This is a genomic window from Streptomyces atratus, assembly GCF_014648655.1.
In the GTDB taxonomy this organism is placed as follows: Bacteria; Actinomycetota; Actinomycetes; order Streptomycetales; family Streptomycetaceae; genus Streptomyces; species Streptomyces atratus.
The window spans coordinates 284,662-340,594 of the sequence record NZ_BMRN01000008.1; the positions used below are offsets into that span (position 1 = coordinate 284,662).

General features: G+C 70.2%; 57 protein-coding genes and 2 riboswitches (2 of these 59 running past the window's edge). Of the genes, 36 read left to right on the top strand and 21 right to left on the bottom strand.

All coding sequences use genetic code 11. From position 1 onward, the window contains the following. Positions 1-445 carry the 3' end of a L,D-transpeptidase gene (locus IEZ15_RS16815; RefSeq protein ID WP_189277669.1) on the top strand. Its footprint begins 818 nt before the window's first position, so only the last 445 of its 1,263 coding nucleotides appear in the window; its start codon lies off the left edge, out of view; the stop codon is at positions 443-445. Between the two features lie 57 nt (positions 446-502). On the opposite strand, the gene IEZ15_RS16820 is transcribed toward IEZ15_RS16815, so the two are convergent. Next, a complete protein-coding gene (locus IEZ15_RS16820; RefSeq protein WP_114244129.1) occupies positions 503-904 on the bottom strand; it encodes a DNA-binding transcriptional response regulator in 402 nt (133 codons plus the stop codon). Positions 905-1,091: 187 nt separating this feature from the next. On the opposite strand from IEZ15_RS16820, the gene ctaE reads away from it, so the two are divergent. The 6 genes from ctaE to IEZ15_RS16850 all read left to right on the top strand — a co-directional run bounded on the left by ctaE (position 1,092) and on the right by IEZ15_RS16850 (position 8,234). Continuing rightward, a complete protein-coding gene (gene ctaE, locus IEZ15_RS16825; RefSeq protein ID WP_114244128.1) occupies positions 1,092-1,712 on the top strand; it encodes an aa3-type cytochrome oxidase subunit III in 621 nt (206 codons plus the stop codon). Positions 1,713-1,774: 62 nt separating this feature from the next. Further along, the gene (qcrC, locus tag IEZ15_RS16830; RefSeq protein WP_114244127.1) at positions 1,775-2,584 is read left to right on the top strand and encodes a cytochrome bc1 complex diheme cytochrome c subunit; all 810 of its coding nucleotides are present in this window, start codon (positions 1,775-1,777) and stop codon (positions 2,582-2,584) included. Further along, a complete protein-coding gene (gene qcrA / locus IEZ15_RS16835) occupies positions 2,581-3,633 on the top strand; it encodes a cytochrome bc1 complex Rieske iron-sulfur subunit (RefSeq protein WP_114244126.1) in 1,053 nt (350 codons plus the stop codon). Before qcrC ends, qcrA begins: the two co-directional genes overlap by 4 nt. Beyond that, positions 3,630-5,255 (top strand): cytochrome bc1 complex cytochrome b subunit, encoded by a 1,626-nt coding sequence (gene qcrB, locus IEZ15_RS16840; RefSeq protein WP_114244125.1) that lies wholly within the window; start codon positions 3,630-3,632, stop codon positions 5,253-5,255. The genes qcrA and qcrB overlap by 4 nt, the downstream gene beginning before the upstream one ends. A 125-nt stretch (positions 5,256-5,380) precedes the next feature. Further along, the gene (gene trpD / locus IEZ15_RS16845; protein WP_189277671.1) at positions 5,381-6,445 is read left to right on the top strand and encodes an anthranilate phosphoribosyltransferase; all 1,065 of its coding nucleotides are present in this window, start codon (positions 5,381-5,383) and stop codon (positions 6,443-6,445) included. Between the two features lie 83 nt (positions 6,446-6,528). Next, positions 6,529-6,646, top strand: a riboswitch (SAM riboswitch). A gap of 175 nt (positions 6,647-6,821) precedes the next feature. Next, on the top strand, positions 6,822-8,234 hold the full coding sequence (locus IEZ15_RS16850; protein WP_189277673.1) for an aminotransferase class V-fold PLP-dependent enzyme: 1,413 nt from the start codon (positions 6,822-6,824) through the stop codon (positions 8,232-8,234). Positions 8,235-8,314: 80 nt separating this feature from the next. On the opposite strand, the gene IEZ15_RS16855 is transcribed toward IEZ15_RS16850, so the two are convergent. After that, positions 8,315-8,596 carry an Lrp/AsnC family transcriptional regulator gene (locus IEZ15_RS16855; protein ID WP_093543818.1) on the bottom strand — a complete coding sequence of 94 codons (282 nt, stop codon included), beginning with the start codon at positions 8,594-8,596 and terminating at the stop codon, positions 8,315-8,317. After that, positions 8,593-9,345, bottom strand: a complete 753-nt coding sequence (locus IEZ15_RS16860) for a rhomboid family intramembrane serine protease (RefSeq protein WP_189277675.1) — start codon at positions 9,343-9,345, stop codon at positions 8,593-8,595. Before IEZ15_RS16860 ends, IEZ15_RS16855 begins: the two co-directional genes overlap by 4 nt. A 161-nt stretch (positions 9,346-9,506) precedes the next feature. Between IEZ15_RS16860 and IEZ15_RS16865 the strand changes: the two genes are divergently transcribed. The 5 genes from IEZ15_RS16865 to IEZ15_RS16885 all read left to right on the top strand — a co-directional run bounded on the left by IEZ15_RS16865 (position 9,507) and on the right by IEZ15_RS16885 (position 15,005). Next, the gene (locus tag IEZ15_RS16865; protein ID WP_093893615.1) at positions 9,507-9,749 is read left to right on the top strand and encodes a hypothetical protein; all 243 of its coding nucleotides are present in this window, start codon (positions 9,507-9,509) and stop codon (positions 9,747-9,749) included. Positions 9,750-9,786: 37 nt separating this feature from the next. After that, positions 9,787-11,148, top strand: a complete 1,362-nt coding sequence (locus tag IEZ15_RS16870) for an NYN domain-containing protein (RefSeq protein WP_189277677.1) — start codon at positions 9,787-9,789, stop codon at positions 11,146-11,148. A gap of 284 nt (positions 11,149-11,432) precedes the next feature. Further along, positions 11,433-12,461 carry a C40 family peptidase gene (locus IEZ15_RS16875; protein WP_189277678.1) on the top strand — a complete coding sequence of 343 codons (1,029 nt, stop codon included), beginning with the start codon at positions 11,433-11,435 and terminating at the stop codon, positions 12,459-12,461. A gap of 238 nt (positions 12,462-12,699) precedes the next feature. After that, positions 12,700-13,731 (top strand): C40 family peptidase, encoded by a 1,032-nt coding sequence (locus tag IEZ15_RS16880; RefSeq protein WP_189277680.1) that lies wholly within the window; start codon positions 12,700-12,702, stop codon positions 13,729-13,731. 17 nt (positions 13,732-13,748) lie between these two features. Next, a complete protein-coding gene (locus tag IEZ15_RS16885) occupies positions 13,749-15,005 on the top strand; it encodes a hypothetical protein (protein WP_189277683.1) in 1,257 nt (418 codons plus the stop codon). A gap of 11 nt (positions 15,006-15,016) precedes the next feature. Here the strand turns inward: IEZ15_RS16885 and IEZ15_RS16890 are convergent, their stop codons facing one another. Then, positions 15,017-16,267 carry a glycosyltransferase 87 family protein gene (locus IEZ15_RS16890; protein ID WP_189277686.1) on the bottom strand — a complete coding sequence of 417 codons (1,251 nt, stop codon included), beginning with the start codon at positions 16,265-16,267 and terminating at the stop codon, positions 15,017-15,019. Positions 16,268-16,377: 110 nt separating this feature from the next. Between IEZ15_RS16890 and IEZ15_RS16895 the strand changes: the two genes are divergently transcribed. Beyond that, positions 16,378-17,520, top strand: a complete 1,143-nt coding sequence (locus IEZ15_RS16895) for a glycosyltransferase family 4 protein (RefSeq protein ID WP_093893610.1) — start codon at positions 16,378-16,380, stop codon at positions 17,518-17,520. 92 nt (positions 17,521-17,612) lie between these two features. On the opposite strand, the gene IEZ15_RS16900 is transcribed toward IEZ15_RS16895, so the two are convergent. Beyond that, on the bottom strand, positions 17,613-19,409 hold the full coding sequence (locus tag IEZ15_RS16900) for an AMP-dependent synthetase/ligase (RefSeq protein ID WP_189277688.1): 1,797 nt from the start codon (positions 19,407-19,409) through the stop codon (positions 17,613-17,615). A 280-nt stretch (positions 19,410-19,689) separates the two neighbouring features. Between IEZ15_RS16900 and IEZ15_RS16905 the strand changes: the two genes are divergently transcribed. The 6 genes from IEZ15_RS16905 to IEZ15_RS16930 all read left to right on the top strand — a co-directional run bounded on the left by IEZ15_RS16905 (position 19,690) and on the right by IEZ15_RS16930 (position 24,778). Then, positions 19,690-20,496, top strand: a complete 807-nt coding sequence (locus IEZ15_RS16905; RefSeq protein WP_189277689.1) for a metallophosphoesterase family protein — start codon at positions 19,690-19,692, stop codon at positions 20,494-20,496. Positions 20,497-20,603: 107 nt separating this feature from the next. Next, entirely contained in the window at positions 20,604-21,053 is a 450-nt protein-coding gene (locus tag IEZ15_RS16910) for an SRPBCC family protein (RefSeq protein WP_114244115.1), read from the top strand. A 4-nt stretch (positions 21,054-21,057) separates the two neighbouring features. After that, positions 21,058-22,383, top strand: coding sequence for an ArsA family ATPase (locus tag IEZ15_RS16915; RefSeq protein WP_189277691.1), 1,326 nt, complete (start codon positions 21,058-21,060; stop codon positions 22,381-22,383). 83 nt (positions 22,384-22,466) lie between these two features. Beyond that, on the top strand, positions 22,467-22,925 hold the full coding sequence (locus tag IEZ15_RS16920; RefSeq protein WP_189277693.1) for a DUF5304 domain-containing protein: 459 nt from the start codon (positions 22,467-22,469) through the stop codon (positions 22,923-22,925). A gap of 74 nt (positions 22,926-22,999) precedes the next feature. Then, on the top strand, positions 23,000-23,941 hold the full coding sequence (locus tag IEZ15_RS16925; protein WP_189277694.1) for an ROK family glucokinase: 942 nt from the start codon (positions 23,000-23,002) through the stop codon (positions 23,939-23,941). Between the two features lie 78 nt (positions 23,942-24,019). Next, on the top strand, positions 24,020-24,778 hold the full coding sequence (locus IEZ15_RS16930) for an endonuclease/exonuclease/phosphatase family protein (protein ID WP_189277696.1): 759 nt from the start codon (positions 24,020-24,022) through the stop codon (positions 24,776-24,778). Positions 24,779-24,820: 42 nt separating this feature from the next. Here the strand turns inward: IEZ15_RS16930 and IEZ15_RS16935 are convergent, their stop codons facing one another. Together IEZ15_RS16935 and IEZ15_RS16940 are read right to left on the bottom strand one after the other, a co-directional pair. Further along, positions 24,821-25,543, bottom strand: a complete 723-nt coding sequence (locus tag IEZ15_RS16935) for a hypothetical protein (RefSeq protein WP_189277698.1) — start codon at positions 25,541-25,543, stop codon at positions 24,821-24,823. Next, positions 25,536-26,315: an alpha/beta hydrolase gene (locus IEZ15_RS16940; RefSeq protein ID WP_114244109.1), complete on the bottom strand. Its 780-nt coding sequence runs from the start codon at positions 26,313-26,315 to the stop codon at positions 25,536-25,538. The genes IEZ15_RS16935 and IEZ15_RS16940 overlap by 8 nt, the downstream gene beginning before the upstream one ends. A gap of 195 nt (positions 26,316-26,510) precedes the next feature. Here IEZ15_RS16940 and IEZ15_RS16945 point away from each other — a divergent pair, with 195 nt between their 5' ends. The 5 genes from IEZ15_RS16945 (at position 26,511) to IEZ15_RS16965 (ending at position 31,482) form a co-directional block, all read left to right on the top strand. After that, positions 26,511-27,254 carry a lysophospholipid acyltransferase family protein gene (locus tag IEZ15_RS16945; RefSeq protein WP_114244107.1) on the top strand — a complete coding sequence of 248 codons (744 nt, stop codon included), beginning with the start codon at positions 26,511-26,513 and terminating at the stop codon, positions 27,252-27,254. 50 nt (positions 27,255-27,304) lie between these two features. After that, positions 27,305-28,528, top strand: coding sequence for a MacS family sensor histidine kinase (gene macS / locus IEZ15_RS16950; RefSeq protein ID WP_189277700.1), 1,224 nt, complete (start codon positions 27,305-27,307; stop codon positions 28,526-28,528). Further along, entirely contained in the window at positions 28,525-29,217 is a 693-nt protein-coding gene (locus tag IEZ15_RS16955; RefSeq protein ID WP_114244105.1) for a response regulator, read from the top strand. The genes macS and IEZ15_RS16955 overlap by 4 nt, the downstream gene beginning before the upstream one ends. Before the next feature lie 135 nt (positions 29,218-29,352). Next, complete coding sequence (locus IEZ15_RS16960; RefSeq protein WP_114244104.1) at positions 29,353-30,381, top strand: 6-phosphofructokinase; 1,029 nt, start codon at positions 29,353-29,355, stop codon at positions 30,379-30,381. 99 nt (positions 30,382-30,480) lie between these two features. Beyond that, positions 30,481-31,482 (top strand): 2-hydroxyacid dehydrogenase, encoded by a 1,002-nt coding sequence (locus IEZ15_RS16965; protein WP_189277702.1) that lies wholly within the window; start codon positions 30,481-30,483, stop codon positions 31,480-31,482. A 40-nt stretch (positions 31,483-31,522) separates the two neighbouring features. Here the strand turns inward: IEZ15_RS16965 and IEZ15_RS16970 are convergent, their stop codons facing one another. Together IEZ15_RS16970 and IEZ15_RS47050 are read right to left on the bottom strand one after the other, a co-directional pair. Then, positions 31,523-33,415 (bottom strand): anthranilate synthase family protein, encoded by a 1,893-nt coding sequence (locus tag IEZ15_RS16970; protein WP_189277704.1) that lies wholly within the window; start codon positions 33,413-33,415, stop codon positions 31,523-31,525. Positions 33,416-33,509: 94 nt separating this feature from the next. Then, a complete protein-coding gene (locus IEZ15_RS47050; protein WP_114244101.1) occupies positions 33,510-33,596 on the bottom strand; it encodes a trp operon leader peptide in 87 nt (28 codons plus the stop codon). 73 nt (positions 33,597-33,669) lie between these two features. Here IEZ15_RS47050 and IEZ15_RS16980 point away from each other — a divergent pair, with 73 nt between their 5' ends. Then, the gene (locus IEZ15_RS16980; protein WP_176739947.1) at positions 33,670-35,016 is read left to right on the top strand and encodes a class II 3-deoxy-7-phosphoheptulonate synthase; all 1,347 of its coding nucleotides are present in this window, start codon (positions 33,670-33,672) and stop codon (positions 35,014-35,016) included. 169 nt (positions 35,017-35,185) lie between these two features. Beyond that, positions 35,186-35,494, top strand: a complete 309-nt coding sequence (locus tag IEZ15_RS16985) for a (2Fe-2S)-binding protein (RefSeq protein WP_189277706.1) — start codon at positions 35,186-35,188, stop codon at positions 35,492-35,494. A 15-nt stretch (positions 35,495-35,509) separates the two neighbouring features. Here the strand turns inward: IEZ15_RS16985 and bfr are convergent, their stop codons facing one another. Next, positions 35,510-35,989 carry a bacterioferritin gene (gene bfr, locus IEZ15_RS16990; protein ID WP_114244099.1) on the bottom strand — a complete coding sequence of 160 codons (480 nt, stop codon included), beginning with the start codon at positions 35,987-35,989 and terminating at the stop codon, positions 35,510-35,512. A gap of 154 nt (positions 35,990-36,143) precedes the next feature. Between bfr and IEZ15_RS16995 the strand changes: the two genes are divergently transcribed. Further along, the gene (locus IEZ15_RS16995) at positions 36,144-36,776 is read left to right on the top strand and encodes a sulfite oxidase-like oxidoreductase (RefSeq protein ID WP_114244098.1); all 633 of its coding nucleotides are present in this window, start codon (positions 36,144-36,146) and stop codon (positions 36,774-36,776) included. Between the two features lie 32 nt (positions 36,777-36,808). On the opposite strand, the gene IEZ15_RS17000 is transcribed toward IEZ15_RS16995, so the two are convergent. From IEZ15_RS17000 to thiO, 6 genes are all read right to left on the bottom strand, one after another. Next, positions 36,809-37,402, bottom strand: a complete 594-nt coding sequence (locus tag IEZ15_RS17000) for a DUF4396 domain-containing protein (protein ID WP_189277708.1) — start codon at positions 37,400-37,402, stop codon at positions 36,809-36,811. Between the two features lie 102 nt (positions 37,403-37,504). Beyond that, positions 37,505-38,362, bottom strand: a complete 858-nt coding sequence (locus IEZ15_RS17005; RefSeq protein WP_189277710.1) for a deoxyribonuclease IV — start codon at positions 38,360-38,362, stop codon at positions 37,505-37,507. Between the two features lie 6 nt (positions 38,363-38,368). Continuing rightward, entirely contained in the window at positions 38,369-40,282 is a 1,914-nt protein-coding gene (gene pknB / locus IEZ15_RS17010; RefSeq protein ID WP_189277712.1) for a Stk1 family PASTA domain-containing Ser/Thr kinase, read from the bottom strand. A 121-nt stretch (positions 40,283-40,403) separates the two neighbouring features. Further along, positions 40,404-41,198: a thiazole synthase gene (locus tag IEZ15_RS17015; protein WP_189277714.1), complete on the bottom strand. Its 795-nt coding sequence runs from the start codon at positions 41,196-41,198 to the stop codon at positions 40,404-40,406. Positions 41,199-41,200: 2 nt separating this feature from the next. Further along, complete coding sequence (gene thiS, locus IEZ15_RS17020; protein ID WP_189277716.1) at positions 41,201-41,437, bottom strand: sulfur carrier protein ThiS; 237 nt, start codon at positions 41,435-41,437, stop codon at positions 41,201-41,203. After that, positions 41,434-42,618, bottom strand: coding sequence for a glycine oxidase ThiO (gene thiO / locus IEZ15_RS17025; protein ID WP_189277718.1), 1,185 nt, complete (start codon positions 42,616-42,618; stop codon positions 41,434-41,436). The genes thiS and thiO overlap by 4 nt, the downstream gene beginning before the upstream one ends. Further along, positions 42,616-42,728: riboswitch (TPP riboswitch) on the bottom strand. Its footprint overlaps the gene before it by 3 nt. A 51-nt stretch (positions 42,729-42,779) precedes the next feature. Here thiO and IEZ15_RS17030 point away from each other — a divergent pair. From IEZ15_RS17030 to IEZ15_RS17055, 6 genes are all read left to right on the top strand, one after another. After that, entirely contained in the window at positions 42,780-43,124 is a 345-nt protein-coding gene (locus tag IEZ15_RS17030) for an avidin-fold protein (protein WP_189277720.1), read from the top strand. Between the two features lie 28 nt (positions 43,125-43,152). Continuing rightward, positions 43,153-44,406, top strand: a complete 1,254-nt coding sequence (locus IEZ15_RS17035; RefSeq protein ID WP_189277722.1) for an NAD(P)/FAD-dependent oxidoreductase — start codon at positions 43,153-43,155, stop codon at positions 44,404-44,406. 70 nt (positions 44,407-44,476) lie between these two features. Next, on the top strand, positions 44,477-44,842 hold the full coding sequence (locus IEZ15_RS17040) for an Rv2175c family DNA-binding protein (RefSeq protein WP_114244089.1): 366 nt from the start codon (positions 44,477-44,479) through the stop codon (positions 44,840-44,842). A 103-nt stretch (positions 44,843-44,945) separates the two neighbouring features. Next, positions 44,946-45,599 (top strand): thiamine phosphate synthase, encoded by a 654-nt coding sequence (gene thiE, locus IEZ15_RS17045; RefSeq protein WP_189277724.1) that lies wholly within the window; start codon positions 44,946-44,948, stop codon positions 45,597-45,599. Between the two features lie 99 nt (positions 45,600-45,698). After that, positions 45,699-46,616 (top strand): methylenetetrahydrofolate reductase [NAD(P)H], encoded by a 918-nt coding sequence (gene metF / locus IEZ15_RS17050; RefSeq protein ID WP_114244087.1) that lies wholly within the window; start codon positions 45,699-45,701, stop codon positions 46,614-46,616. A gap of 50 nt (positions 46,617-46,666) precedes the next feature. Beyond that, positions 46,667-47,578, top strand: a complete 912-nt coding sequence (locus tag IEZ15_RS17055) for a hypothetical protein (protein WP_189277726.1) — start codon at positions 46,667-46,669, stop codon at positions 47,576-47,578. Between the two features lie 103 nt (positions 47,579-47,681). On the opposite strand, the gene IEZ15_RS17060 is transcribed toward IEZ15_RS17055, so the two are convergent. From IEZ15_RS17060 to IEZ15_RS17080, 5 genes are all read right to left on the bottom strand, one after another. Continuing rightward, complete coding sequence (locus IEZ15_RS17060) at positions 47,682-49,193, bottom strand: phytoene desaturase family protein (RefSeq protein ID WP_189277728.1); 1,512 nt, start codon at positions 49,191-49,193, stop codon at positions 47,682-47,684. Between the two features lie 30 nt (positions 49,194-49,223). Further along, positions 49,224-49,841 (bottom strand): DUF4126 domain-containing protein, encoded by a 618-nt coding sequence (locus IEZ15_RS17065; RefSeq protein WP_093893581.1) that lies wholly within the window; start codon positions 49,839-49,841, stop codon positions 49,224-49,226. A 430-nt stretch (positions 49,842-50,271) separates the two neighbouring features. Then, positions 50,272-50,883, bottom strand: a complete 612-nt coding sequence (locus IEZ15_RS17070; RefSeq protein WP_189277730.1) for a TetR/AcrR family transcriptional regulator — start codon at positions 50,881-50,883, stop codon at positions 50,272-50,274. A gap of 29 nt (positions 50,884-50,912) precedes the next feature. Next, on the bottom strand, positions 50,913-53,000 hold the full coding sequence (locus tag IEZ15_RS17075) for a YhgE/Pip family protein (protein WP_189277732.1): 2,088 nt from the start codon (positions 52,998-53,000) through the stop codon (positions 50,913-50,915). After that, the gene (locus IEZ15_RS17080; RefSeq protein WP_189277734.1) at positions 52,972-53,760 is read right to left on the bottom strand and encodes an ATP-binding cassette domain-containing protein; all 789 of its coding nucleotides are present in this window, start codon (positions 53,758-53,760) and stop codon (positions 52,972-52,974) included. Before IEZ15_RS17080 ends, IEZ15_RS17075 begins: the two co-directional genes overlap by 29 nt. 167 nt (positions 53,761-53,927) lie before the next feature. Here IEZ15_RS17080 and IEZ15_RS17085 point away from each other — a divergent pair, with 167 nt between their 5' ends. The 3 genes from IEZ15_RS17085 to IEZ15_RS17095 all read left to right on the top strand — a co-directional run. After that, entirely contained in the window at positions 53,928-54,455 is a 528-nt protein-coding gene (locus IEZ15_RS17085; protein WP_189277736.1) for an SAV_6107 family HEPN domain-containing protein, read from the top strand. Between the two features lie 105 nt (positions 54,456-54,560). Next, complete coding sequence (locus tag IEZ15_RS17090; RefSeq protein ID WP_189277738.1) at positions 54,561-55,319, top strand: class I SAM-dependent methyltransferase; 759 nt, start codon at positions 54,561-54,563, stop codon at positions 55,317-55,319. A 295-nt stretch (positions 55,320-55,614) separates the two neighbouring features. After that, positions 55,615-55,933: the 5' portion of an SCO2097 family morphological protein gene (locus IEZ15_RS17095; protein WP_114244079.1), read on the top strand. It continues 74 nt past the right edge of the window; the window shows 319 of its 393 coding nt (coding positions 1-319); it begins with the start codon at positions 55,615-55,617; the stop codon falls past the right edge of the window.

The window sequence follows — 55,933 nt, forward strand, 5'->3', positions numbered from 1 at the left end:
GCCCGGCTTCTCCACCCGAAACGGCGTCAAGGTCGTGCTGAGCAAGGAGTACTCCGTACGCATGCGCGGGGAGACCATCGGCATCTCGGAGAATTCCGACGACGGGTACGACCTGCTGGTCTACTACGCGACCCGTGTCACCTGGAGCGGCGAGTACGTGCACGCGGCCCCCTGGTCCACCGGCTCGCAGGGGTACGCGAACGTCAGCCACGGCTGTACGGGCATGAGTACCAGCCTGGCCGAGTGGTTCTTCAACACCGTGCGCCCGGGCGACATCGTCCAGGTCGTCGGCAGTCAGGGCGAGATGATGACGCCGTTCGACAACGGCTACGGCGACTGGAACCTTTCCTGGGCCAAATGGCAGGAAGGCAGCGCTCTGTGGAAGAACGACACCCCGGACCGCACAGACACCTTCCAGGCGGCGCGACTGCGCCCCGAGGTCTGACCGGTCCGGGGAGTGCGCCGCCCCTCGGCGGGACTGCGGGCAGAACCCCGGCAGGGCTCAGGCGTCCACGCAGTCCCTGCTGCGCAGCAGAGCGGCCAGGGCGTCCGCGAACTCGACCGGTTCGACCGGCAGGGTCACCGCGGCGTCCGCACGGCTCCAGGTGGCCAGCCAGGCGTCCTGCGGGCGCCCGATCAGCAGCAGCACGGGCGGGCAGTGGAAGATCTCGTCCTTGATCTGCCGGCAGACGCCCATGCCGCCCGCGGGTGCCGTCTCGCCGTCCAGCACACAGACATCGATGCCGCCGTTGTCCAGTGCGTCCAGGACGGCGGGCAGGGTGGCGCACTCGAGGAACTCCACCGGTGGCACATCGGCCGCGGGCCTGCGCCCGGCTGCCAGCCTCACCTGCTCACGGGTGTTGGCGTCGTCGCTGTAGACCAGGACCGTGGCGGTCGGCTGCATTGTTCCTCCGTGACATCTGTGTCTTCGGGGCTTTCCGGGCATGAACCGATGCGCGGATCGTACTCCGCCCGATGGGCTGTCAGCACCGCCCGGGACAGCGGATTCATGGGCCGTTCGGGGAGGGCACACCCTGTTGACACACCGAACGGCACCCCCGGGAGTGAGGGCGGGATAAGGGACCGACATAATGTCGGTCGTGGCGACAGCAACGACAGTAGAAACCGGGCACGCGCACCCGTCGGTCAATCGACCGAACCTCACCAGCGTCGGAACCATCATCTGGTTGAGTTCCGAGCTGATGTTCTTCGCGGCCCTCTTCGCGATGTACTTCACCCTGCGATCGGTGACGGGACCGGATCACTGGAAGGAAATGGCTTCGGCCCTGAACTTCCCGTTCTCGGCGACGAACACCACGATCCTGGTGCTCTCCTCACTCACCTGCCAGCTCGGCGTCTTCGCCGCGGAGCGGGGCGACGTGAAGAAGCTCCGCACCTGGTTCGTGATCACTTTCGTGATGGGTGCGATCTTCATCGGAGGCCAGGTCTTCGAGTACACCGAGCTGGTGAAGAAGGACGGCCTCTCGCTGTCCTCCGACCCGTACGGCTCGGTGTTCTACCTGACGACCGGCTTCCACGGGCTGCACGTGACAGGCGGTCTCATCGCCTTCCTGCTCGTTCTGGGCAGGACATACGCAGCCAAGAGGTTCACCCACGAACAGGCGACCGCTGCCATCGTCGTGTCCTATTACTGGCACTTCGTCGATGTCGTGTGGATCGGCCTCTTCGCCACGATCTACATGATCAAGTAACCGGGCTCGAACCCGAACCACATCCAGCATCGACGCAGAAGATCCTGACACCGGGGTAATCCGTGAAAAAGCTCTCCGCACGACGACGCCATCCGTTGGCGGCGGTCGTCGTACTACTCCTCGCGCTGGCGGCCACTGGGGGGCTGTACGCCGCGTTTGCGCCCGCGAGTAAGGCGCAGGCCGACGACACCGCCCAGTCCCTCGCCATCGATGAGGGCAAGAAGCTGTACTCCGTCGGTTGCGCCAGCTGCCACGGAACCGGCGGTCAGGGCACCACCGACGGGCCGAGCCTGGTCGGCGTGGGCTCCGCCGCCGTGGACTTCCAGGTCGGTACGGGCCGTATGCCGGCGCAGCAGCCGGGTGCCCAGGTACCGAAGAAGAAGGTCATCTACAGCCAGGCCGAGATCGACCAGCTCGCGGCGTACGTCGCGTCGCTCGGCGCCGGCCCGATCGTTCCGACCAAGAATCAGGTCAGCCCTGAGGGTGCGGACATCGCCAAGGGTGGCGACCTGTTCCGTACCAACTGCGCGCAGTGCCACAACTTCACCGGTGAGGGTGGTGCGCTGACGAACGGCAAGTACGCACCCAGCCTCGAAGGCGTGGACCCGAAGCACATCTACGAGGCCATGCAGACCGGCCCGCAGAGCATGCCGTCCTTCCCGGACACGACGATGCCCGAGCAGCAGAAGCGGGACATCATCGCGTACATCCAGACCGTCAACAGCAGCCAGTCGGAGAACCCGGGTGGTCTGAAGCTGGGCGGCCTGGGCCCGGTCAGTGAGGGTCTGTTCGCCTGGATCTTCGGGCTCGGCGCACTGATCGCAGTTGCCATTTGGGTCGCGGCCCACACCGCTAAGGCCAAGAAGTCATGAGTAGCCAAGAGATTCCAGACGAGAACCTGCCCGCTGAGCAGGGCACCGCGCACGGCGCGGTAGAGGTCGCGGACGACCCGTTCGCCGACCCGGGGCTGCCGGCCCACAAGCCGCGCATCCAGGACATCGACGAACGGGCCGCGAAGCGCTCCGAGCGCGCCGTGGCGTTCATGTTCACGCTGTCCATGCTGGCGACGATCGGCTTCATCGCCTCGTACGTCATCTTCCCGGTCGACAAGATCGTGTACATCTGGCCCTTCGGCCATGTGAGCGCGCTCAACTTCTCCCTGGGTCTGACCCTGGGCGTGGCTCTCTTCGCGATCGGAGCCGGTGCCGTCCACTGGGCGCGCACCCTGATGTCCGACGTGGAGGTCGCCGACGACCGGCACGCCATCGAGGCGACGCCCGAGGTCAAGGCGAAGGTCCTGGCCGACTTCGCGGCAGGTGCCGAGGAGTCCGCGTTCGGGCGGCGCAAGCTGATCCGCAACACCATGTTCGGTGCGCTGGCCCTGGTGCCGCTCTCCGGTGTGATGCTGCTGCGCGACCTCGGTCCGCTGCCGGAGAAGAAGCTCCGCAACACCCTGTGGGCCAAGGGCAAGCAGCTCATCAACATGAACACGATGGAGCCGCTGCGTCCCGAGGACGTCGCCGTCGGTTCGCTGACCTTCGCCATGCCCGAGGGCCTGGAGGAGGGCGCGCACGACTTCCAGAACCAGATCGCCAAGGCCGCGCTGATGATCATCCGCATCGAGCCGGACAACATCAAGGACAAGCGCGAGCGCGAGTGGGCCCACGAGGGAATCGTGGCCTTCTCCAAGATCTGCACCCACGTCGGCTGCCCGATCAGCCTGTACGAGCAGCAGACGCACCACGTGCTTTGCCCGTGCCACCAGTCCACCTTCGACCTCTCCGACGGCGCCCGCGTCATCTTCGGTCCGGCCGGTCACGCCCTTCCGCAGCTGCGGATCGGCGTGAACAGCGAGGGCAACCTCGAGGCGCTCGGTGACTTCGAAGAGCCCGTCGGTCCTGCATTCTGGGAGCGCGGATGAGTACTGCGACCGACACACAGCGCAAGGCGCCCGCCGGCGAGCGGGTGGCCGACTGGGCGGACGGCCGGCTCGGGATCTACTCCCTGGCCAAGGCCAACATGCGCAAGATCTTCCCGGACCACTGGTCCTTCATGCTCGGTGAGATCGCCCTCTACAGCTTCATCATCATCATCCTCACGGGTGTGTATCTGACGCTGTTCTTCGACCCGACCATGAGCGAGGTCGTGTACCACGGCTCGTACGAGCCGATGCAGGGCATCCGGATGTCGCAGGCCTACGCCTCGACGCTGGACATCAGCTTCGACGTCCGCGGTGGTCTGCTGGTCCGCCAGATCCACCACTGGGCCGCGCTGATCTTCCTGGCCGGCATGTTCGTGCACATGATGCGCGTCTTCTTCACGGGTGCGTTCCGCAAGCCGCGTGAGATCAACTGGCTGTTCGGCTTCCTGCTGTTCGTGCTGGGTATGTTCACCGGCTTCACCGGCTACTCGCTCCCGGACGACCTGCTCTCCGGTACGGGTGTCCGCTTCACCCAGGGCGCGATCCTGTCGATGCCGATCGTCGGCACGTACATCTCGATGTTCCTGTTCGGCGGAGAGTTCCCCGGCCACGACTTCATCAGCCGGTTCTACTCGATCCACATCCTGCTGCTGCCGGGCATCATGCTCGGTCTGCTGGTGGCGCACCTGATCCTGGTCTTCTACCACAAGCACACGCAGTTCGCGGGTCCCGGCCGCACCAACAAGAACGTCGTCGGCATGCCGCTCATGCCGGTGTACATGGCGAAGGCCGGTGGCTTCTTCTTCCTGGTCTTCGGCATCATCGCCATCATCGCGGCGATCGCCACGATCAACCCGATCTGGAACATCGGCCCGTACCGGCCGGACCAGGTGTCCACCGGCGCCCAGCCCGACTGGTACATGGGCTTCGCCGAGGGTCTGATCCGAGTGATGCCCGGCTGGGAGATCAACCTCTGGGGCCACACGCTCGTCCTGGGTGTGTTCATCCCGCTGATGGCCTTCGGACTGGTGCTCGCGATCATCGCGGTCTACCCGTTCGTCGAGTCCTGGGTCACCGGGGACAAGCGCGAGCACCACATCCTGGACCGCCCGCGCAACGCCCCGACCCGGACGGCCTTCGGCGTCGCCTGGATCACCGAGTACGTCGTCGTCTTCATCGGCGGTGCCAACGACCTGTGGGCCACGCACTTCCACCTGTCGCTGAACGCCATCTCCTGGTTCGTCCGGATCTTCATCTTCGTCGGCCCGGTCATCGCGTTCGTCGCCACCCGGCGGATCTGCCTCGGCCTCCAGCGCCGCGACAAGGAGAAGGTGCTGCACGGGCGCGAGTCCGGCATCATCAAGCGCCTGCCGCACGGTGAGTTCGTCGAGATCCACGAGCCGCTCGGCCCCGAGCAGCTGCACACGCTCACCGCGCACGAGCAGTACAAGCCGGTCGAGATCGGCCCGACGGTCGACAAGAACGGTGTCGAGCGCAAGGTGCCCGCACTGCAGAAGCTGCGGGCCAGGCTCAGCAAGGGCTACTACGGCGAGGACAATCAGATCGCCAAGCCCACCGCCGAGGAGTACAAGGAGATCACCAGCGGCCACGGTCACCACTGATCGCCTGAACTGATCGCCACAGCAGAGCCCCGTCCATCCGATGGACGGGGCTCTTCGCTGTCCGTGGCGCTCGATAGGGTGGGGGGCAACCCCTTTTATCGGCTATGGACCCCCAGGAGCGGACCATGAACGTTGTGACCCCGGTCGGCGGCGACAGCGTGGCGGACCGTTCCTGGCCCGGCGTGCTGAACCCGCTGCTGCGCGGCGAGAACCTGACCGCGGACGACACCGCATGGGCGATGGACCGCATCATGAGCGGTGAGGCGACCGATGTGCAGATCGCCGGTTTCGCGGTGGCCCTGCGCGCCAAGGGCGAGACGGTCGACGAGGTGTCCGGCCTGGTGCGCGCGATGTACGAGCACGCCAACACGATCCACGTACCCGGTCGCACGGTCGACATCGTCGGCACCGGCGGCGACCTCGCCAAGACGGTCAACATTTCCACGATGTCGGCGATCGTCATCGCGGGTACCGGCGCCAAGGTCGTCAAGCACGGCAACCGCGCCTCCTCGTCGGCGAGCGGTTCCTCCGATGTGCTGGAGAAGCTCGGCGTCAATCTGGAGCTCAACGCGCAGCGGGTCGTCGAGGTCGCCGAGGAGGCGGGCATCACCTTCTGCTTCGCGGTGAAGTTCCACCCCGCCCTGCGCTACGCTGCCAGGGCCCGCAAGGAGCTCGGCGCCCCGACGACGTTCAACATCCTCGGGCCGCTCACCAACCCGGCCAAGGTCCGCTCCCAGGCCATCGGCGTCGCCGACCTGCGGATGGCGCCCATCGTCGCCGGTGTCCTCGCCGAGCGCGGCAATTCGGCGCTGGTCTTCCGCGGCGACGACGGCCTGGACGAACTGGCGACCACCGCGACCTCGCGCGTCTGGGTGGTCCGGGACGGATCGGTGCGCGAGGAGGCGTTCGACCCGCGCGACGTCGGTCTGGAGCTGGTGCCGGCGCAGGCGCTGCGCGGCGCCGACGCCTCGTACAACGCGGATGTGGCCCGCCGGGTGCTGGCCGGCGAGCGAGGCCCCGTACGGGAGGCCGTGCTGCTCAACTCGGCAGCGGCACTGGTCGCGCTGGACCCGACGGACGGCACGCTGAACGAGCAGCTCGTCGCAGGGATCGCGAAGGCCGCCGAGTCCATCGACTCGGGGGCGGCCCGGCAGGCGCTGGAACGCTGGGTGGCGGTCAGCAACGCCTGACCCGACGGGATGTGAGGCAGGGCGCGGTCCAGATCTTGGACCGCGCCTTGCGCGTTGACGCACGTATGGCAAGATGCTCGGCAGGTCATGAGTGACAGCGACTACGGCCCCGGCCCGCTGTCCGGCAACCCTCCGTCCGTGGCGGGGTGCCCCGGGTGAAGACCAGGCCGTAGGCAGCGAGGTCTGCGGCAAGCGCGGGCCCCTCGGCATCTGTGAATGCCAGCCCCCGGGGTCCTGGTCCCTAGGGAGTCTCTTGTGAGCAAGCGAATGCGATAGGGCTTATCGGCCCTCCTCCGCACACCCATTTTCACTTTCCGCTGCGCTGCCGCGTATCCGCCGGCGCATGCAATTCGCCTGCCTGTTACGGGAGTTCGCCATGTCTGTCTTCACCGCTGCCGCCGATCAGTCACTTTGTACCCCTCTGCCGGTTCTGGGCAAGGATGTAACGGTTCCGCTGGTCACGGGTGGTGAAGTCACGTACGCCGCTCTCGACTACGCCGCCAGCGCCCCGGCCCTGCAGCGCGTCTGGGACGACGTCGCCGCGTACGCCCCGTACTACGGCAGCGTCCACCGCGGCGCCGGGTACCTCTCGCAGCTCTCCACGGACCTCTTCGAGAACAGCCGCGCGACCGTCGCGGAGTTCCTCGGCTGCCGCGCCGACGACCAGGTGATCTTCACCCGCTCGACCACCGACTCCCTCAACCTGCTGGCCGCCGTCGTCCCCGCCGACTGCCAGGTCTTCGTGTACGAGACCGAGCACCACGCCTCGCTGCTGCCCTGGCGCGATGCCCGGGTGACCTACCTCAACGCCCCGCGAACCCCGGCCCAGGCCGTCGAGACGCTGGAGCGGGCGCTCGCCGACCGTGACCCCTACGGGCCTGCGCTGGTCTGCGTCACCGGCGCCTCCAACGTCACCGGCGAACTGTGGCCGGTCAAGGAACTGGCGGCCGCCGCGCACGCGCACGGTGCCCGGATCGTGCTGGACGCCGCGCAGCTCGCCCCGCACCACCCCGTCGACATCGCAGAGCTGGACGTCGACTGGGTCGCCTTCTCCGGACACAAGCTGTACGCGCCGTTCGGCTCGGGTGTGCTCGCGGGCCGGGCCGACTGGCTGCAGGACGCCGAGCCGTACCTGGCCGGCGGCGGAGCCTCGCGCAAGGTCGCCCGCCGCACGGATGGCGGTGTGGACGTCGAGTGGCACTCCACCGCCGCCCGCCACGAGGCCGGTTCCCCCAACGTCATCGGCGTGTACTCCATCGCCTCCGCCTGCAAGGCGCTGACCGAGGCGGGCTTCGACCGGCTCGTAGCCCGTGAGCAGCAGCTCGTCACCCGGGTCCGCGAAGGCCTCGCCGAGGTCCCCCAGGTCAAGGTGCTGTCGCTGTTCGGCGACGACGCCCCGCGGGTCGGCGTCATCTCCTTCGTGGTGGAGGGCTGGAACAGCTCGCACTTCGCCGCGGCGCTCTCCGCCGAGTACGGCATCGGGGTGCGCGACGGACTGTTCTGCGCCCACCCGCTGGTCCGCACCCTGCTGGGCAGCGATCCGCAGGACCCGGGCGAGTGCGGTGCGCCGGAGGCCGAGCCGGGCGAGCTCCCCCAGTCTCGAACAGACTCGACCGGGGGGACCCCCCTGCTCAACGCGATCCGGGTGAGCTTCGGCGCCGGTACACCGGACGAGCACATCGAGCGATTCGTGTGCGCGGTCAAGGAACTGGTGAGCAAGGGCGCCCAGTGGAAGTACCGCACCGAGGACGGCCGCTGCGTCCCGGACCGGGGCGCAGCGCAGCTCTGACGGTCACGCAGCACTGCGGCGGGGGACGGGCTCGGCTGCCCGTCCCCCGCCGCAGTGCAACGCCGTAATGAGGGGCGTACCTACGCGTCGAGGCCGATGGCGAAGGCGGCCTCCAGGTCGTGCTGCGAGTACGTACGGAAGGCCACATGCGTATCGGTGGCCTCGACGCCGGGGATCTTGCTGATCCGGCCGGGGATGACGTCCGCCAGATCGTCGTGCTTGGCCACCCGGACCATGGCGATCAGGTCGTACGTACCGGTGACCGAGAAGACCTCGCTGACGCTGTCCAGCGCCGCGATGGCCTCGGCGATCTCGGGAATCCGGTCCACGCTGGTTTTGATGAGCACGATCGCGGTGATCACGGCTGGCTTTCTCCCTCGGTGGCCGTGGCTGGAGTCTTCACTCTATCCGTACGCCGGTATCGCCCCCAGGCGTAGAGGAAGCCGAGGGCGAAGCCGACCACATGGGCCAGATAGGCCACGCCGGGGCCCCCGCTGCCCGCGCCCTGGACCGCCAGCCACTGCAGGACGAACCAGAAGATCAGCACGATCCAGGCAGGGAAGCGCAGCGGCAGGAAGAAGAGGAACGGGAACAGGCTGGTGACCCGGGCCCTGGGGAACAGGTAGAGGAACGCTCCCAGCACCGCCGAGATCGCCCCCGACGCACCGACGAGCGTCTCGTCGGACGAGGCGTGCGCGGCCGCATAGCCGACCAGGGCGAGATAGCCGCAGCCGAGATAGAAGAAGGTGAACTCGGCATGGCCCATGCGCTCCTCGGCCATCGCCCCGAACACGTACAGGAAGAGCATGTTGCCGAGCAGATGCAGCCAGCTGCCGTGCACGAAGAGGGCGGTGAGCGGGGTGAGCAGGGCGCGTGCGGAGCCGTCCCACAGCTCGCTCGGGATCACGCCCCAGCGTTCGAAGTACCCGGCCTGGGCGGCGAGCAGGGCGTCGGCGGTGCCGTAGGACGGGTTGAAGCCGGAGAGCGGACTGATCAGGAAGACCAGACAGCACAGGGCGATCAGGGCATAGGCCACGGGCGGTCCGCCCGAGGTGACCGTCCGTAGCAGTCCACTGGCTAATCTGGCGGCCGCAGCCCGCCGATCGATCATGAACAGAGCATGACGCAAGTGGAGGGAACGGGACAGACCGCCTCGCCGTGTCGGGGGGACGTGGCTAGGCCGTAGGGTTACGGCAGGACATCCGCAGTTCGACGGCGCACCGCGAGATCCTTGAAGCAGGCAGCACGAGGCTCGACGAAAGAGGACGCACGATGACGACGGTTCCCCAGCCGACCGACGGGACCCGCTGGCGCTGCACGCTCTGCGGAAATCTCACACGGTTCGACGTGACGCGTTCCTCCAAGGTCATCGAATACGTCCACCTCGACCTGGCCGGGGAGTCCACCGTAGAGGAACGCGAGGTGGTCAGTGAGACCATCGAGTCGGTGCGCTGCCGGTGGTGCAATGCGGTGGATCAGATCGAACTGGTGGACAGGCCGGGTGCCGACTCCTGACGGGGCCGTGCGGACAGACAATTTGGGGTGACGGATGGTGGAGCAGCCCGCTAGCGGCGCCGAGTCGGCCGAGGCGGCCGACGACGCCGTCGAGGCGCTCGACCGCCCGCTGCCCGAAGGTGTACGGCGCCGGGTCGTCGCGCTGGTCTCGGACGCGTTCGGCGGTCTGACGGTCACCGAACTGCCGGCCCAGCTGAGACAGTACGCCCGCTTCACCCCGACCCGGCGCGCCAAGTTCGCCGGCAATGCGATGGCGGCCGCGCTGGAGGGCGACGCGCTGTTCCGGCAGCGTATCGGCGAATGGCTCAAGGAGGAGCAGCCGGAGCTGACGGCCGCGCTGGAGGCCGGTTCGCCGCCCGCCGCCGCCGACCCCGTCGATGTGGCCGCCGCGGCCTATGTGCTGCGCCCGGTCGGCTGGGTGAAGCTGGTCACCTCCGCCGGCGAGGAGGTTCAGCGGGCCGATGCCGAGCGCGCCGACGAGGAGAGCCGTCGCGAGCTGGAACGGCTGCGCGACGAACTCGCCCAGGCCCGCTCCCAGACGAAGAGCGAGACCGAACGGCTCCGCGGCGAGCTGGACGCGGCCCGCAAGGAAGCCGATTCCCTTCAGCGCAAACTGCGCAGTGTCGCCAACGAGGTCAAGCGCGGCGAGGCCGCGCTGCGGCGCAGCCGGGCCGAGACCGACGCCGTACGGTCCGAGGCGGCCGCCCAGGTCTCCGCGGCCGAGAGCGAGTCCCGTCGGCTCAAGGCGCGGCTCGGTGAGGCCGAGGCGTCCGTCGAGGCGGGCCGCAGGGCCGCCAGGGAGGGCCGTTCGGTCGAGGACATGCGGTTGCGGCTGCTGCTGGACACGGTGCTCGACGCGGCCAGCGGGCTCCGTCGTGAACTGGCCCTGCCACCCTCCTCGATCCGCCCCGCGGACAGTGTCGACGCGGTCGAGCCCGGCCGGATGTCGCCCAAGGACATTGCCGCCAGGGCGCTTTCAGAGACCGACCCGGCCCTGCTCGACCAGTTGCTCGCGCTGCCGCAGGCGCATCTGATCGTGGACGGCTACAACGTCACCAAGACCGGCTATCCGCAGCTGCCGCTGGAGAAGCAGCGGTTGCGGCTGCTGGGCGGTCTCGCGGTGCTCGCGGCGCAGACCGGCGCGGAGATGACCTGTGTCTTCGACGGGGCGGAACTGGCCGCCCCGGTACTGCTCGCACCGCCGCGCGGAGTCCGGGTGCTGTTCAGCAAGCCCGGTGTGACCGCCGATGAACTCATCCGTCAGCTGGCGCGCGCCGAACCGCCGGGCCGGCCCGTCGTGGTGGTCTCCACCGACCGCGAAGTCGCCGACGGAGTGGCGAAGGCGGGCGCCAGGCCCGTTGCGTCCGTCTTGCTCCTGAAGCGCCTTTCGCGCGTCTAGTGACGCTTGTCGGGACTCGGTGGAAATCAGGGAACGGACCGTCAAGTCACCGCTACACCCTGTGTGATGTGGGTAAAGAAGTACCTCCTGTGACGAGATTTTTCTTGTGAGGATTTGAACTGATCACAAGTTGGTCACTAGGGTCGGGCCTCGAACCTTCGCACGGTTGATCACCCATTCGGGGTGACGGCGAAGGCGCCGCCGAGTCCGTGACATGCACGGAGCCGGGGATCGAGTCCCCCCACAGCCCGGTAGGCGGCTCAAGGAAGAAGGAGCTCGCCTTCGTGGGGTCCCACCGCCGTCCCAAGCAGCCGAGCCGCGCCCGTGTGACCGTGCTCACCGCGACCGCCGCCGCAGCCGTCGCCCTGACCTCCCAGGCAGCCCACGCCGACCCCAAGCCCTCCAAGAGCGAGGTCAAGGCGAAGGTCGAGAAGCTCAACCACGAGGCCGGCGCGGCCAATGAGCAGTACTACGGCGCCAAGGAGAAGCAGCAGAAGCTGGAGAAGGAAGTCGGCGCGCTGCAGGACAAGGTGGCCCGCGGCCAGCAGGAGATCAACAACCTGCGCAACGGCCTCGGTTCGCTCGCCGCCGCCCAGTACCGCTCCGGTGGTATCGACCCGTCGGTGCAGCTCTTCCTCTCGTCCAACCCGGACACCTTCCTCGACGAGGCCTCGGCCCTCGACCAGTTGACGGCCAAGCAGACCGAGACCCTGGGGAAGATCCAGGAGAAGCAGCGGGTCCTCGCGCAGGAGCGCAAGGAGGCCCAGGACAAGCTCGGTGACCTCGACGACGTGCGCAAGACGCTCGGCGCGAAGAAGAAGAAGCTCCAGGACAAGCTGGCCGAGGCGCAGCGCCTGCTCAACACGATGACCGAAGCCGAGCGCACGAAGATGCGCAAGGACGAACAGCGTGCCAGCCGCGCCGCCAGCGACCGGGTCGAGCTGGGCAACGAGGTCCCCGCCTCCGCCTGGGGTGCCGCCGCCCTGAACGCCGCCTCCACCCAGGTGGGCAAGCCGTACGGCCGCGGCGGTACCGGCCCCGGATCCTTCGACTGCTCCGGGCTGACCCAGTGGGCCTACGCCCAGGCCAACGTCAGCATCTCCCGGGTCACGTACACCCAGGTCAACGACGGCGTCCATATCGGGCGCAGCGCACTGAAGCCGGGTGACCTGGTCTTCTTCAACAACACCGAGCACGTGGGCCTCTACGCGGGCAACAACACCGTCCTGCACGCCCCGTACCCGGGCACGTTCGTCCGCTACGAGTCGATGAACACCATCGGCAGCTTCCAGTTCGGCGTACGCGTCGGCTGACGACGCCCGAACGGGCGAATTCCCGCGCCCGCGCAGACAGTCCGCCCCGCCGGAGACCACAGGTCACCGGCGGGGCGTCGCCGTTTCCGCCCCCCTTCCGTCCGGCGCGGCCGTTGGTCGCTCCGTAACCGTCCGACTACTGTCTGCCTGCCGTGCAGCTTCCGGTCGTCGGTCCGCCCGCCCCGGGCGGCAGGGGCTGCGCGCGTCTGCGTACACAGCGGAAGGAGTGCGGCGTCCTGTGGTGTCCCATCGCCGTTCCACACAGCCCGGCCTCAACCGGGGCGCCCGGGTCACTGTTCTGTCGGCCGCGGCGGCGACCGCGGCCGCCACCCTCGGGGCGGCCACCGCGAACGCCGACCCGCAGGACGCGCCCCGGACCGCCAGGGCCCGGGTCGACCGGCTGTACAGCGAGGCGGAGCGGGCCACCGAGCAGTACAACAAGGCCGGTGAGAACGCCGACCGGCTGCGCGGCGAGCTGAAGCGGACCCAGGACAGGGCGGCCCGCGACCAGGAACACCTCAACCGGATGCGTACGGCGCTCGGTTCGGCGGTGAGCGCACAGTATCGCTCGGGCGGACTCGATCCCTCGCTTGCTTTGCTGCTCTCCTCCGATCCGGACACCTACCTCGACCGGGCGGCCACCCTGGACCGCCTGACCGAGCATCGGGCCACCGAGCTGCGGCAGCTCCAGCAGGCTCAGCGCTCTCTCGCACAGACCCGTGCGGAGGCCGCCCGGGCGCTGGCCGATCTGGAGCGCAACAGGGCGGCCGTCACCCGCCACAAACGGACCGTCGAGCGCAAGCTCGCCCGGGCCAAGCAGTTGCTGGACGCGCTGCCCGGCGCCGACCGGGCGGACTTCGAGCGGTCCTCGCGCTCCGGCCGCTACGACGCGTTCCCGGCCATGGCCGATCTGCCGGCCGGCTCCGCACGGGCCACCGCAGCCGTGCTGGCGGTCCGGCAGGCGCTGGGCCGCCCGTACATCTGGGGGGCCAACGGACCCGGCGGATTCGACTGTTCCGGGCTGATGCAGTGGGCGTACGCCCAGGCCGGGGTCAGCCTGCCGCGCACCTCGCAGGCCCAGCGGTACGCGGGACGCATGGTGCCGCTCTCCGAGGCCCGCCCCGGCGACCTGGTCGCCTACCGCGCGGACGCCAGCCACATCGGCATGTATGTCGGCAACGGCCAGGTGATCCACGCTCCGTACCCGGGCGCCCCGGTGCGCTACGACCCCGTCGGCATGATGCCCGTCTCCTCGGTCACCCGCATCTGACCCGTACCCTCGACCGGGTGGCTGACAGGCGGCGTACCGCACGGCGGGGACGTAACGGAGGACGGCGCACGGCGGGAGCGCTGCTCGCCGGGCTGCTGTTCGCCTCCGCCTGCGCGGCACCCGACGACGGCGCCGCCCCGGACTCCACCGCCCGAGGTATCCGCGCCACCCTGGACCGCCGCGCGGCCGCCGTGCTGGAACACGACGCGGACGCCTTTCTGGCCGCCATAGACCCGCGGGCCACCGGGTTGCGCACGGCCCAGCGCAGGGAACTGGACAACCTCGCGGACGTACCGCTGAGCTCATGGACGTACCGGCTGACGGACGTGACCGGACAGGGCACCGACCGGGCGACCGCGGACATACAGCTGCGCTACCGGATCAAGGGCTACGACGCCGCCCCGGTCACCGCGGACCGGGTGCTCGATCTGAGACGGGACAGCGCGGACGACCGTTGGTACATCGTCGGCGACCGGGCGGGCAAGGACGGCGGCCGGCAGCTCTGGCAGCAGGGCGATGTCCAGGTGGTGGGCGGAAAGCACAGCCTCGTCCTCGGGGTCGGTCGCACCGAGCAGGAGCTGCACCGGATCGCCCGGGCGGCGGACCGCGCGGTGCCCGCCGTCTCGGACACCTGGCCGGAACGCTGGGCAGGCCGCGTGGTGGTGCTCGTACCGCACACCGTCCAGGACATGGCGGATCTGCTGGGGTCACCGGCGGCGAACTACCGGGGCATCGCGGCCGTCACCACCGGGCAGACCGGCGGTGAGGACCGGGCGCCCGCGGACCGGGTGATCGTCAACCCCCAGGCGTACGGCATGCTCGGCACCTTCGGGCAGCGGATCGTCCTCACCCACGAGATCACCCATGTCGCCACCCGCGCCCGCACCTCCGCCGCCACCCCGACCTGGCTCTCCGAAGGCTTCGCCGACTGGGCGGCCTACCGCGCCGAGGACCGTACCGCTGCACAGACCGCGCCCGAACTGGCCGGCGCCGTCCTGCGCGGCGATCTGCCCGCCGAGCTCCCCACGGACGAGGACTTCGGCTTCGCGGGAGACGCCGCGCGCCTGGCGAGGGCGTACGAGGGCGCCTGGATGGCCTGCGAGCTGATCGCCGACCACTGGGGCGAGGAGAAGCTGTTCGCCTTCTACCGGGCCGTCGGAGGGCACTCAGGGCGGGACGGGGCGGTGGAGCAGGCCATGCAGGAGGTGCTCTCCACGACCCCGCAGGACTTCACCGCACGCTGGCGGGAGTATCTGCGCTCCCGGCTCGGCTGAGCGAGACGCGCTCAGGAGCCGACCGGCTCGGCCTCCCGGCCGACGCCGGACCGGGCGGTCGGCGGCCGCCCGCCCTCGCGCGGCCCCCCGGACACCGTCTGCCGCCACAGCCGCCGGCCGGCGATCAGCGTCGCCGCGACCAGCAGGCCGTTGCGCAGGAACATCAGCGTCACGCCTGTCGCGTCGCTGGTCACCACATGGACGAACCCGAGCGGGAACTCCAGCTGAGTCACGCCCGTGGCGAGCAGCACCAGAACGGCCGGCAGCCCCATCCGGCTGTCGCGGAAGACCAGGCAGACCGCCGCCAGGCCGACCAGCCACAGCATGTACTGGGGGCTGATCACCCGGCTCGTCGTCGTGAACAGCAGCACCGCCGTGAACGCCGCGTCGGCCGGGGTGTTCACCCGGAAGTCACAGGCCCGCAGCCGCCACACCAGCAGCCAGCCGAAGGCCACGACGGACAGGCCGAGCGCGAGCGTGCTCACCAGCGGCACATGCGGACCCAGGAACTCCATCGAGCCGTAGTGCAGCTCCACCCGGCCCTGCCAGCCGAACTGCCGCCACACATGGAAGACCAGCGCCCCCAGCGACTCGACCTCGGTGCCCCGGTCGCGCTGGAAGCCGAGAAAGGCCAGCGCACCGGGCATCGCCACGGTGCAGACCACCAGCAGCCCGGCCGCCGCCACCGCCGCGGCCGACCACGCCCGGCGCGTCTGCGGCCCACGCGCCGTACCGGCCAGGATCAGCGCCGGCCACACCTTCAGCAGCGCACCCACGGCGGCCAGTACCCCCAGCACCCGCGGATGCCGAATCCCCGCAAGCAGCGCCGCCACCGCCACCGCCGCCACCATCACGTCGTAGCGGGCGTACGCGGTCGTACCGAGCAGCGGCACCCCAGCCACCCACACCCAGGCGCCCGCCGTCCACCGGCCGGTCCGGTGGCCCGCGTACAGCAGCAGCCCCAGCACCAGTGCGTCGCACAGGAACGCGAGGACGAAGAAGGCCGAGGCGTAGTCCAGGAACGGCAGCAGGGCGGGGGAGAGGATGGCGAGCGCGGCGAGGGGCGGGTACTGCCAGGTGACGTCGGACTGCGGGTACGTACCGGTCTTCAGGACCTCGGACCAGCCGTGGTAGATCACCGAGACATCACTGGTCACGTCCGGTCCGGGCAGCGTGATCACCTTCGTGACGCAGAGCAGCAGCGCGACCCTGGTGAGGACCCACACCGCTGCAGCGAGCCGCGCGCCGGTCGATCCCGTCATGGACGCCTCATCCGTTTCGTCGGTGGGTACTCGGTGGGTACGACGAGCCATGATGCCCGCCCGGCCTGTGCGAGAGCCATCGGCCCGGCCGCCCGGTACTGTCGGCCGGGATGGACAAGACCCTGATCGTGACCAACGACTTCCCGCCCCGCCCCGGCGGCATCCAGGCATTCCTGCACAACATGGCACTGCGCCTGGACCCCGGACAGATCGTCGTATACGCCTCCACCTGGAAGCGCAGCCCCGAAGGCATCGCGGCCACCGCCGCCTTCGACGCCGAGCAGCCGTTCACCGTCGTCCGGGACCGTACGACGATGCTGCTGCCGACCCCGCGGGTCACCCGGCGCGCGGTGCAGCTGCTGCGCGTACACGGCTGCACATCCGTCTGGTTCGGCGCCGCGGCCCCGCTCGGGCTGATGGCTCCGGCGCTGCGCAGGGCCGGTGCCCGCCGTCTGGTCGCCACCACGCACGGGCACGAGGCGGGCTGGGCCCAGCTGCCCGCGGCCCGGCAGCTGCTGGGAAGGATCGGGGAAAGCACGGACGCGATCACCTACCTGGGGGAGTACACCCGCTCCCGGATCGCCACCGCACTCAGCCCCGAGGCGGCGGACCGCATGGTCCAACTGCCGCCCGGCGTCGACGAGAAGACCTTCCACCCGGACTCCGGCGGGGACCTGATCAGGGCCCGGCTCGGGCTCTCGGACCGGCCCGTCGTCGTCTGTGTGTCACGGCTCGTGCCGCGCAAGGGCCAGGACACTCTGATTCTCGCGATGCCCGCGATCCTGGCGCAGGTGCCGGACGCGGTGCTGTTGATCGTCGGTGGCGGACCGTACGCCAAGGAGCTGAAGCGGCTGGCCGAGGAGACGGGGGTCGGTGACTCGGTGCGCTTCACCGGGCCGGTGCCGTGGGACGAACTGCCTGCCCACTGCGGCGCGGGCGACGTCTTCGCCATGCCGTGCCGGACCCGTCGCGGCGGCCTCGACGTGGAGGGCCTCGGCATCGTCTTCCTGGAGGCGTCCGCGACCGGACTGCCGGTGGTGGCGGGCGACTCGGGCGGCGCGCCGGACGCCGTGCTCGACGGCGAGACCGGGTGGGTGGTGCGCGGCGGCTCCGTGGAGGAGTCGGCCGACCGGATCGTCACCCTGCTCCGTGACCCGGAGCTGCGGCAGCGGATGGGGGAGCGGGGGCGGGCCTGGGTCGAGGAGAAGTGGCGCTGGGACCTGCTGGCCGACAGGCTCCGTGCGCTGCTCTGACGGCACGTGACGCGGTACGCCGAGGAGGCCCGCGCGAGTACGTGAGAGGGGGCCCGCACACGCCGTGCGGGCCCCCTCCCACGTGCTTCGGGTCAGCTCCGGTAGATCGACTCGACCTCGTCCGCGAAGTCCTTCGCCACCACATTCCGCTTCAGCTTCAGCGACGGTGTGATGTGACCCGCCTCCTCGGTGAACTGGGACGCCAGGATGCGGAACTTGCGTACCGACTCCGCCTTGGACACCGCGGCGTTCCCGTCGTCCACCGCCCGCTGCACCTCGGCCAGCAGCTCCGGGTCCTCACGCAGCGACACGGCCGTCGAGCCGGCCGGCTTGCCGTGCTCCTCGGCCCAGCGGCCCAGGAACTCCTCGTCCAGGGTGATCAGCGCGCCCACGAACGGCCGCCCGTCGCCGACCACCATGCACTCGGCGACCAGCGCGTGCCCGCGGATGCGGTCCTCGATCACTGCGGGAGCGACGTTCTTGCCGCCCGCCGTGACGATGATCTCCTTCTTGCGTCCGGTGATCGCGAGATAGCCGTCCTCGTCGAGCGTGCCGATGTCGCCCGTGTGGAACCAGCCGTCGGCCAGCGCCTCGGCCGACGCCACCTCGTTGTTCCAGTAGCCGGTGAACAGGTGCTCGCCGTGCAGCAGCACCTCGCCGTCGTCGGCGATCCGGACGACCGAGCCGGGCAGCGGCTGGCCGACCGTACCGATCTTCTGCCGGTCCCACGGATTGAACACGGTGGCCGCGCACGTCTCGGTGAGGCCGTAGCCCTCAAGCACCGTGAAGCCGATACCGCGGTAGAAGTGGCCGAGCCGCTCGCCCAGCGGTGCGCCGCCGGAGATCGCGTACTCGCCGCGTCCGCCGAGGACGGCCCGCAGCTTGCTGTAGACCAGCCGGTCGAAGATCTTGTGCTTGAACTTCAGGCCCATGGACGGGCCCTGAGGGGTGCCCAGAGCGCGGCTGTACGCGATCGCCGTGTTCGCGGCCTTGTCGAAGATCCTGCCCTTGCCGTCGGCCTGTGCCTTGGCGCGCGCCGAGTTGTAGACCTTCTCGAAGACCCGCGGCACACCGAGGATCAACGTCGGCCGGAAGGAGGCCAGTTCATCGGTGAGGTTCTTGATGTCCGGTACGCAGCCGAGCTTGATCGGGGCCATCACCGAGGCCACCTCGACCAGTCGTCCGAAGACATGCGCGGCGGGCAGGAAGAGCAGCACCGAACACTCGCCGGTACGGAAGAGGGGCTTCAGCCGCTCCACCACATTGCCGCACTCCGCGAAGAAGCTGCGGTGCGTGAGCACACAGCCCTTGGGACGGCCGGTGGTCCCCGAGGTGTAGACGATGGTGGCCGGGTCGTCCGCCTTGGCGCTCGCCATCCGCAGGTCCAGGGTCTCGTCCGAGACGTCCTCGCCGAGCGCCGACAGCCGGCGGACCGCGTCGTCCTCGAACTGCCAGATGCCCGTCAGGGCGGGCAGATCCGCCTGGACCGAGACCACGGAGGCCTGGTGCGCCTCCGACTCCACGATGCACAAGGCGGCACCGGAGTCACCGAGGATCCACTGGATCTGCTCGGGCGAGCTGGTCTCGTACACCGGGACGGTGATCGCGCCCGCGCTCCAGATCGCGAAGTCGAGCAGCACCCACTCGTAGCGGGTACGGGAGAGCAGGGCCACCCGGTCGCCCGCTTCGATCCCCGCGGCGATCAGGCCCTTGGCGACGGCTCTGACCTCGGCCAGGAACTGTGTGGCGTCGACATCGGTCCACACTCCCGCCACTTTGCGGCTCATCACCGCAACATCGGGATGCTGAGCGGCATTGCGGCGGATGAGATCCGTCAGGTTGCCGTCCGAGGGGACCTCGTACAGGGCCGGAAGGCTGAACTCGCGCAAGACTGCTGCTCCTCATCGGGCTCCGGTGCCACGGCTCTGTGTGACGCACCGGCTGCGGTCCAAGAATGGCGGGTGCTCAGTGGGGTGAGCACGACTGGACTGCCCGGACGTTACCCACCAGTACTCGGTTCCCGATAGAGGGTTCCGGCCAGATGTCTTATGCGTCACACACAACGGTGATCCTTGCGCGCACAGTAGTCCACCGTGGTTACCACGCAGAGGTCGTCGCAGGTCCGACGGCCTCTACCCAGGTGGACAGCAGAGTTCTAGGGTGATCGTCATGCCAGCCGGACCGAACAGCCGAGAAACCTCGACCGCACGGCGCACGCGCGTTCACGTGGTCAGTGACGTGCACGGCAGCACCGAGGCCCTGGCCCGCGCCGGGGACGGCGCCGACGCGCTGATCTGCCTGGGTGACCTGGTCCTCTTCCTCGACTACGCCGACCACTCGCGCGGCATCTTCCCCGATCTGTTCGGCGTGGAGAACGCCGACCGGATCGTCGAACTGCGCACCGCTCGCCGCTACGAGGAGGCGCGCGAGTTCGGCCGCGGCCTGTGGGCGGGCATGGACCGCAACGCCGCGATCGTCTCGGCGGTGCGCAAGCAGTACGCCGAACTCTTCGCCGCCTTCCCCACCCCGACGTACGCCACCTACGGCAACGTCGACGTCCCCGACCTGTGGCCCGAGTACGCACGCCCGGGCACCACCGTCCTCGACGGCGACCGCGTCGAGATCGGCGGCCGCGTATTCGGCTTCGTCGGCGGCGGCCTGAAGACCCCGATGAACACCCCGTACGAGATCGGCGACGAGGAGTACGCGGCCAAGATCGAGGCCGTCGGCCGGGTCGACGTGCTCTGCACCCACATCCCCCCCGATGTGCCGGAGCTGACGTACGACACGGTGGCGCGCCGCTTCGAACGCGGCAGCCGGGCCCTGCTCGACGCCATTCGCAGGACCCGCCCCCGGTACGCACTGTTCGGCCATGTCCACCAGCCGCTGGTCCGCCGGATGCGGATCGGCACCACCGAATGCGTGAACGTCGGCCACTTCGCTTCCACCGGCAGGCCCTGGGCCCTGGAATGGTGACCGCACCGGCGCCGGACCCTGGAACGAGGCGCCGCGCACACGCGATAGCCTTCTGACGGCAGGCCTCTGCCGACGCACCGGTACACCGCACTGGAGGAGCCACGGCGATGGCTGAACACACCAGCTCGAGCATCACGATCGAGGCGGCGCCGGCCGACGTCATGGGAGTGATCGCCGACTTCGCCCGCTATCCGGAGTGGACCGGCGAGGTCAAGGAGGCCGAGGTCCTCTCCACCGACGACCGGGGCCGCGCCGAGAAGGTCCGTCTTGTCCTCGACGCCGGGGCGATCAAGGACGACCACACCCTCGCGTACACCTGGATCGGCGACTACGAGGTCAGCTGGACCCTCGTCAAGTCCCAGATGCTGCGTGCCATCGACGGCTCCTACGCGCTGGCCCCGCTCGGCGACGGCGACCGCACCGAGGTCACCTACCGGCTGACCGTCGACGTCAAGATCCCGATGCTCGGCATGATCAAGCGCAAGGCCGAGAAGGTCATCATCGACCGCGCCCTGGCCGGCTTGAAGAAGCGCGTCGAGTCCGTCCCGAAGGCCTGACCCGGTGCGTACGGTCCTCGTCACCGGCCCCGGCGGCGCCGGCCGTACCACCGTCGCGGCAGCGACCGCGCTGGCCGCGGCCCGTCGCGGGCGCCGCACCCTGCTGCTCTCGGCCGACGCCATACCCGGCTTCCCCGAAGGCACAGAACCCACCGAGGTCATGGACGGCCTGTGGTCCGCCCGCATCGACTCCGGCGAACACTTCCGCAGCGAACTGCTCGCCCTCCAGGACCAGGCGTCCGGCGTGCTCGACCTGCTCGGCGGGAACCGGCTGGACGGCGAGGAACTCACCGAACTCCCCGGCAGCGCCCAGCTCGCCCTCCTGCACGCCCTGCGCCGCGCCGCCCAGGGCGACTGGGCGCCAGGCGGCTACGAACTCCTCGTCGTCGACCTGCCGCCGCTGCGCGAAGCGCTCGCCGTGCTCGCCCTGCCCGAACAGCTGCGCCGCTATCTGCGCCGGCTGCTGCCCCAGGAACGCCAGGCCGCACGCGCCCTGCGCCCGATGCTCGCCCAGCTCGCCGGCGTGCCCATGCCCGCCCAGTGGCTGTACGAAGCCGCTGCCCGCAGGGACGCCGAGCTGTCCGCCGTCCAGGCACTGATCGAGGACCGCAACACCACGCTGCGGCTGGTCGCCGAACCCGGCCCCGCCGCCGAGGACGCCCTGCGCACCGCCCGCACCGGACTCGCCCTGCACGGACTGCGCGTCGACACCCTCGCGGTGAACCGGGTACTGCCCAGGCACTCCGGCGACCCCTGGTTCGCAGCCCTCGCCGCGCAGCAGGAGAAGACGATCGGCCACTGGTACGAGGAATGGGTGCCCGCGGCAGCCCTGTGCGAAGTGCCCCACCTCGGCCGCGATCCCCGGGGCCTGGACGACCTCGCCCTCCTCGACACCAAAGCCGGCTGCACCGTCTTCGAGGAGGCGGGCACCGGCGGCGGCCTCTTCGAGGGCGACGGACTCGCCGCGGAACTGGACGACCGGAGCCCCGGCCGGGCCGACGACCCCTGGTGGATCGAGGACCCGAACGCCCCGGACGGCCTCGACGAGCTGCGGCCGCTGCTGCCCGGCAGCCGGATCGTGACCGCCCCGCCGCCCGGCGAGGGAGACTTTGTTCTGGTCTGGTGCCTGCCCCTGCCCGGTGCCGTCAAGTCGGACCTCCATCTGGTGCGCCGCGGCGACGAACTGCTCCTCACCGTGGGCCCGTTCCACCGGATCGTTCCCCTGGAGTCCGGGCTGCGCCGTTGCACCGTCTCCGGCGCCGCCCTCACCGACGGGGTGCTCCGGGTCCGGTTCACGCCGGACCCCGGTCTGTGGCCCCGGACGAGCTGAACGGCGCATCACGGTTCGGGTAACGTCGGTATTACGTGCCCCGTATGCCGGGCCGCCGGCAAACCACGTCGCAGGAGTCCGCCATGAGCGAAGCCACCGATCGTCCCGTCGACGACGACGCGTGGGCGAAGGCCTGCGCCGAGGACCTCGAAGCGGAGAAGGCCCGCCGCCGCGCCCAGCAGGGCCCGCCGCCCGGCTCCGCAGCCGAGGAGCTGCGCAAGCTGGTCGACGCCGTGGCCGACAAGGTCTCGTCCCTCCGGTCGCCGCTGTTCGGCGTGGCTGCCCAGGGCACCGTGCAGCAGATCATCAAGCAGGCCAAGTCCGCCGTCGAGCCCGTCATCGAACGCAATCCGGACGTCTTCGACCACATCACCGCGGCCGGCAATGAACTCCTCGCCGCCTACCGCTCCGCCGTGGAAGGCCAGGAGCGCCGCTGGACCCAGGGCACCGGGACCCCCGCAGGCACCGAGAAGAAGGCCGACGACCCCACCGACCCGCGCGACGAGGGCCCCGCCGCGGGCGAGCACATCGATCTGGACTGACCGGCACCGATGGGCCGGGTCCCCGGCTCGGGTACCGTTGGCCACAGCGGGGCTCGACCGAAACTGAGGGATTCATGGGACTCACCATCGGCGTCGATATCGGCGGCACGAAGATCGCAGCTGGAGTGGTCGACGAAGAGGGACAGATCCTCTCGATGTTCAAGGTGCCGACCCCGCCGACGGCTGAAGGCATCGTCGACGCGATCGCGACGGCCGTGTCCGGTGCGAGCGAGGGCCACCGGATCGAAGCTGTCGGCATCGGCGCCGCCGGATATGTCGACGACAAGCGTGCCACCGTGCTGTTCGCGCCGAACATCAACTGGCGGCACGAGCCACTGAAGGACAAGGTCGAACAGCGCGTCGGCCTTCCGGTCGTCGTCGAGAACGACGCCAACGCCGCCGCCTGGGGCGAATACCGCTTCGGTGCCGGACAGGGCCACGACGACGTCATCTGCATCACGCTCGGCACCGGTCTCGGCGGCGGCATCATCATCGGCAACAAGCTGCGCCGCGGACGCTTCGGTGTGGCCGCCGAGTTCGGCCACATCCGGGTCGTCCCGGACGGGCTGCTCTGCGGCTGCGGCAGCCAGGGCTGCTGGGAGCAGTACGCCTCCGGACGCGCACTCGTCCGGTACGCGAAGCAGCGCGCCAACGCCACCCCTTCGAGCGCCACGATCCTGCTCAGCCTCGGCGACGGCACGGTGGACGGCATCGAGGGCAAGCACATCAGCGCGGCCGCCCGGCAGGGCGACGCGGTGGCGATCGACTCGTTCCGCGAGCTGGCCCGCTGGGCCGGCGCCGGACTCGCCGACCTCGCCTCGCTCTTCGACCCGTCCGCGTTCATCGTCGGCGGCGGCGTGTCGGACGAGGGCGAGCTCGTCCTCGACCCGATCCGCAAGTCGTTCCGGCGCTGGCTGATCGGCGGCGAATGGCGTCCGCACGCCCAGGTGCTCGCGGCCCAACTGGGCGGCAAGGCAGGCCTGGTGGGCGCGGCCGACCTGGCCCGCCAGGGCTGAACCACCCGGAACCGGACAGAGCCGGACGCCCGTCGTGCCCCCTGGGGAGCGGCGGGCGTCCGTCGTATCGTGAGGCGCATGGTCCTGACGCCGCTGCCCGACTCCCGTACCGAGCCGGATGGTTCGGCCGTCATCAGAGTGCTCAGCTACAACGTCCGGTCGATGCGCGACGACCGCGAGGCACTGGCCCGCGTCATCAGCGCCTGCGCCCCCGACCTCGTCCTCATCCAGGAAGCCCCGCGCTTCTTTCGCTGGCGCAAGCGCGCCGCCTGGCTCGCGGCCCGCACCGACCTGGTCGTCCTGAGCGGCGGTGCCACGGCGGCCGGGCCGCTGCTGCTCTGCTCGCTGCGGGCCACCGTGGAGCGGACACAGGACGTGCTGCTGCCACTCACTCCCGGACTGCACCGCAGGGGCTTCGCCACGTCGGTGGTACGGATCGCGGGCACCCGGATCGGTCTGCTGAGCTTCCATCTGAGCCTGCAGCGCGACGAACGCCTGGCCCAGACGCAGATGTTGCTGAAACGGCTGGACGTGATGGGCGTCGAGCACGCCATCGCGGCCGGCGACCTCAACGAGGTACCGACCGGGACCGCGTTCCGGCGGCTGGCCGGGCGGCTCCAGGACTGCTGGGCCGTGAGGCCGTGGGGTGACGAGAACACCTTCTCGCCGGACCATCCGCGGCGGCGCATCGACGCCGTGTTCGCGACGGACGGGATCGAGGTGCTCGGCTGCGGTGTCCCCGCAGGGCTGCCCGGTGTCACCGACGCGGACCTGCGGGCGGCCACGGACCACCTGCCGGTGCTGGCGGCACTACGGGTGCCCGCGACCAGGCCCTGAGCTGCACGGCAGCAGCTCAAGGCCACCTCGACGGGCCCGGTCTCAGACCACCGCTCCGCGCCCGGGATCGTCACCGTCCTCGTCGTCGTCCTCCATCCGCGCCACCAGCGTGACGAAGCCGCCCAGGAATCCGCCGACGCAGACCGTCGTGAGCCACCAGGTCATGTCCCACCGCAACAGCACCGCGACCAGCATCAGCACCGGACCGCCGACGACCGCGAGCCAGGCGAACTTCGCCGTGACATCGGCCTCCGGCAGCGGTGGCGGCTCCGGAGGGACGAAATGCCCCTCGTCGCTGTCGTCGATGTCGCCGTCCTTCGGCTCCTCGACCTCGTAGTCGCGCGGACCGGCGACGCCGGGGGCGAACACGATCGAGCTGCCGAGCGGCTTCTCCGGCGGCTTCGGGGTCTTCTTCCCGATCCCCTTGTCCGGCTTGTCCGGATCCAGGACCCCCGACTGATCGTCCTCCGGCAGTGCGAGATCCTCGATCGACCTGAACGGCTTGGCGCCCGGCGGGTCCGGCGGCTCCTCGCCGTATCCCGCCACGATCGCCTTCCACACGGCGTCCTCGTCGATCGGCCGGTCGCCGTCGGCGCCCGGCGGCACTTTCTGGGCAGCGGCATCCTGCGGACCCGTACCGTCGTCGGGGACGGACGTTCCCTCCGCGGGAAGAGCCGCTCCCTCCGCGGGGAGGGCGGCCCCTTCCGCGGGCTGGGGCTCGCGTCCCTCCTCGCTGCCCGCGCGCTCCGCTTCGTGCTCAGCCACCTGACGTGCTCCCCTTCTTCCCTGCGCTCGGAGCGAGGCGGCCGATGAACCGGTAGCTCTCGTCGAAGATCCGCTCCGCATCGTGGTCCAACGTCGCCACGTGGTAGCTCTGTTCCAACAGGATCTCCTCGACATCCGTCGACGACACCCGGCTGAGGATCCGGGCCGAGTCGGCGGGCGGCACCACATGGTCCTGCGGGCTGTGCAGCAGGACGATCGGCTGGGTGACCTGGGGCAGCTCGGCGTCGACCAGTCGGAAGAAATTCCGCAGCGAGTGCGCCGCGTGCAACGGCACCCGGTCGTACCCCACCTCGGCGGAGCCTTCCAGGGCGATATCGCTCGCCAGCCCCTTCGTCGTCCGCACCAGATGGCGGGCGACCGGCAGCGCGTACGCCGACAGGCCGTGCACCTTGTTCGCCGGATTGACGAGCACCAGACCACTGATCGTGTCCCCGTGCTTCGCCGCCAGCCGCAGCGTGAGCGCTCCGCCCATGGAAAGCCCGAAGACGAAGACCTGGCTGCACCGCTCCATGAGGGCGCGCAGCTCCCGGTCCACCTCCGCGTACCAGTCCTGCCAGCCCGTGATCTGCATGTCCTCCCAGCGGGTGCCGTGCCCGGGCAGCAGCGGCAGCGAGACGGTGAGCCCGCGCTCCGCCAGATAGTCGGCCCAGGGGCGCAGCGACTGCGGGGAACCGGTAAATCCGTGACAGAGAAGGACGCCGACCTCTCCGCCCTCGTGGCGGAACGGCTCGGCTCCAGGCAGGACCGGCACCGGGGTCTCCTGTTCGTGAGGCTCGAAGGGGAGCGAAAGGGGGGAGTGCAGAAGGATTACTTCACCGTACGCGACCGGACCGACACCGACCAGGGCCGTCACGGCCCCGGCCGCCGCCTCGGCTCCGTGCCGGGCGGGAGCGCGGACGGCCTCACGGGTTAAGGTCTGTCGGACAGCACACAGGAGGCACCCGAGTTGATCTACGGCGCAATGAAGTTCTCCATCGGCGGGTCGTTGAAGCTCGCCTTCAGGCCATGGGTGGAGGGCCTGGAGAACATCCCCGCGCAGGGACCGGCGATCCTCGCGAGCAACCATCTGTCGTTCTCCGACTCCTTCTTCCTGCCGGCCGTCCTGGACCGCAAGGTCACCTTCATCGCCAAGTCCGAGTACTTCACCGCGCCCGGCGTGAAGGGCAAACTGACCGCCGCCTTCTTCAAGGGCGTCGGCCAGCTCCCGGTGGACCGCTCGGGTGCCCGAGGCGCCGGCGAGGCGGCCATCAAGGCGGGCATCGAGGTCATCGAGAGCGGCGGGCTCTTCGGTATCTACCCGGAGGGCACCCGCTCGCCCGACGGCCGTCTCTACCGCGGCAAGCCCGGCGGACTCGCCCGGGTGGCGCTGGCCACCGGAGCGCCCGTCATCCCCGTCGCGATGATCGACACGGAGAAGATCCAGCCGCCGGGCCAGGTGATCCCCAAGCTGATGCGCCCGGGGATCAGGATCGGCAAGCCGCTCGACTTCAGCCGCTACCACGGTATGGAGGGGGATCGCTTCATCCTGCGCTCGGTCACCGACGAGGTGATGTACGAGATCATGAAGCTCTCCGGCCAGGAGTACGTCGACATCTACGCGACCGCCGCCAAGCGGCAGATCGCCGACGAGGCGAAGCGCCGCGCCGAGGAACAGAAGCACGCGGGCAGAGAGTCCGGAACGCAAGGGTGACGAAACGGTCCGGCGCGTAACCGCGTCGTTTCCGTCCGGGGGGTGGGGACATGGCCAGGCGCGAGCGGGTCGTGCGCATGTCGGTCGAGCAGCCGCTGTGGCGTGCGCTGACGGCGTACCGCATTCTGACGATGGTCTACGCGATCCTGCTCGCCGTCTTCGGCCGGGACAGGTACGACCGGCCGTGGGTGGCCATCGCCTTCCTGGTGGTGATGGCGGCCTGGACGCTCGGCACCCTCCCGAAGGTCGCGGGCGCCGTCGCCTGCACCAAGCGTTTCCTCGGCGCCGACCTGGCCCTCGCCCTCGTCGGCATCCTCCTCACCCCGCTCGCCGACTTCGAGGCCCAGCACGTCGACGGTCCGACGCTGCCGTCCATCTGGACCGCGGGCTCCGTGCTGGCCTTCGCGATCAAGGGCGGCTGGCGCTGGGCGGCCTTCGCCTCCACCTTCGTCGCCGTCGTCAACATCATCGAGCGCGGCGAGCCCAGCCGGGACACCTTCCACAACGTCCTGCTGGTCTGGGTCGCCTCCATCGCCATCGGTTACGTCGTCGAGGTGGCCAGGGCCAGTGAGCGCACCCTCGCCCGTGCCCTGGAGATCGAGGCCGCCACCCGAGAGCGGGAACGGTTGGCCCGCGACATCCACGACAGCGTGCTCCAGGTCCTCGCGATGGTGCAGCGCCGCGGCACGGCGCTGGGTGGCGAGGCCGCCGAACTGGGCCGGATGGCCGGGGAGCAGGAAGTCGCCCTGCGCACCCTGGTCTCCAGCGGTCTGGTGCCCACCACCCGGGTCTCCGAGGACGCCGCCGAGGGCGCCGTGGTCCGCAGCGTCGAGGTCGACGACGAACCGTCCGGGCAGGCCGACTGCGATCTGCGCTCCCTGCTCGCCCCGCACGCCGGCTCCCGGATCAGTTTCGCGGAGCCCGGCGCACCGGTGTTGCTCGCTCCCGGGGCGGCGAAGGAGCTGGCGGCCGCTGTCGGTGCCGCCCTGGACAATGTCAGGGTCCACGCGGGCGAGAATGCCCAGGCCTGGATCCTCGTCGAGGACTGGCCGGACGAGGTGATCGTGACGGTCCGGGACGACGGCCCCGGCATCCCGGACGGGCGGCTCGCCCAGGCCGAGGGCGAGGGGCGGATGGGGGTCGCCCTGTCGATCCGGGGAAGGCTGCGTGACCTGGGCGGCACGGCGGAGTTGATTTCGGTGCCCGGCCAGGGCACCGAGGTCGAGTTGAAGGTTCCGAAGGTTTCACGGGGGAAGGCAGGATCAGCAAGATGAGCACGGAGAACATCCAGCGTGCCGAGGAGCGGACCATCAGGGTGATGGTCGTCGACGACCACCCGATGTGGCGCGACGCCGTCGCCCGCGATCTTTCCGAGTCCGGTTTCGAAGTGGTGGCGACCGCCGGTGACGGGCCGCAGGCCGTCCGCAGGGCGAAGGCCGTCACCCCCGACGTCCTCGTACTCGACCTCAACCTGCCCGGCATGCCCGGCGTGCAGGTCTGCAAGGAACTCGTCGGCTCCCACCCCGGACTGCGCGTCCTGGTGCTCTCCGCGAGCGGCGAGCACGCCGACGTACTGGAGGCGGTCAAGTCCGGCGCCACCGGCTATCTGCTCAAGTCGGCCAGTACGCAGGAGCTGACCGAGGCCGTGCGCTCCACCGCCGCCGGCGACCCCGTCTTCACCCCGGGCCTTGCCGGGCTGGTCCTCGGCGAGTACCGCAGGCTCGCCTCCGACCCCGCGCCCGTCGCCTCCGACGAACCCAAGGCCCCGCAGCTCACCGAGCGCGAGACCGAGGTGCTGCGGCTGGTCGCCAAGGGGCTCTCGTACAAGCAGATCGCCGAGCGTCTGGTCATCTCGCACCGCACCGTCCAGAACCACGTGCAGAACACCCTGGGCAAGCTCCAGTTGCACAACCGGGTGGAGCTCGTGCGGTACGCGATCGAGCGTGGCCTCGACGACGCCTGAATGCGCCGGAGCGCGCAGCGGTGAGGCCAACCACCGGGTAACGCATCGGAATTGACCCTCCAGCCCATCCCTGGGTGACCTGGATCACGAATAGCGTGGTCATCAGCGGGCTCACTTCGGCGAAGGGATGCTTCCATGCGGGTCGGAGTACTGACCGGGGGCGGCGACTGCCCCGGGCTCAATGCGGTCATCCGCGCCATCGTCCGCAAGGGCGTGCAGGAGTACGACTACGACTTCATCGGATTCCGGGACGGCTGGCGCGGCCCGCTGGAGGGTGAGACGGTGCCGCTCTCCATTCCGGCGGTGCGCGGCATCCTGCCGCGCGGCGGCACCATCCTCGGTTCCTCGCGCACCAATCCGCTCGGCGCGGAGCACGGCGTCCGCCGCATCAGGGACAACCTCGCCAAGTACGAGGTCGATTCGCTCATCACGATCGGCGGCGAGGACACCCTCGGCGTGGCGGCGACCCTGTCCGACGAACACGGCATCAAATGCGTCGGCGTTCCCAAGACCATCGACAACGACCTCTCCGCCACCGACTACACCTTCGGATTCGACACGGCTGTCGGCATCGCGACCGAGGCCATCGACCGGCTGCACACCACCGCCGAATCCCATATGCGGGTCCTCGTCGTCGAGGTGATGGGCCGTCATGCGGGCTGGATCGCGCTCCACTCGGGACTGGCCGGCGGTGCGAACGTCATCCTCATCCCGGAGCAACGCTTCGACATCGGCCAGGTGTGTGCCTGGGTGACCTCCCGTTTCAGGGCGAGTTACGCACCGATAGTGGTGGTTGCCGAGGGCGCCGTGCCCGCGCAGGGAGAGCTGATCCTCAAGGATGGATCGCACGACTCCTTCGGTCATGTCCGGCTCTCCGGTGTCGGCGAATGGCTGGCCAAGGAGATCGAGAGCCGCACCGGCAAGGAGGCCAGAACGACCGTCCTCGGCCATGTCCAGCGCGGCGGTACCCCCAGCGCCTTCGACCGCTGGCTGGCCACCCGCTTCGGCCTGCACGCGATCGATGCCGTGCGGGACGGCGACTTCGGCACGATGGTCGCCCTGAAGGGCACCGACATCGTCCGGGTGCCGATCGCGGAGGCGACCGCCCGGCTCAAGACCGTCGATCCGGCCCTCTACGCGGAGGCGGGTGTCTTCTTCGGCTGAGCGGCGCACCGGGGACCGGGCGGCGCACCGGGGGCATGGGTCGTATATTCGCGATGACCGGACTGTTCCCCCTGATTTGCTTAACGAACGGGAGAAGTCGTGGAAATCCTGGCATTCGGTGTGCAGTCCGACGAGAAGCCGCTGCTCGAAAAGGCCTTCGCCGGACAGCACGAGGTCCGTTGCCTGGACGTCTTCCTCACCAAGGACACCGCCCCGATCGCGGCGGGCTACGAGATCATCTCCACCAGTGTCAACGCCGACCTGGGCAGCAGCGTCCTGCAGACCCTCGCGGCGGGTGGCACGCAGATGATCGCCCAGCGCTCCACCGGCTTCAACAACATCGATCTCGACGTGGCCGAGCGGCTCGCCCTGCGGGTCGCCAGGGTCTCCTACTATTCGCCGTACTCGGTCGCGGAATTCGCCTGGACGCTCGCGATGGCGGTCAACCGCCGCATCATCCGGGCCGCGAGCCGTACCCGCGACTTCGATTTCCGGCTCGACGGCCTCCTCGGCCGGGACATGCACGGCCGCACGGCCGGCGTGATCGGTACGGGCAAGATCGGCGAGGCCTTCACCCGAATCGCCCACGGCTTCGGCATGAAACTGCTCGGCTGGGACGTCGTCGAGAACCCTGCCTGCGCCGGTCTCGGCATGGAGTACGTGGAGAAGGAACAGCTCCTCGCCGAATCCGACCTGATCAGCCTGCACGTCCCGCTGCTGCCCTCGACGCACCACATCATCGGCAAGGACGCCCTGGCGCACATGAAGGACGACGTGATCCTGATCAACTCCAGCCGCGGCGGACTCATCGACACCAGGGCGCTGGTCGCCGAGTTGCGCGCGGGCCGTCTCCTGGGTGTCGGACTCGATGTGTACGAGGCGGAGGCCGGGCTCTTCTTCCTCGACAAGTCCCTGGAGGGCATCGACGACGACACGCTCGCCCGGCTCGTCACCTTCCCGAACGTCGTTGTGACCTCGCACCAGGCGTACTACACCCAGGACGCCGTGGACCAGATCATCGACGCCACCGTCCGGAACGTCGCCGACTACCTGGCCGGCCGTCGCAGCGACAACGTCCTCGTCCCGGTGCTTTCCCGGTGAGCCGGGACCCCGGAGCTCCTCCGGGGTCCCCGAGCCCCCTTCAGCCGGCCACCGGCAGCCCCGCCAGCAGTCCGGCCACGATCGTCGCGCCGCGCAGTGTCAGCACCGACTCCGGGTGGAACTGCACCGAGGCGAAGCCCGGACCGCGCAGCGCGTGCAGCTCCCCGGTCGCTTCGTCCAGGCTCGCCTCGACACCGTGCGCCGCCAGCTCGGTGACCGCGCCGTCGTCGCAGCGAGCGGTGAAGCTGTTGTAGAAGCCGACCGTCTCCGGCCGCCCGAACAGATCGATCCGGGTCTGCGTGCCCTGGTACGGCACGGTCTTGCGGACGATCTCCAGACCCAGCTCCGCCGCGATCAGCTCATGGCCGAGGCAGACCCCCAGCAGCCCGTGCCGGTGATCACGGACCAGCTCCGCGGCGAACTCGCGCAGCAGCCGCATCTTCGGGTCGGTGGTGTCACCCGGATCCCCGGGCCCGGGGCCCAGCACGACCGGACCCTCGTGCGCCCGTACGCGCTCGCGCAGCCCCGGCTCGTCGTAGCGGCGCACCGACACCTCCAGACCCGAGGAGCGCAGCAGATGCGCCAGCATCGCGGTGAAGGTGTCCTCACCGTCGATCACCAGCGCATGGCCGGACAGCTCGTGCGTGCGCTCCTGCATCCGCAGCCAGAACGGCGCGAGACCGTCGCGCCGGGCGTCCAGTGCCGCCTGTACCCGCGGGTCGGCCGCCAGCCGCGGAGGTGCTGCCTCGGCGCGGGGCCGGCCCGGCCGCACCCCCAGCGCGGCCAGCACGCCGGCCGCCTTCGCATGGGTCTCGGCGACCTCGCTGTCCGGATCGGAGTGGCGTACGAGCGTCGCCCCGACCGGTACCTGCAATTGCCCGTCGGCCGAGATGTCGGCGGTACGGATCAGGATCGGTGAGTCCAGGGTCTGCGCCCCGCCCGGCTCCTGCCGCAGCAGCGCCAGCGCCCCCGCGTAGTAGCCGCGGCCGCCGGGCTCGTACCGCTCGATGACCCGGCAGGCGTTCTGCACGGGGGAGCCGGTGACCGTCGCCGCGAACATGGTCTCCTTCAGCACCTCCCGCACATCCAGCGAGGAACGCCCGCGCAGCTCGTACTCCGTGTGCGCGAGATGGGCCATCTCCTTGAGCCGCGGCCCGACCACCACCCCGCCCATGTCGCCGACCGTGCACATCATCTTGAGTTCCTCGTCGACCACCATGGAGAGCTCGTCCCTCTCCTTGCGGTCGGAGAGGAAGGCCAGCAGATCCTCGGCGGTCGGGCCCTCGGCGGGGTAGCGGTACGTCCCGCTGATCGGGTTCATCACGACCGTCCCGCCGGACATCCGCACATGCACCTCGGGGCTGGCGCCGACGAGCGTCCGCTCCCCGGTGTGCACGACGAAGGTCCAGTACGCGCCGCGCTCACCGGCCAGCAGCCGCCGGAAGAGGGCCAGCGCGTCGGCCCGGCCGAAGCCGGGGAGCTCGCCCCGGAAGGTCCGCCGGATGACGAAGTTCGCTCCCTCGCCCTGCCCGATCTCGTCCTCGATGACCCGCCGGACGATCCCGGCGTACTCCTCGTCGGCGACGTCGAAGGCGCCGCCGACGACCCGCACATCATGGTCCGGCAGGTGATCCAGCACCTCGGCCAGCGGCAGCTCGTACGTCTCCTCCGCGGCCAGCACGGACAGCGGCGTCCCGTCGTCGCGCACATCGAAACCGCGCTCGGCGATCTGCCGGAACGGCACCAGGGCGAGCGAGGGCAGCGCGCCGACCGGGAGATCGGCGAGCCGGTCCGCTTCCCGCACCCGGCCGATCAGCACCTCGACGATGTCCTGGCCGAGGCCGGGGGTGCGCCGGCGCAGCAGCGCGAACGGCGGGCAGTCGTCACCAAGAAGCCTCTCGATGACGAGGTCGGTGCGGTGAGGCTGAGACATTGGGGGTGTTCCTTCCGGATGGAGGAACGGCTCCCGAAACGCAGAGAAGGCCGCCCCTCGGGCGGCCTTCGCGTGGTCTGTTGCGCGCGAACGATCAGTGGGCCGCCGGATGAGCGGTCCACCACCAGTTCTGGTTTGTCTGCGCGAACATGTTTTGAACCCTAACGGATGACCACGTCATCCGAGCGCGCGTCTCAACTATTGAGCCTACGGATGGACGCACCGCCGGAACCCGTAGTGTTGTCGGTGTGACCGTGAACGCCAATACCTCCGTCGCCGGTGGCAACACCTGGCGAGACCTTCCCGCGGCGCAGCAGCCCGAGTACCCCGATGCCGAGGCTCTGCGCGATGTACTCGCGGACCTCGCGTCGTATCCCCCGCTCGTCTTCGCGGGCGAGTGCGACCAGCTGCGTGCCCGCATGGGAGCCGTCGCCAAGGGCGAGGCGTTCCTGCTGCAGGGCGGTGACTGCGCCGAGGCCTTCGACGCCGTGTCGGCCGACCACATCCGGGCCAAGCTGAAGACGCTGCTCCAGATGAGCGCCGTCCTGACCTACGCGGCCTCCGTGCCCGTCGTCAAGGTGGGCCGGATCGCCGGGCAGTACTCCAAGCCGCGCTCCAAGTCGACCGAGACCCGCGACGGCGTCACCCTGCCGACCTACCGCGGCGACTCCGTCAACGGCTTCGCCTTCACCGAGGAAGCCCGCGTCCCGGATCCCGAGCGGCTGAAGCAGATGTACCACGCATCCGCTTCCACGCTGAACCTGGTCCGCGCCTTCACCACCGGTGGTTACGCCGACCTGCGCCAGGTCCACGCCTGGAACCAGGACTTCGTGAAGTCGTCCCCGTCCGGTCAGCGTTACGAGGCGCTCGCCCGCGAGATCGACAACGCGCTGAACTTCATGAAGGCGTGCGGCACGGACCCGGCCGAGTTCAAGGCGGTCGAGTTCTACTCCTCGCACGAGGGGCTGCTGCTGGACTACGAGTCGGCGCTGACCCGCACCGACTCGCGCACCGGTGAGCTGTACGACACCTCCGGTCACATGGTCTGGATCGGTGAGCGCACCCGGCAGATGGACGGTGCGCACATCGAGTTCGCCTCGAAGATCCGTAACCCCATCGGCATCAAGCTCGGCCCGACGACCACCGTCGACGAGGCGCTCGGCTACATCGAACGCCTCGACCCCGAGCGCGAGCCCGGCCGGCTGACCTTCATCGTCCGCATGGGCGCCGACAAGGTCCGCGACAAGCTCCCCGACCTGGTCGAGAAGGTCACCGCCTCCGGTGCCACCGTGGCGTGGGTGACCGACCCGATGCACGGCAACACCTTCGAGGCGGCCTCCGGCCACAAGACCCGTCGCTTCGACGACGTCCTTGACGAGGTCAAGGGCTTCTTCGAGGTGCACAAGGGTCTCGGCACGCACCCGGGCGGCATCCACGTCGAGCTCACCGGTGACGATGTCACCGAGTGCGTCGGTGGCGGACACGAGATCTTCGTGGACGATCTGCACCAGCGCTACGAGACGGCATGCGACCCGCGGCTCAACCGCAGCCAGTCCCTCGACCTGGCGTTCCTGGTCGCCGAGATGTACCGGGACCAGTAGGCATCACCGCAGGCAGCGCGCGTACGACTGTGGGGCACGGATCGATGTGATCCGTGCCCCACAGGGCGTTCGGAGGCTTTCAAGGGCTTGGAGTGCCAGGTAAGGTTAGGTTGGCCTCACCGAATAACGGGGTGGCACCGACGACCGATCCCGCCGGGAGGTGAACCGCATGTACGTCTGCTCGTGCTTCGGCATTACGGAGAAGCAGGTCAAGGAACATGCGGAAGCCGGGGCTTGCACGCCCCGGCAGATAGCCTCCGCCTGCAAGGCGGGCACGGACTGCGGCGGCTGCGTCCGCGCGATCCAGGCCGTGCTCGGCCGCGGCGCCTGCCCGCGCCGCGAGCTGATCGACCGGAAGCGGACGCCGGGCACTGCCGCCGACGCCGCCACGGACACCGTCCCCGAGGTCGATCCGGGTATCGCTCCCGGCATCGCCCCGGGCGTGGCCCCGGGCATCCGGCTCCCCGAAGCGGCCTGATCCGCCGGACAGGCCCTAGCTGTCGGGCTGCTCGATCTGCTGGGCGATGTAGAGCGGCTCGCCGAGCTTCTCGACCAGTTCCAGCTGGGTGTCGAGGTAGTCGATGTGCTGCTCCTCGTCCTCCAGGATCGACTCAAAGATGTTTGCGGACGTGATGTCGCCCTTGCCGCGCATCAGCTCGATCCCGCGCTTGAGGCGGTCGATCGCCTCCACCTCGACCTGGCGGTCGGCCTGGAACATCTCGGTGACGGTCTGACCCACCCGCACGTGGAACAGCCGCTGGTAGTTGGGCAGTCCATCGAGGAAGAGGATGCGGTCCGTGAGGATCTCGGCGTGCTTCATCTCGTCGAACGACTCGGAGCGGGTGTACTTCGCGAGCTTCGTCCAGCCGAAGTTGTCCTGCATCTTTGCATGCAGGAAGTACTGATTGATGGCGGTCAACTCGGCGGTCAGCTGCTCGTTCAGGAACTCAAGGACCTCGGGGTCGCCCTGCATCGCAGAGGCTCCTTCCAACCGGTGAACGGGGCAATTTGGCCGCATCCTCGCACTGCACCCGGTGATCGTCCAGTAAGTGCATGCTTAGTATGAGTTGCCCGAATTGACCTTGCCCTGGTCGGGACCACCCCTGCCTGTCTGTCACCATGGAGTCATGGGTCAGCCGGAAAGCCGGGAAATCAGCGCGTCGGAGCAGTCCGAGCTTCCGCCGGGACAGCGACTCCAGCGTGGTTGGCCGGTTACCCACTACGGGCCCGTCCCCAAGTTCAAGCCCGACCGCTGGGAGTTCCGGGTCTTCGGCGCCACGGCGGACGGCGAGAAGCACTGTTGGAGCCACCAGGAGTTCTCGGTACTGCCGTTCGCCTCGGTCGTCGCCGACCTGCACTGCGTCACCAAATTCAGCATGCTCGGCGCCGAATGGGGCGGGGTGCTCGCCCGCACGGTTCTGGAACTCGCGCCACCCGCGCCGAACGTCACCCATGTGATGGTCTGGGCCGAGTACGGGTTCAGCTCGAACCTTCGACTCTCCGACTTCGCCTCGGACCGAACGCTTTTCGCCACCCACAAGGGCGGTGAGCTGCTCACTGCCGAGCACGGCTTCCCGCTCCGGCTCATCGTGCCGCACCTCTATGCCTGGAAGGGGCCCAAGTGGGTCCGGGGCGTCGAGTACATGACGGCCGACCGCCGCGGCTTCTGGGAGGAACGCGGCTATCACAACATCGGCGACCCGTGGCGCGAGCAGCGATACTCCTACCAGGAAGAGCCCGGGGACGGCCCCGAGCTCTGACCTGACGGCTCCCGGGCCGGCCCGGTCCGCCCTCAGTGGTGGTACTGGTGCACCACCGCGTGGCCCTTGCCGCGGCCGATCATCCACTTGTTGACCGGTGTGGTGACGACGAAGGCGACGGCGAGCGAGAGTACGAGCGCTCCCCAGAACAGCGCGTCGGAGAGGCCGGCGTCCATGGCGCCCGGCCACAGTGCGATCACGCCGTTGTCGATCAGCTCCATCACTGCGATGGAGAGCGTGTCGGCGGCTAGGGCGACCCGCAGGGCCGTACGGAAGTCGACGCCCGCCTTCCGGATGGAGCGCAGTGTCAGCGTGTAGCCGAAGAAGAAGGCCAGGACGATCGCGAGCACCATCGTCTCCATGTTGCCCCAGCCGAGCGCAGTGCCGATCACCATGCCGAGGATCTCGCCGATGGCGCATCCGGTGAGGCAGTGCAGGGTGGCCTGCGCAGCCATGGCCCAGCCGGCCTTGCCGGGGTGGCGGCCGGTGTGGCCGGTGTGGTCGGCGTGACCTGAGTGGGCTGCGTGCTCGCTGTGGTCTACGCGCTGACTGTGATCTGTGTGCTGCCCGTGCTGCCCGTCCCGCTCATGGTGGCTGTGCTGTTCGTGCTGTGTGTCGTGCTTCATGGCGATCCCCCAATGCCGAGTAGCGGTTCCTGCCGACAGCAAGAACCGTATACCCCCATGGGGTATTCCTCAACCGGGGAAATCGGTGCGGGGGCGAGGTGCTCAGCCCTGGTCGCGCAGCCGCTTCAGTCGCGCCACATCCGACGCATGACCCTCCTTGCCGCCCGGCGTCTCGATGATCAGCGGTACACCGGCGGTCGCCGGATGAGCGAACAGCTCCCGGAACGGCTCCTCGCCGATGTGCCCGGCGCCGATGTTCTCGTGCCGGTCCTTGTGGGCTCCCACCACGTCCTTGGAGTCATTGGCGTGGATCAGTTTCAGCCGGCCCTCGCCGACCGTGTCCACCAGCAGGTCCAGTGTCTGCCGCATGCCCGCCGGGCCCGTCAGATCGTGGCCCGCCGCGTAGATGTGGCAGGTGTCGAGGCAGATGCCGAGCTTGGGGTGGGCGTCGAGTGCGTCGAAGTACGGGCCGAAGTCCCAGGTCCGCGAGCAGAGCGAGAACCCCTGCCCGGCGGTCGACTCCAGCAGCAGATACGGGTCGTCGTCATGCGTCAGCTCGTCCAGCAGCGGCCGCATGTGCGTGCGCACCTGTGCGAGGGCCTGCTCGCGCGGCCGGCCGCCCGTTGCCGATCCGGTGTGCACCACGACGCCCAGGGCGCCGATCTCGCGGGCCCGGCGCAGTGAGTGGCGCAGCGAGTCCACGGACTTCTCGACGGTGGCCACGGTGTGCGAACCGAAGTTGATCAGGTACGGGGCGTGGACGTACGCCGGTATGGAATCGGCGGCGCACTCGGCGCGGAACTGCTCGTCCTGGGCCGGATTGCCGGCGGGCGTCGCCCAGCCGCGCGGGTTGGCGACGAAGACCTGGACGGCCTCCGCCCTCATTTCGCGGGCGTAGGGGAGGCCGACCTTGGCGAGGCCGCCGGCCACGGGAACATGGCCGCCGACTGGATTGCGCATACGGATCTAGAGTCCCTTGGTTCTGATGGTGATGGTGCTGCCCTCGGGGGCCTGCTCGCCGCCGTCGACGGACTGGCTGTCGATGGTGTCGCCGAAGGAGAGGAACGGGCGGTCGACCTTGACCTCGAAGCCCGCGTCCTCCAGCTCGCTCCTGGCGTCGTCGACGTTCTTCCCGATGACGTCCGGGACGTCGATCATCCGCGGTCCCTTGGATACCGTGAGCGTGACGGTGTCGCCCTCGGCGGCCTCGGTGCCCTCGCCCGGCGACTGACGGGCGATGTCGCCCGCAACCTCGGGGGAGCTGACCCGGTCGGGAAGCGCCTTTGCCTTCAGTCCCTTCTCGTCCAGCGCGGCGGTGGCGTCCTCGATGGACAGCCCGGTGACATCCGGGACGTCGACCGGAGCGCCCTTGCTGACGACGAGGGCGACCGCGGAGTCCGGGTGGCGCTCGGTGTCCGCCACCGGGTCCGTGCGGATCACCTCGCCCCGTCCCGTCTCCTGGCTGAACTCCTTGGTGACCATGCCGGGCACCAGACCCGCCTCCTTCAGCGCACGCCTGGCATCCCCGAGTGAGAGGTCCTGGACATCGGGCACCTTCACGATCTCCGGGCCGCGCGAGACGACGAGCGTCACCGCTTCGTTCCGGACGCGGGTGCCGGACTCGGGGTCGCTGCTGATGACCTTGCCGCGCTCGACGGTGTCGCTGTAGGCCCGTTCGACGCTCTTGAGTTCCAGGCCGGCGTCCGAGAGCCGCTCCTGGGCGGTCTTCTCGGTCTGGCCGAGCACCGAGGGGACCCGGGTGAACTGCCCGGAGTTGATGTACCAGACACCGGTGCCGATCCCCAGCGTCAGCAGCACCGCGACGACCGCGGCGATGACGGAGCGCCGCGGGCCGCGGAGGCGCAGGCCGTGCGGCGCGGGCTGCGGCGGCGTCGGCGGTGGCATCTCCAGCCGGCTGGTGTGGTGGGCGACGCCCTGGTAGGCCGGGAGCAGCCGCGGGATCACGCTCGTGCGGTCCTCGGCGGCGTCGTGCACCTCGGCGAGAGCCTGCGGCGGTACGGCGTCCAGTTGGGCGTCGGTGAGGCCGGAGCGGGCCTCGCGGGTCTCGGCGAGCAGCGCCACCGCGTCGAACGGGCGGACCTCGGGGTTGCGGGCCGTGGCGACGGCCACCAGGTCGTCGAGCTCGACCGGGAGCCCCGGGACGGCGGCCGACGGGGCCGGGACGTCCTCGTTGAGGTGCTGGTAGATGACCTGGGCGGGGGTGTCGCCGGCGTGCGGCTTGGAGCCGGTCAGCATCTCGTACAGGACGACACCGCAGGCGTACACATCGGTGCGGGTGTCCGCCGTGCCGTGCTCTATCTGCTCGGGGGCGAGATAGGAGACGGTGCCCAGGACGGACCCGGTGGTGTTGGTGACGGCGCCCACGGCCCGTACGAGACCGAAGTCGGCGACCTTGACCCGGCCGTCGTCCCCTATCAGGACGTTCTCAGGCTTCATGTCGCGGTGCACGAAGCCGGCGCGGTGCGCGGCGCCGAGGGCGGCGAGGACCGGCTCCAGGATGTCCAGTGCGGCCCTCGGCTGCAGGGCGCCGCGCTCGCGCAGTACGTCGCGCAGGGTGCAGCCCGCGACGTACTCCATCGCGAGGTAGACGTACTGCCCCTGGGCGCCCTGGTCGAAGACCGCGACGACATTGGGGTGCGCGAGCCGGGCCACGGACTTGGCCTCGCGGATGAAGCGCTCGACGAACGAGGCGTCCGTGGCGAGCGCCGGGTGCATGACCTTGAGGGCGAGCACCCGGTCCAGCCGGGTGTCCACGGCCCGGTAGACCGTGGCCATGCCGCCCACGGCGATGCGGGCATCGACGCGATAGCGGCCGTCGAGCAGCTGCCCGACGAGAGGGTCCTGGAGGGTCGTATCCACGCATGCGAGTCTACGAGCCGCCACGGACACCGTTCACGGGCCGGGGCGGACCCGGGGCCGTACTGCAGCCGAGCCGTGACAGGGACATGCGCACCGCAGTCGCCGGCGGCGGTCCGGCCGGTCAGAACGCCGGGCGCTCCGGGTCCAGCGCCGCGCGCCCCTCCACCGGCGACGAGGGCTCGGCGAAGTGGCGGCGCGGGATCCGGCCCGCGCGGTACGCCAGCCGCCCGCCCTCCACCGCATGCCGCATCGCCGCGGCCATCAGCTCGGGCTCCTGGGCCCGGGTCACCGCGGACGCCAGCATCACCGCCGCGCACCCCAGCTCCATCGCGAGCGCCGCGTCCGAGGCCGTCCCGGCGCCCGCGTCGAGAATCACCGGTACCCGGGCCTGTCCGACGATCAGCTGGAAGTTGTGCGGATTGCGGATGCCGAGGCCGGAGCCGATGGGGGAGCCGAGCGGCATGATCGCCGCGCACCCCACGTCCTGGAGCCTGCGGGCCAGCACCGGGTCGTCATTGGTGTACGGCAGCACGGTGAAGCCGTCGTCCACCAGGGTCTCCGCGGCGTCCAGCAGCTCGATCGGGTCGGGCAGCAGGGTCCGCTCGTCGGCCACCACCTCCAGCTTGATCCAGTCGGTGCCGAGCGCCTCGCGGGCCAGCCGGGCGGTCAGCACGGCCTCGCCCGCGGTGAAGCAGCCCGCTGTGTTCGGCAGCACGCGGATGGAGAGGCGCTGGAGCACGGAGAGCACCGAGCCCTGCACGGTTGGATCGAGGCGGCGCATCGCGACGGTGGTGAGCTCGGTGCCGGAGGCGGTCAGGGAGCGTTCCAGCACGTCGAGGCTGGGCGCCCCGCCGGTTCCCATGATCAGCCGGGAGCCGAAGAGGGTGCCGCCGAGGGTGAAGAGATCGTCGGACATGGTCAGCCTCCCTGGACCGCGGTGAGGACTTCGATCCGGTCGCCGTCGGCGAGTGTCGCGGTGGACCACCGGCTGCGTGGGACGACGGTCTCGTTGAGGGCGGCCGCGACGCCGGAGTGCGCGGCGGTCAGGGTGGCGACAAGGGTGTCCAGGGTGGTGCCCGCGGCGAGGAGACGGACCTCGCCGTTCACGGACACGGAGAGGGGCGCGGGCTCGGAGAGGGGTGCGGGATCGGTCATGCGGGCTGCTCCTGACGTACGGAGACGGCGGCGGACGAGAAACGGTGCGGGGTGAAGGGGCGGGCCGGCTCGGGCACCTCGCCTGTGGTGAGGAGCTCTGCCATGACGTCACCGGTGACGGGGGTCAGCAGCACTCCGTTGCGGTGGTGGCCGGTGGCGAGGTGGAGGCCGGGCAGGGCGGTGGGGCCGAGCAGCGGGGCGTTGTCGGGGGAGGCGGGGCGCAGGCCGGCCCGGGTCTCGGTGAGCGGCAGCTCGGTGATGCCGGGCACCAGCTCGTGGGCGTCCCGCAGCAGCTCGTAGACGCCGCCCGCGGTGACGGTGGTGTCCCAGCCCAGCTCCTCGCTGGTGGCGCCGACGACCAGTTCGCCGTTCTCGCGCGGTACGAGATAGACGTGGCTTCCCCGGACCACGGCCCGGACCGTCCGGGTGAGGAACGGTGCGTACGCGGCGGGCACGGTCAGCCGCAGCACCTGCCCCTTCACCGGCCGGACCGGCGGCACGGCCTCGTCCGGCAGCCCCGGAAGCCGGCCGCTGAGGCTGCCCGCGGCGAGTACGACCTGGTCGGCGGCGAGCTCCGTACCACCGGCGAGCAGGGCTCCGGCGGCCCGGTCGCGTATCACCGTCAGGCGCTCCGCCCAGCTGCGGTGGAAGACCACCCCGGCCCGCTCGCAGGCGGTCAGCAGTGCGGCGGCCAGCCGGCGGGGATCGATCTGGTGGTCGCCGTCGACCCGCAGACCGCCGCGGACGCCCGGCGCGAGCATCGGCTCCAGGCGGCGGCATTCGCGGCCGGTGAGCCACTGCGACTCCAGGCCCGAACGCTGCTGCAGGGCGTGCAGTTCCCGCAGATGGGCACGGTCGTCGGAGTCCAGCGCGACGGCCAGGGTGCCGCAGGTGCGGAAGCCGGTTTCCTGTCCGCTCGCCGCCTCCAGCTCGGCCGCGAAGGCCGGATAGCGGGCGGCCGAGGCGACATTGAGGCCCAGCAGCATCTGTTCGCCGTAGTGGAGTTCGGTGACGGCGGCCAGCATGCCGGCCGCCACCCGGGCGGCTCCGCCACCCGGTTCGGGATCGACGACCGCGGTGCGCAGGCCGCGTTGCGCGGCCCGCCAGGCGGTCACCAGACCGATGATCCCGCCCCCGATGACAAGGACGTCGGATCCGTTGCCGTTCCGAGAAGAACGCATGGGCGCCCAGCCCCTCCCTTCGCCGGCATGACCCGGATCAGGTTCGTACGGTCGGAGGCCGCCCAGCCTCCCTCTCAGCCCGGTGCGTCCGGGCTCCCGCGAGTGTTTTACGTTGGCCACCTTAGACCCCGTCCCCCGGCCCCAGTAAGGGAGCAGCCACCGTGGCCCGTTCGCTCGACGGACTCGTCCTCTCACCGGTCGCCGACCAGGCTCCGGGCCAGGTCGGTACCCGTACCCGCTTCACGTACCACGAGGAGGACGGCCGGATCTGGGCCGAGTACACGGGCGGCGACGTGGTCCGCGGCCATCTTGTCGGCATCCGCGTCGACGACACCCTCGACTTCCGCTACGTCCAGCTGAAGCAGGACGGCACGACATCCTCCGGTCACTGTGTCTCCACCGTCGTCGACCTCGCGGACGGCCGGGTCCGGCTGGACGAGCGGTGGGAGTGGGAGTCGCAGGAGGGCAGCGGTACGAGCACGGTCGAAGAGCTCCCCCTTTCCTGACGATTCGTCAGATGCGTATGGTGTACGGGTGAGCGAGCAGCAGCAGTCAGAACAGCCGGACCGGCAGGCAGGGCGCCGCGTCGTCATCGTCGGCGCGGGCATGGCCGGCGTGCAGACGGCGGTGGCCCTGCGGGAACAGGGCTTCACCGGCTCCGTCGCCCTGATCGGCGCCGAACCGCACCAGCCCTACGACCGGCCCCCGCTGTCCAAGGCGGTACTGCTCGGCAAGGCCGAGGACTCCGCCTTCGACGTCGATTTCGAGGCGCTGGACATCGATCTGCAGCTGGGCCGCGAAGTCACCGGTGTGCGGCCGGGCGCGCATGAGCTGGACACCCCGTCAGGACCCGTTGCATACGATGTCCTGGTGATCGCGACCGGCGCCGAACCGGTCGTCCTGCCCGGTGCCGAGGGCGTTCCCGGCGTCCATCTGCTGCGCACCCTCGACGACGCGGCACGGCTGCGGCCCGTACTCGACGGGCAGCACGGCGTCGTGGTCGTCGGCGCGGGCTGGATCGGCGCCGAGTTCGCCACCGCGGCCCGTGCCGCGGGTTGCGAGGTCACCGTCGTCGAGGCCGCCGACCGACCCCTCGCGGGCGCGATGCCCGCCGAGGTCGCCGCCCCGATGACCGCCTGGTACGCCGAGAGCGGCGCCGAACTCCTCACCGGGGCCCGGGTCGCCCGCATCGAACCCGGCCGGGTGATCCTCGCGGACGGCCGCACGATCCCGGCCGGAGCGGTCGTCGTCGGAATCGGCGCACGGCCCGCCACGGGCTGGCTGGCCGGCTCAGGCATCGCGCTCGGCCCCGACGGATCGGTGACCGCCGACGGGGCGCTGCGCACCTCGCTCCCCGATGTGTACGCGGTCGGTGACTGCGCCTCGTTCCCCTCCTCGCGGTACGGCGAACGCCTTCTCATCCACCACTGGGACAACGCCCTCCAGGGCCCTCGGACCGCCGCCGCCAACATCATCGGGGCGGCGGCCGAGGACGGCCCGGCGCCGCAGACGTACGACCCCGTGCCGTACTTCTGGTCCGAGCAGTTCGACCGGTTCGTCCAGTACGCGGGCCACCACGGCAGCGCCGACACCCTGCTGTGGCGCGGCGATCCGGCGGGTCCCTCCTGGTCGGTGTGCTGGCTGCGGGGCGGCGTCCTGGTCGCGGTCCTCGCCGTCGGCCGGCCACGCGATCTGGCGCAGGGGCGCAAGCTCATCGAGGCGGGGGTGCGGCTCGATCCGGCACGGGCCGCCGACCCCTCCGTGCCGCTGAAGTCGGCAACCCTCTGACGGCGTACCCCGACCCCCGTACGGTCGGCCCGGCTACCGACTGTCGGTCCGGGATGGCAGGCTTGTCCCTGTGACCGAGATTGACGCAAAGATTGATGCTCTCGTCCCCGCCTGGCTCCACCTTCCCGACATCGCCGAAATGCTCGATGTCGAGGTGACGCGCGTGCGGCAGCTGGTCAAGGAGGGCCAGCTCATCGCCGTACGACGTGGTGAGAACCGGACGCTCCAGGTGCCTGCCGCCTTCATCGACGGCGACAAGGTGGTCAAGGGTCTCTCCGGAACCCTGACGCTCCTGAGGGACGACGGCTACACCGACGAAGAGATGCTGGAATGGCTCTTCACCCCCGACCCGACCCTGCCGGGCACCCCTGCCCAGGCGCTGAGCGAGAATCGCGGCACGGAGGTGAAGCGCCGCGCCCAGGCGCTCGCCGTCTGACCGCGGGACGTATGTGAGGTGCGGGCCGCGCAGCAGTGCGCGGCCCGTACCTCCGCGCCGTACCGACAGCCGCTCCACAACGCTCTCCAGGGGGAACCGCGCCATGTCCATGCCTCGCGCGCTGCTGTCTGATGCCCGGCTGTATCTGTGCACGGACGCCCGCAGGCGCCAAGGTGACCTCCCCGCATTCCTCGACGCCGTCCTCTCCAGTGGGGTGGACATCGTTCAGCTGCGCGACAAGGGCATGGAAGCGGCCGAGGAGCTCGAACACCTGGCGGTCTTCGCCGAAGCCTGCAGGCGCCACGGCAGCTTCCTCGCGGTGAACGACCGGGCCGACGTCGCCCACGCCATCGGCTCCGATGTGCTGCACCTCGGCCAGGGTGACCTGCCGGTCCCCGCCGCCCGCGCCGTCATCGGCGAGGATGTGGTGGTCGGCCGCTCCACCCACGCCGAATCCGAGGTCGACGCGGCCGTCGCCGAGCCCGGGGTGGACTACTTCTGCACCGGCCCCTGCTGGCCCACCCCGACCAAGCCCGGCCGGCACGCCCCGGGCCTGGACCTCGTGCGGTACGCCGCCTCGCTCGACCAGCGGCGTCCGTGGTTCGCCATCGGAGGGATCGACGCGGGCAATCTCGACGAGGTGCTGGACGCCGGAGCGCGCCGGGTGGTCGTCGTACGGGCGATCACCGAGGCCACGGACCCGGCCGCCGCCACCGCCGAGCTGGCCGAGCGAATCCGGGCGCGCACCGGAGCGTGATCCGGCCAGATGTCCGAAGGGTGGACAAACAACCAGTCAATTCGGGCAATTATCGCTGGTCTGGTCCTGTGGCCGTCGCGCTCTGGTTAACCTGCCCGTATGGCCCTTGGCACACCTTCTACCAGGACAGATCACGCGCGCACGGTGCGTGAGTTCCTCGCGACCGGCAAGACTTCGTATTCGTTCGAGTTCTGGGCGCCCAAGACCGAGAAGGGCGAGCGGAACCTCTGGAATGCGCTGCGCCGCGTCGAGGCGGTGGGGCCGAGCTTCGTCTCCGTGACCTACGGGGCCGGTGGCTCCACCCGGGCCGGGACGGTCAAGGCCACCCAGCAGATCGCCGCCGATTCCACCCTCACCCCGGTCGCCCACCTCACGGCGGTGAACCACTCCGTCGCCGAGCTGCGCAACATGATCGGGCAGTACGCCGACGCCGGAATCCGGAACATCCTCGCCGTGCGCGGAGACCCGCCCGGCGACCCGATGGGCGAGTGGGTCGAGCACCCGCAGGGTGTGCGGTACGCGGCCGATCTCGTCCGGCTCATCAAAGAATCCGGCGATTTCTGCGTCGGCGTCGCGGCATTTCCCGAGATGCACCCGCGCTCGACCGACTGGGACACCGACACGCAGCATTTCGTGGACAAGTGCCGCGCCGGCGCCGACTATGCGATCACCCAGATGTTCTTCAATCCGGAGGACTATTTGCGGATGCGTGACCGTGTGGTCGCTGCGGGTTGCGAAACGCCGATCATCCCTGAGGTCATGCCGCTGACCAGCGTCAAGCAGTTGGACCGGTTTGCGCAGCTCAGCAACGCGTCTTTCCCTTCCGCGCTGAAAGAACGCATCCTCGCCGCCAAGGACGATCCCGCCGCTGTACGCTCCATTGGCATCGACTTCGCAACGCAGTTCTGCGCGAGGCTGCAATCCGAGGGTGTGCCCGGACTGCACTTCATCACGCTCAACAACTCGACGGCGACGCTCGAAATCTACGAGAATCTCGGACTGCACAAGCAGTCGTGACCGGCCGTACCCGCCACGACCCGGGGCGGTGGCCGTAGGAGGGGGCGGGCATGGGCTGGACAGTCCTCTACATCGCGTTCGGAATCGTCGCACTGTGGCTGCTCGGCGAGGTGCTCCTGCAGTACAAGGCGCGCCTTCGCTGGCGTCTGCTCGCCTTCGCGGGCTTCGGCTGTGTGGTCGTCGGCGTACTGATGCCGTCCGTGTTCGTCATCGTCGTCGGCGCGATCGCGTTCGCGACCGGCCAGACGTACGTCACGCTGTCCTTCAGGCGCGGCTTCTCGACCGGCTGGGCGATAGGGGGCAGCCCCGGCGAGAGCCGTCGCCGCCGGGGAGGGGGCGACCGGGGCAGCCGCGAGCCCACGCTCGAGGTGTCGGACCTGGAGATGGAGTACGACGAGCAGGCCCCGCAGCGGGCGGACGCCACGGCACCGGGGGGCGCGGTCTACGAGCCGGAGCCGATGCCGGACGACACCGGGCAGTACGGCGTCTACAGCGATCACCCGCAGTCGCAGCAGGGACAGAACCAGGGCCGGCAGCCCGAGCAGCAGCCCCAGTACGCGGCGTACGACCCCTACGCCGACCACTCCACGTACGCGGCGCCCGGCCAGGACTCGTTCGCCGGCCAGGACTCGTTCGCGGGGCAGTACGACTACGGCACGGGCCAGCAGCAGTACGCCGCGTACTCCGACCCTTACATCGGGACCGGCACCACCGGCGGCTCCACGCAGTACGCCTCGTACGACAGCTACGGCAACGGCTACGACAGCTATGGCGGCCAGCAGCACGCCGCCGATCCGTACGCCCAGCAGCACGCCCCCGAGACCCCGCCCGGCGGTGTCTGGGTGCCGCAACAGCGCGAGGGCGAGCAGTACCCGCCCGCACCTCCGGAGCAGCCCGCACAGCCTGCCCCGTACCCGAACGGCTACGACACCGGCTACAACGAGCAGCAGAACCGCTACTGACCTCGGACCGGCGGGAGCAGGGTGCCGTGGGAGTGACCGAGGGCAGGGCGGCGATCGGGAGTGCCCGGCACGCCGGTGACGCCGCCGACCGGCGGCCTCTCCCTCATTGGGAGCCCCTGAACCCGTCCCCCTCCACGATCAGCCCGGCGACCAGCGCCCCCGACATCCCCGCGTGGGCGAGCCCGCCACCCGGATGCGACCAGCCGCCCGCGGCGTAGAGCCCCGGCAGCCGGGTGCGATTGCCCGGATGCAGATAAGCGCCCCGCGCCCCGGCCAGCGCGGGCGCGGGCACCGAGCCGCCCTCGGCGCCGGTGTCGGCCGCCGTCTCGGCCGGGGTCCGCACCTCGGCGTGGAGCAGCCGCTCCCGTATGCCGGGCATGGCCGCGCTGGCCGCTTCGATCAGTGCGTCGGTGCACCGCTCGCGCAGCGCCGCGTCCGTCCAGTCCACCGCGCCGTGCGGGGCGACTGTCGCCATCAGTGTCACTGCCTCGTGCGCGTCGTCGGGGCGGGTCGACGGGTCGTCCGGGCGCAGCACCGTGACCGTGGGCCGGTCGGCGAGCCTTCCGCCGAACACCGCCTCGCGCTCCGACGCGCCGTCCGCCGGGTGCACCAGGGTCCGGTGCACGGCATCCGCGGGCCGGGCGCCGCGCAGCGACAACAGGACCAGGAACCGGCCCGGCACCACTCCCTGCCCCGGCTGCACCGCGACATCGCCGTCCCGCCACAGCTCCTGACCGGGCACCAGGCCCGGATTCGGACGGGCACCCAGTACCACATGGCCGGCCTCGGCAACCGTCCCGTCCAGGAGCTCGACGCCCGCCGCCCGGCCGTCCTTCTCGACGACCCGGGCCACCTCGCCGCCGAAGACGAACTCCACCTTCCGGGCCAGGCACCGCTCGTACACCGCCTGCGCCAGGGCCCGGATCCCGCCGGAGACATACCAGCTGCCGAAGGTCTCCTCCATGTACGGCAGCAGGGCGGCCGCCGCCGGGGCGCGCAGGGGGTCGAGCCCGTACGACAGGGCGTACCCGTCGAACAGGGCGGCCAGCCGGGGGTCCGAGAGCTCCCACGCGCCGACCTCCGCCACCGTGCCCGCCTGACGGGCCGAGCGCAGCAGCCGGCGCTGCCGGAGCGCGGGATACGGATCACGGCCGAGCACTTGCCAGTCGGAGCGCAACGGCTCCTCCAGCAGCGGACGCCGGGACCGGTCCCAGGCATCGCGCGCCCGGTCGAGGAACTCGCCCCAGACCGCGCCCGCGCCGCCCCCGAGCGCAGCGTCCAGGGCGGCGACCACCCCGGCCCGTGAGGCATTCGGCAGCGAGACCGTCGTGCCGTCCGCGAAGATGTGGCGGCTCGCCGGATCGACCTGCGTCATCGTGACGCACCGCTCCAGCGGCTCCTTGCCCGTCTTCACGAACAAGTCGCGGTAGACCGCGGGCAGATGCAGCAGCGTGGGACCGGTGTCGAAGGCGAAGCCCTCATGGGCATACCGGCCGACCGAGCCGCCGAAGGTCTCCGACCGCTCGTACACCGTTACCCGGTGGCCTGCCACGGCGAGCCGGGCGGCCGCCGCCATCGCGCCCATCCCGGCGCCGATCACCGCAATTCGTGCCATGTCAGTGACCTTAACGGCCGCCTGTGACACTCAGTCCAGTGGCCAGTGCGAACCGGTCCCGACCAGGCGTTTCTCCTCGCGGCGCTGGGCCCTGCGGCGCAGGAACCGGCGGATCCGGGAGGCCAGGAAGACCAGTATCACCAGGCCGAGCAGCAGCAGTGCCGCGGCAATGACCGCGGCCGCCAGCGGATGGAATATCGCGAACGTGACGATTCCTGCGACGCCCAGGTCCTCGGCCATGCTGATCGCGATATTGCTGAACGGCTCCGGGGAGGTGTTGACCGCCATCCTGGTGCCGGCCTTCACCAGATGGCTCATCAGCGCGGTGGAACCGCCGACGGCCCCGGCCGCGAGCTCCGGCAGCGAACCGCTCTCGCCGGCCAGCAGCGCCGCCACGACGGCACCGGCGACCGGCCTGATGACGGTGTGCGCCGAGTCCCAGACCGTGTCCACGTACGGGATCTTGTCCGCCACCACCTCGCACAGGAAGAGCACACCGGCCACGACGAGGACATCGGTGCGCTGCAGCGATGCGGGCACCTCGTCGGTGATGCCGGTCGCGCCGAAGACACCGAGCAGCAGGACCACCGCATAGGCGTTGATCCCGCTCGCCCAGCCGCTTGTGAACACCAGAGGGAGTACGGACACGGACGCGATCGTAACCAGGCGGCGATCGACCCGGAGTGGGGTTCGGTGCGAAGCCCTGAGTATCCGTACCTAGGCAACGAGATGAGTAGGTGCGCGGATGGGCTCCCACCTGCGCGGACGGGAGACTGGAGGCCACGGAGAGGGGCGCGGCGCCGGCACCGCCGACACGGGGCGGCGGAACGGGCGCGGCACTCCTTCCGGAGCGGGGGCACGACGGAGAGCCCGGGGACCACGGGGGAAAACGGGGGTCACGGGGGAAGGTTCTCCGGCTGCACAGCAGACGCCGGTCCGGCGCAGGCTCGGGGGATCGAGCCTCGCCGGACCGGCGTCTTTGTGCCTCGGGGCGGGCGGCCGCGGCGAGGGTGACCCGTCAGCGGGGACAGCCCGTCAGCGGGGACCGGCCCCGCCTCAGGGGCCGGCCCCTCGGGGATCAGCGCCCGCTGACGCGCCCGTGCAGCAGCAGCGACAGCGCCGAGTGCACGTCGTCGATCGACCGCTCCGGCTGGAACGCCTGCCAGTCCAGGGCCGCCACCAGCACCATGCCGACGAGGGCGGCAGCTGTCAGCTGGATGTCGATCTCCTCGCTGAGCTCACCGTTCTTCACGCCCTCGCGCAACACCTCCTCGACCACGGCGACGGCCTCCTGACGCACCACCAGGAGGGTCGACTGCCAGGCCCGGTTGGTGCGCCACAGCTCCGCGACGTACAGCTGGGTGAAGGCCGGGTAGCGGTCGATGAATACCAGACCGGCCCTGATCATCGCGTCCAGGGCCTGGACCCGGGTGCCGCCGCGCCCCTCGGTCTCCTCCGCCGCCGAGCGCAGCGATGCCGTGAGCAGCCCGACGCCGTGGCGCAGCAGCTCCTCGAAGAGCTCGGTCTTGCTCTTGAAGTTGTAGTAGACCGTGCCCTTGGCGACCCCGGCGCGCTCGGCGATCTCGTCCACCGTGGTCGCCGAGAAGCCCTTCTCGGCGATGAGAGTCACCGCCGCCTCGTAGAGCTTCTGCCGGGTGGCCTGGCGGCGCGTGGTGCTACTGCTTTCCATGCCCCTGATTCTCACAGGTCCGGGCGCGCTCACAGGCTCAGCTCCGGGTGGAGCCGGTCCAGGGTCCACACCTGCTTGCGGCGTGCGGAGACCGCCGTCAGCGCGAGCGCCCCCGCTGTGAAGGCCAGCAGCACCGCGCAGCCCTGCCAGACGGGACCGAGGCCGCCGCCCGTGATCAGCCTGCGCAGCCCCTCGACGACGTAACTCATCGGCAGGTAAGGGTGGATCGCGTTGAAGAATCCGGGGCTGGTCTGGACGGGATACGTACCCCCGGCCGAGGTCAGCTGGAGCATCAGTACCGCCAGCACGAGAATCCGTCCGGCAGCCCCGAACCGGGCGTTGAGCCACTGGATGATCGCTGCGAAGCAGCAGGTGACCAGAGCCAGGAAGCCGATCGTTCCGGCGGCACGGGTCATCTGCAGACCGAGTCCCCAGTGCAGTACGGACATCAGGGCGGCCACCTGCAGCAGACCGATCGCGGCCACCGGGAGCCAGCCCGCGAAGGCGATCCGCCAGGCGGAGGCCCCGGCGGCGAGCGCGCGCCGGTTGAGCGGCTGGATCAGCATGTACGCCACCATCGCGCCGACCCAGAGAGAGAGCGGGATGAAGTAAGGGGCGAAGCCGGTGCCGTAGTTGGGGGCAGCGTGCAGCGACTTGGAGGCCAGTTGCACCGGGTCGGCCATGACTTCGGTACGCGCGTCGCGGTCCTTCTTGTCGTAGTCGGGGATCTCGCCGGCGCCGTCGTTGAGTCCCTGGGCGAGGGCGGCCGAACCGTCGCCGAGCCGGATCAGCCCGCCGTCCAGGTCGTTCGCGCCCTTCTTGAGATTGCTCACCCCGGTGTCCAGGTCGGCGGATCCGGTCTTGGCCGTGGCCAGGCCGGTGTGCAGTTCGTCCGCTCCCTTGGCGACCTTGTGGGCGCCGGTGTTGAGCGCGTTGACCTTCTTCACGGCGGACTTGAGGTCCTCGTCCAGGTGCGGCGCGCTCTCGGCCAGGTCAGTGGCCCGTTGCTGCAGCGTAGTCAGTTGGGTGCGCAGCTTCTTCAGATCGCCGTTCTGGTTCGTGACCAGCACATTCACATCGTCGGCGACCTTCGCGACATCGGCCGCCGCGGTCTTCGCGCGCTTCAGCGGCGGGCAGACGGTGGGGTCGGCGAGCGGCTGCTCCGTGCAGCGGGTGCGGTAGACGTCGTCCAGGTCGTCGGAGGCTGTGTGGGCGGCGGTGGCCGCGGTGGGCGCCGACTTCACCAACTGGTCGAGGTTGTCCCGTACGGTCTGCGAGGAATCGGCGACCAGCCGGGCGGTGTCGCCGATCGACTCGCCGTTGTCCTTCAGGAACGGGCGGACGTCGGCCGCCATCCCGTTGACCTTTTCGGCGAGCAGTTGGGTGCCGTCGGCGACCTGCCGGGAGCCGGTTTCGAGATCGCCCGCGCCCTTGTTCAGCTTGACGATCCCACCGGCCAGACTGCTGCTGCCGGCCTTGGCGTCCTTCAGCCCGTCCGCCAGATCCTGCGATCCCTTCTTCGCCTTGCCGATGCCGCCCTTGAGGTCGTCGGCACCCTTGGCGGCCTTCGCCGTCGCGTCGTGGAGGTCGGAGAAGTTGATGAAGATCCGGTCGAGGAAGCTGCGCGAGGCGTTGGTCGACGCGGCGGTGCGCACCTCGGAGAACACCGTCCGGGAGATCTGCCCGACGATGTAGTTGTTGGCGTCGTTGGTCCGCACCTGGAGCGCACCGGTCTCGGGGGAGTCACCCGAACTGGACGCGATCCGCTTGCTGAAGTCCGACGGCATGGTGAGCGAGAGGTAGTACGTACCGTCCTCGACACCCTTGTGCGCCTCGGCGGAGCTCACCTCGTGCCACTCGAAGGTCTTGGAGTCGAGGAGCTCGCCGGTGATCTCGTCGCCGACAGCGATGTGCTTTCCGGCGGCGGTGGTGCCCTTGTCGTCGTTGACCAGCGCGACCGGGATCTTGTCGAGGCGGCTGTACGGGTCCCAGAAGGAGCACAGGTACAGGGCGCCGTAGAGCAGCGGCAGCAGCAGGAGCGCGATCAGTGCGGCGACCGGCAGCTTTCCCCTGCCGAAACGCTTCAGCTCAAGCGCGGCCAGTCTCGGCGAACGCATCGGCCGGTCCCTCCTCGGTCGTGGTTTCCTCGGCTGCGGTGTCCTGCGCGTCCGCCGGTGCGGCCGTGGTGTCGGTACGTACGGTGATGGCGCCCTCGGGCGCCTGGCTGCACACGGCGAGCACGGTCGTCCCGCTGTCGGCGATGGACCGCAACAACTCCCAGGCCTGGGCCCGTTCGACGTCGGAGAGCTTGAGATCGGTGTCGTCCACCGCGAGCAGCCGGGGTCGGCCGAGCAACGCGAGGGCGATGGACAGCCGCAGCGCCTCCAGCCGTTCCAGATCCCGTACGGAGGTCCGCTCGGCCTTGGGCAGGGCGGCGGGGTCGAGTCCGGTGGCGTCCAGCGCCGCGTCGATCCGTTCCTGCGCGGCGGCGATGCGCTCGGCGCGCGGACGCAGCAGAGCCCGCAGCGAACCGTCGAAGCGGCGCTGCAGCAGGGCCCGCTCCCGCAGGTGCTCGGCGACGGTGAAGGCCGGGTCGAGCTCGTTGACCCCGGGCACCGGGCCCAGTGCGCTGATGCGACGTACGGCGGCCATCTGGCGCGGCAGACGCAGTCCGCCGATCTCCGCCTGGCCCTCGGTGGGGCGCATCCGGCCGACGAGGGCGAGCAGCAGGCAGGTGCGGCCGGAGCCGGACGGGCCCTCGATCGCCACGAGTGAGCCGGGCTCGGCCTTGATGCCCACGCCCCGGAAGGCCCAGCCGCGTGGTCCCGCGAGCCCGAAATCCTCGGCGGTGACAGCTGCCCCGTGCGGGCTGTCCACAGACCCTCTCCCTCTTTTGAACTGACCGGTCAGTACAAAAAATATCCCGAACTCGCGATCGAAGCAAAACGGCAGGTCAAGGGGTGGGCGGCCCCGATTGTCAGTGGTGCCGCTCACGATGGATACATACGGCCACGGAGCCGTTACACGAGACAGGAGGTTTCGTCATGGCCCACTCGTCCGCAGCAGCCGTACCCCGGCGCCGCGCAGACGGCCCTGCCCCCTCACTGACCGGTCCGGCAAACGATGTCCATCCCGTTGTGCGCCGCACCACGGCGCCGCCCGCCGCCCTCGATCTGCTCGCCCAGGCCCGCGCCGGCCTCGACGAGGCCGCCGTTCTCGATGTGCCGAACGAGCGGTATGCCACCGCCCACCTCGCCGCGCTGCGCACCGCTGCCGCCGTGCTCGCCGTGCGGGGCCGCCCCGAGACCTCCCGGAGGCGCCGGGAGCGGATCCGCAGCGCCTGGGAGGTTCTCCCGGAAATAGCCCCCGAGCTGACCGAATGGAGCGCGCTGTTCGCCTCCGGCGCCCGTCGCAGGGCCCGTGCGGAAGCCGGTATACCGGGCGCTGCCAGCTGGCGGGACGCCGACGATCTGCTGCGTGACGCGGCGATGTTCCTGCGCCTGGTCGAGCGGTTGCTGGCGCTTCAGCCGGTGCTCCCACGGGCCCGGAGGGAGCGGCCCGACGCAGGATGACGGCGACGGGGGCGCGAGGCAATAGGGTGGATAGCACTTGTACCACCTGCACTGTTCACGCTCCGCCGCCGTCAGCGGCGGCACCGTGCCGAGGAGTCATCTGCCGTGTCGGACCAGCTGCGCCCCCGCGCCTCCCTCCGTACCGCCGTGGTCTGGGAGGTCCTGAAGGACGCCCTCGACCGCCAGGTCAAGGCGACCGGCAGGGACGCCCTGGATGTCCTGGACACCGGCGGCGGCACCGGCAACTTCGCGGTGCCGGTTGCCCGTCTCGGCCACCGGGTCACCGTCGTCGACCCCAGCCCCAACGCGCTCTTCGCCCTGGAGCGCCGAGCCGCCGAGGCCGGGGTCGCCGACCGGGTCCGTGGGGTTCAGGGCGACATCCACGGCCTGTTCGAGGTGGTGGAGCGCGGTGGTTACGACGCGGTGCTGTGCCACGGAGTCCTGGAGTACGTGGACGACCCCGCCGAGGGTGTGCGCAACGCGGTCGAGGCGCTCCGTCCGTCCGGCGCGCTCAGCCTGCTCGCCGCCGGGCTCGGTGGCGCGGTCCTGGCCCGGGCGCTCGCCGGTCACTTCACCGAGGCCCGGAAGGCGCTCAGCGACCCGGCGGGCCGCTGGGGCGACGGGGACCCGATGCCCCGGCGCTACACCGCGGAGCAGCTCACCGAGCTGGTCTCCGCGGCGGACGTCGAGGTCGGCGCGGTCCACGGCGTACGGGTCTTCGCCGACCTCGTGCCAGGCGCCCTGGTGGACACCGAGCCCGGTGCCATGGAGGCCCTGCTCAAGCTGGAGGCGGCCGCGGCCGAACTGCCCGCCTTCCACTCGGTCGCGACGCAGCTGCACGTTCTGGGCACGAAGCGCGCCTGAGCGCGCGGCCGCCGACGGGTGGTAGCTCAGCTCTAGCGTGGCTGATCAGGGACGCAGCCGCAGATGGAGTACGCCCCAGGACCCCCGATCGGGGGCTTCGCCACGTATGATCGGGGGACACCATCCGGCATGACGGATCGGAGGTTGGGGAATCAACGCCTCAGCAGCTGTGCCGTCATGGCGGCCCGGACTGGCTGATTGGCAAAGAGGGCAGGTTTCACGGGGGCGAATCCCTGCCTATCCTGGAAGGGCCGCATACCGGCCGCCCCCCGCGGCCGACGACGAGGAGGACTCCGTGCCGCTCTCGGAGCACGAGCAGCGAATGCTCGAGCAAATGGAGCGAGCGCTGTACGCCGAAGATCCCAAGTTCGCGACAGCGCTCGAGGGAAGCGGGCTGCGTACGTACACCCGGCGACGGGTCTACCAGGCGGTCGCAGGCTTCCTGGTGGGTATCGCGCTCCTCATGGCCGGAATGGTCGCCCAGCAGATCTGGATCAGCGTGGTGGGGTTCCTCGTCATGCTCGGCTGCGCGGTCCTTGCGGTCACAGGTTGGCGCAAAGCGCCCAAGCCGGGCGAGCGACAGGCAGCCGGAGGCGGCGGCGAGCGCCGTCAGC

Excerpts from the sequence above, each read along its gene's own strand:
- IEZ15_RS16960 (WP_114244104.1), top strand. The coding sequence starts at position 29,353 with ATGCGGGTCGGAGTACTGACCGGGGGCGGCGACTGCCCCGGGCTCAAT.
- IEZ15_RS16970 (WP_189277704.1), bottom strand. The coding sequence starts at position 33,415 with ATGTCTCAGCCTCACCGCACCGACCTCGTCATCGAGAGGCTTCTTGGT.
- IEZ15_RS16820 (WP_114244129.1), bottom strand. The coding sequence starts at position 904 with ATGCAGCCGACCGCCACGGTCCTGGTCTACAGCGACGACGCCAACACC.
- IEZ15_RS17055 (WP_189277726.1), top strand. The coding sequence starts at position 46,667 with ATGGGCTGGACAGTCCTCTACATCGCGTTCGGAATCGTCGCACTGTGG.
- IEZ15_RS47050 (WP_114244101.1), bottom strand. The coding sequence starts at position 33,596 with ATGACGTGGTCATCCGTTAGGGTTCAAAACATGTTCGCGCAGACAAAC.
- IEZ15_RS17085 (WP_189277736.1), top strand. The coding sequence starts at position 53,928 with ATGGCCCACTCGTCCGCAGCAGCCGTACCCCGGCGCCGCGCAGACGGC.
- IEZ15_RS16850 (WP_189277673.1), top strand. The coding sequence starts at position 6,822 with ATGTCTGTCTTCACCGCTGCCGCCGATCAGTCACTTTGTACCCCTCTG.
- IEZ15_RS17075 (WP_189277732.1), bottom strand. The coding sequence starts at position 53,000 with ATGCGTTCGCCGAGACTGGCCGCGCTTGAGCTGAAGCGTTTCGGCAGG.
- IEZ15_RS16895 (WP_093893610.1), top strand. The coding sequence starts at position 16,378 with ATGGACAAGACCCTGATCGTGACCAACGACTTCCCGCCCCGCCCCGGC.
- IEZ15_RS16860 (WP_189277675.1), bottom strand. The coding sequence starts at position 9,345 with ATGATCGATCGGCGGGCTGCGGCCGCCAGATTAGCCAGTGGACTGCTA.
- thiO (WP_189277718.1), bottom strand. The coding sequence starts at position 42,618 with ATGCGTTCTTCTCGGAACGGCAACGGATCCGACGTCCTTGTCATCGGG.
- qcrB (WP_114244125.1), top strand. The coding sequence starts at position 3,630 with ATGAGTACTGCGACCGACACACAGCGCAAGGCGCCCGCCGGCGAGCGG.
- IEZ15_RS16865 (WP_093893615.1), top strand. The coding sequence starts at position 9,507 with ATGACGACGGTTCCCCAGCCGACCGACGGGACCCGCTGGCGCTGCACG.
- trpD (WP_189277671.1), top strand. The coding sequence starts at position 5,381 with ATGAACGTTGTGACCCCGGTCGGCGGCGACAGCGTGGCGGACCGTTCC.
- metF (WP_114244087.1), top strand. The coding sequence starts at position 45,699 with ATGGCCCTTGGCACACCTTCTACCAGGACAGATCACGCGCGCACGGTG.
- IEZ15_RS16910 (WP_114244115.1), top strand. The coding sequence starts at position 20,604 with ATGGCTGAACACACCAGCTCGAGCATCACGATCGAGGCGGCGCCGGCC.
- qcrA (WP_114244126.1), top strand. The coding sequence starts at position 2,581 with ATGAGTAGCCAAGAGATTCCAGACGAGAACCTGCCCGCTGAGCAGGGC.
- IEZ15_RS17060 (WP_189277728.1), bottom strand. The coding sequence starts at position 49,193 with ATGGCACGAATTGCGGTGATCGGCGCCGGGATGGGCGCGATGGCGGCG.
- IEZ15_RS16905 (WP_189277689.1), top strand. The coding sequence starts at position 19,690 with ATGCCAGCCGGACCGAACAGCCGAGAAACCTCGACCGCACGGCGCACG.
- IEZ15_RS16995 (WP_114244098.1), top strand. The coding sequence starts at position 36,144 with ATGGGTCAGCCGGAAAGCCGGGAAATCAGCGCGTCGGAGCAGTCCGAG.
- IEZ15_RS17070 (WP_189277730.1), bottom strand. The coding sequence starts at position 50,883 with ATGGAAAGCAGTAGCACCACGCGCCGCCAGGCCACCCGGCAGAAGCTC.
- ctaE (WP_114244128.1), top strand. The coding sequence starts at position 1,092 with ATGTCGGTCGTGGCGACAGCAACGACAGTAGAAACCGGGCACGCGCAC.
- IEZ15_RS17005 (WP_189277710.1), bottom strand. The coding sequence starts at position 38,362 with ATGCGCAATCCAGTCGGCGGCCATGTTCCCGTGGCCGGCGGCCTCGCC.
- IEZ15_RS16985 (WP_189277706.1), top strand. The coding sequence starts at position 35,186 with ATGTACGTCTGCTCGTGCTTCGGCATTACGGAGAAGCAGGTCAAGGAA.
- thiE (WP_189277724.1), top strand. The coding sequence starts at position 44,946 with ATGTCCATGCCTCGCGCGCTGCTGTCTGATGCCCGGCTGTATCTGTGC.
- macS (WP_189277700.1), top strand. The coding sequence starts at position 27,305 with ATGGCCAGGCGCGAGCGGGTCGTGCGCATGTCGGTCGAGCAGCCGCTG.
- IEZ15_RS16955 (WP_114244105.1), top strand. The coding sequence starts at position 28,525 with ATGAGCACGGAGAACATCCAGCGTGCCGAGGAGCGGACCATCAGGGTG.
- bfr (WP_114244099.1), bottom strand. The coding sequence starts at position 35,989 with ATGCAGGGCGACCCCGAGGTCCTTGAGTTCCTGAACGAGCAGCTGACC.
- IEZ15_RS17015 (WP_189277714.1), bottom strand. The coding sequence starts at position 41,198 with ATGTCCGACGATCTCTTCACCCTCGGCGGCACCCTCTTCGGCTCCCGG.
- IEZ15_RS17000 (WP_189277708.1), bottom strand. The coding sequence starts at position 37,402 with ATGAAGCACGACACACAGCACGAACAGCACAGCCACCATGAGCGGGAC.
- thiS (WP_189277716.1), bottom strand. The coding sequence starts at position 41,437 with ATGACCGATCCCGCACCCCTCTCCGAGCCCGCGCCCCTCTCCGTGTCC.
- IEZ15_RS16930 (WP_189277696.1), top strand. The coding sequence starts at position 24,020 with ATGGTCCTGACGCCGCTGCCCGACTCCCGTACCGAGCCGGATGGTTCG.
- IEZ15_RS16920 (WP_189277693.1), top strand. The coding sequence starts at position 22,467 with ATGAGCGAAGCCACCGATCGTCCCGTCGACGACGACGCGTGGGCGAAG.
- IEZ15_RS16925 (WP_189277694.1), top strand. The coding sequence starts at position 23,000 with ATGGGACTCACCATCGGCGTCGATATCGGCGGCACGAAGATCGCAGCT.
- IEZ15_RS16890 (WP_189277686.1), bottom strand. The coding sequence starts at position 16,267 with ATGACGGGATCGACCGGCGCGCGGCTCGCTGCAGCGGTGTGGGTCCTC.